55 protein-coding genes (2 of these 55 only partly in view) are annotated in these 56531 nt (G+C 63.8%); 24 read left to right on the top strand and 31 right to left on the bottom strand.

Features of this window, described 5'->3' with window-relative positions:
- The 7 genes from BLS48_RS26285 to BLS48_RS26255 all read right to left on the bottom strand — a co-directional run.
- Positions 1-2442 carry the 5' portion of a sensor histidine kinase gene (locus BLS48_RS26285; protein WP_091584212.1) on the bottom strand. 114 nt of this gene lie to the left of the window's left edge, so only the first 2442 of its 2556 coding nucleotides appear in the window; its start codon is at positions 2440-2442; its stop codon lies off the left edge, out of view.
- Between the two features lie 199 nt (positions 2443-2641).
- A complete protein-coding gene (gene ahcY, locus BLS48_RS26280) occupies positions 2642-4042 on the bottom strand; it encodes an adenosylhomocysteinase (protein WP_091584209.1) in 1401 nt (466 codons plus the stop codon).
- 184 nt (positions 4043-4226) lie between these two features.
- Positions 4227-4523 carry an HPr family phosphocarrier protein gene (locus BLS48_RS26275; RefSeq protein ID WP_091584207.1) on the bottom strand — a complete coding sequence of 99 codons (297 nt, stop codon included), beginning with the start codon at positions 4521-4523 and terminating at the stop codon, positions 4227-4229.
- A complete protein-coding gene (locus BLS48_RS26270; protein WP_056589309.1) occupies positions 4520-4921 on the bottom strand; it encodes a PTS sugar transporter subunit IIA in 402 nt (133 codons plus the stop codon). The genes BLS48_RS26275 and BLS48_RS26270 overlap by 4 nt, the downstream gene beginning before the upstream one ends.
- Positions 4922-5085: 164 nt before the next feature.
- Positions 5086-5547: an HPr kinase/phosphorylase gene (locus tag BLS48_RS26265; protein ID WP_091584204.1), complete on the bottom strand. Its 462-nt coding sequence runs from the start codon at positions 5545-5547 to the stop codon at positions 5086-5088.
- A gap of 87 nt (positions 5548-5634) precedes the next feature.
- Entirely contained in the window at positions 5635-7419 is a 1785-nt protein-coding gene (locus BLS48_RS26260) for a sensor histidine kinase (RefSeq protein ID WP_091584201.1), read from the bottom strand.
- A 54-nt stretch (positions 7420-7473) separates the two neighbouring features.
- Complete coding sequence (locus BLS48_RS26255; RefSeq protein ID WP_013528337.1) at positions 7474-8175, bottom strand: response regulator transcription factor; 702 nt, start codon at positions 8173-8175, stop codon at positions 7474-7476.
- Positions 8176-8517: 342 nt separating this feature from the next.
- On the opposite strand from BLS48_RS26255, the gene BLS48_RS26250 reads away from it, so the two are divergent.
- The 3 genes from BLS48_RS26250 (at position 8518) to BLS48_RS26240 (ending at position 11412) form a co-directional block, all read left to right on the top strand.
- Complete coding sequence (locus tag BLS48_RS26250; RefSeq protein WP_091584199.1) at positions 8518-10128, top strand: phosphoenolpyruvate carboxykinase; 1611 nt, start codon at positions 8518-8520, stop codon at positions 10126-10128.
- A gap of 81 nt (positions 10129-10209) precedes the next feature.
- Entirely contained in the window at positions 10210-10647 is a 438-nt protein-coding gene (arfB, locus tag BLS48_RS26245; protein WP_091584196.1) for an alternative ribosome rescue aminoacyl-tRNA hydrolase ArfB, read from the top strand.
- 117 nt (positions 10648-10764) lie between these two features.
- Complete coding sequence (locus BLS48_RS26240) at positions 10765-11412, top strand: alpha-ketoglutarate-dependent dioxygenase AlkB family protein (RefSeq protein WP_091584293.1); 648 nt, start codon at positions 10765-10767, stop codon at positions 11410-11412.
- A 113-nt stretch (positions 11413-11525) separates the two neighbouring features.
- Here the strand turns inward: BLS48_RS26240 and coaA are convergent, their stop codons facing one another.
- From coaA to hisB, 9 genes are all read right to left on the bottom strand, one after another.
- Positions 11526-12485, bottom strand: coding sequence for a type I pantothenate kinase (gene coaA, locus BLS48_RS26235; RefSeq protein WP_091584193.1), 960 nt, complete (start codon positions 12483-12485; stop codon positions 11526-11528).
- Between the two features lie 24 nt (positions 12486-12509).
- Positions 12510-12833, bottom strand: coding sequence for a phosphoribosyl-ATP diphosphatase (locus BLS48_RS26230; RefSeq protein WP_091584190.1), 324 nt, complete (start codon positions 12831-12833; stop codon positions 12510-12512).
- Positions 12834-12904: 71 nt separating this feature from the next.
- The gene (gene hisF, locus BLS48_RS26225; RefSeq protein WP_167365254.1) at positions 12905-13699 is read right to left on the bottom strand and encodes an imidazole glycerol phosphate synthase subunit HisF; all 795 of its coding nucleotides are present in this window, start codon (positions 13697-13699) and stop codon (positions 12905-12907) included.
- A complete protein-coding gene (locus BLS48_RS26220) occupies positions 13696-14532 on the bottom strand; it encodes an arginase family protein (RefSeq protein ID WP_091584185.1) in 837 nt (278 codons plus the stop codon). The genes hisF and BLS48_RS26220 overlap by 4 nt, the downstream gene beginning before the upstream one ends.
- A complete protein-coding gene (gene hisA, locus BLS48_RS26215; protein ID WP_091584182.1) occupies positions 14529-15278 on the bottom strand; it encodes a 1-(5-phosphoribosyl)-5-[(5-phosphoribosylamino)methylideneamino]imidazole-4-carboxamide isomerase in 750 nt (249 codons plus the stop codon). Before hisA ends, BLS48_RS26220 begins: the two co-directional genes overlap by 4 nt.
- A 4-nt stretch (positions 15279-15282) precedes the next feature.
- Positions 15283-15573 (bottom strand): DUF1330 domain-containing protein, encoded by a 291-nt coding sequence (locus tag BLS48_RS26210; protein ID WP_091584180.1) that lies wholly within the window; start codon positions 15571-15573, stop codon positions 15283-15285.
- A 5-nt stretch (positions 15574-15578) separates the two neighbouring features.
- Positions 15579-16229: an imidazole glycerol phosphate synthase subunit HisH gene (gene hisH, locus BLS48_RS26205; RefSeq protein WP_091584177.1), complete on the bottom strand. Its 651-nt coding sequence runs from the start codon at positions 16227-16229 to the stop codon at positions 15579-15581.
- Position 16230: 1 nt separating this feature from the next.
- Positions 16231-16707 carry a DUF2628 domain-containing protein gene (locus BLS48_RS26200; protein ID WP_091584174.1) on the bottom strand — a complete coding sequence of 159 codons (477 nt, stop codon included), beginning with the start codon at positions 16705-16707 and terminating at the stop codon, positions 16231-16233.
- A gap of 4 nt (positions 16708-16711) precedes the next feature.
- Positions 16712-17311, bottom strand: coding sequence for an imidazoleglycerol-phosphate dehydratase HisB (gene hisB / locus BLS48_RS26195; RefSeq protein ID WP_091584171.1), 600 nt, complete (start codon positions 17309-17311; stop codon positions 16712-16714).
- A gap of 243 nt (positions 17312-17554) precedes the next feature.
- Between hisB and hslV the strand changes: the two genes are divergently transcribed.
- The 5 genes from hslV (at position 17555) to BLS48_RS26170 (ending at position 21680) form a co-directional block, all read left to right on the top strand.
- The gene (gene hslV / locus BLS48_RS26190) at positions 17555-18106 is read left to right on the top strand and encodes an ATP-dependent protease subunit HslV (protein WP_091584168.1); all 552 of its coding nucleotides are present in this window, start codon (positions 17555-17557) and stop codon (positions 18104-18106) included.
- Positions 18096-18623 carry a GNAT family N-acetyltransferase gene (locus tag BLS48_RS26185; RefSeq protein WP_091584166.1) on the top strand — a complete coding sequence of 176 codons (528 nt, stop codon included), beginning with the start codon at positions 18096-18098 and terminating at the stop codon, positions 18621-18623. The genes hslV and BLS48_RS26185 overlap by 11 nt, the downstream gene beginning before the upstream one ends.
- Before the next feature lie 3 nt (positions 18624-18626).
- Positions 18627-19232: a DUF2585 domain-containing protein gene (locus tag BLS48_RS26180; protein WP_091584163.1), complete on the top strand. Its 606-nt coding sequence runs from the start codon at positions 18627-18629 to the stop codon at positions 19230-19232.
- A 4-nt stretch (positions 19233-19236) separates the two neighbouring features.
- Positions 19237-20547, top strand: coding sequence for an ATP-dependent protease ATPase subunit HslU (gene hslU, locus BLS48_RS26175; RefSeq protein WP_091584160.1), 1311 nt, complete (start codon positions 19237-19239; stop codon positions 20545-20547).
- Positions 20548-20720: 173 nt separating this feature from the next.
- Positions 20721-21680 carry a DUF1402 family protein gene (locus BLS48_RS26170; protein WP_091584157.1) on the top strand — a complete coding sequence of 320 codons (960 nt, stop codon included), beginning with the start codon at positions 20721-20723 and terminating at the stop codon, positions 21678-21680.
- A 14-nt stretch (positions 21681-21694) separates the two neighbouring features.
- On the opposite strand, the gene BLS48_RS26165 is transcribed toward BLS48_RS26170, so the two are convergent.
- Genes BLS48_RS26165 through BLS48_RS26155 form a run of 3 tightly spaced genes read right to left on the bottom strand, consistent with a single transcriptional unit; the run spans position 21695 to position 24367 of the window.
- Positions 21695-22933, bottom strand: coding sequence for an NAD(P)/FAD-dependent oxidoreductase (locus tag BLS48_RS26165; RefSeq protein WP_167365253.1), 1239 nt, complete (start codon positions 22931-22933; stop codon positions 21695-21697).
- Positions 22930-23244: a MocE family 2Fe-2S type ferredoxin gene (locus tag BLS48_RS26160; protein WP_091584154.1), complete on the bottom strand. Its 315-nt coding sequence runs from the start codon at positions 23242-23244 to the stop codon at positions 22930-22932. The genes BLS48_RS26165 and BLS48_RS26160 overlap by 4 nt, the downstream gene beginning before the upstream one ends.
- A gap of 31 nt (positions 23245-23275) precedes the next feature.
- A complete protein-coding gene (locus BLS48_RS26155; RefSeq protein ID WP_091584151.1) occupies positions 23276-24367 on the bottom strand; it encodes a fatty acid desaturase family protein in 1092 nt (363 codons plus the stop codon).
- A gap of 168 nt (positions 24368-24535) precedes the next feature.
- Here BLS48_RS26155 and BLS48_RS26150 point away from each other — a divergent pair, with 168 nt between their 5' ends.
- The 7 genes from BLS48_RS26150 to BLS48_RS26120 all read left to right on the top strand — a co-directional run bounded on the left by BLS48_RS26150 (position 24536) and on the right by BLS48_RS26120 (position 32067).
- Positions 24536-25567, top strand: a complete 1032-nt coding sequence (locus BLS48_RS26150; RefSeq protein ID WP_091584147.1) for a LacI family DNA-binding transcriptional regulator — start codon at positions 24536-24538, stop codon at positions 25565-25567.
- Positions 25568-25942: 375 nt separating this feature from the next.
- Positions 25943-26884 (top strand): sugar ABC transporter substrate-binding protein, encoded by a 942-nt coding sequence (locus BLS48_RS26145; RefSeq protein ID WP_091584145.1) that lies wholly within the window; start codon positions 25943-25945, stop codon positions 26882-26884.
- A 100-nt stretch (positions 26885-26984) separates the two neighbouring features.
- Positions 26985-28061: an ABC transporter permease gene (locus tag BLS48_RS26140; protein WP_091584142.1), complete on the top strand. Its 1077-nt coding sequence runs from the start codon at positions 26985-26987 to the stop codon at positions 28059-28061.
- A 2-nt stretch (positions 28062-28063) separates the two neighbouring features.
- A complete protein-coding gene (locus BLS48_RS26135) occupies positions 28064-28831 on the top strand; it encodes an ATP-binding cassette domain-containing protein (RefSeq protein ID WP_091584139.1) in 768 nt (255 codons plus the stop codon).
- Positions 28832-28944: 113 nt separating this feature from the next.
- Positions 28945-29946 carry an inositol 2-dehydrogenase gene (gene iolG, locus BLS48_RS26130; protein WP_091584137.1) on the top strand — a complete coding sequence of 334 codons (1002 nt, stop codon included), beginning with the start codon at positions 28945-28947 and terminating at the stop codon, positions 29944-29946.
- Positions 29947-29983: 37 nt separating this feature from the next.
- On the top strand, positions 29984-30778 hold the full coding sequence (locus tag BLS48_RS26125) for an SDR family oxidoreductase (RefSeq protein WP_091584134.1): 795 nt from the start codon (positions 29984-29986) through the stop codon (positions 30776-30778).
- Between the two features lie 197 nt (positions 30779-30975).
- On the top strand, positions 30976-32067 hold the full coding sequence (locus BLS48_RS26120; protein WP_091584132.1) for a 3-deoxy-7-phosphoheptulonate synthase: 1092 nt from the start codon (positions 30976-30978) through the stop codon (positions 32065-32067).
- Between the two features lie 223 nt (positions 32068-32290).
- Here the strand turns inward: BLS48_RS26120 and BLS48_RS26115 are convergent, their stop codons facing one another.
- Positions 32291-33400, bottom strand: coding sequence for a Gfo/Idh/MocA family protein (locus tag BLS48_RS26115; RefSeq protein WP_091584129.1), 1110 nt, complete (start codon positions 33398-33400; stop codon positions 32291-32293).
- Between the two features lie 155 nt (positions 33401-33555).
- Between BLS48_RS26115 and BLS48_RS26110 the strand changes: the two genes are divergently transcribed.
- The 9 genes from BLS48_RS26110 (at position 33556) to phnN (ending at position 43248) form a co-directional block, all read left to right on the top strand.
- Positions 33556-34401: a MurR/RpiR family transcriptional regulator gene (locus BLS48_RS26110; RefSeq protein ID WP_167365256.1), complete on the top strand. Its 846-nt coding sequence runs from the start codon at positions 33556-33558 to the stop codon at positions 34399-34401.
- A 197-nt stretch (positions 34402-34598) separates the two neighbouring features.
- Positions 34599-36533 (top strand): bifunctional 5-dehydro-2-deoxygluconokinase/5-dehydro-2-deoxyphosphogluconate aldolase, encoded by a 1935-nt coding sequence (locus BLS48_RS26105; protein WP_091584124.1) that lies wholly within the window; start codon positions 34599-34601, stop codon positions 36531-36533.
- Between the two features lie 35 nt (positions 36534-36568).
- Positions 36569-38419, top strand: coding sequence for a 3D-(3,5/4)-trihydroxycyclohexane-1,2-dione acylhydrolase (decyclizing) (gene iolD / locus BLS48_RS26100; RefSeq protein WP_091584121.1), 1851 nt, complete (start codon positions 36569-36571; stop codon positions 38417-38419).
- 169 nt (positions 38420-38588) lie between these two features.
- Positions 38589-39506 carry a myo-inosose-2 dehydratase gene (gene iolE / locus BLS48_RS26095; RefSeq protein WP_091584119.1) on the top strand — a complete coding sequence of 306 codons (918 nt, stop codon included), beginning with the start codon at positions 38589-38591 and terminating at the stop codon, positions 39504-39506.
- Positions 39507-39548: 42 nt separating this feature from the next.
- On the top strand, positions 39549-39767 hold the full coding sequence (locus BLS48_RS26090; RefSeq protein ID WP_091584116.1) for a hypothetical protein: 219 nt from the start codon (positions 39549-39551) through the stop codon (positions 39765-39767).
- Between the two features lie 5 nt (positions 39768-39772).
- Positions 39773-40585, top strand: a complete 813-nt coding sequence (gene iolB, locus BLS48_RS26085; RefSeq protein WP_091584114.1) for a 5-deoxy-glucuronate isomerase — start codon at positions 39773-39775, stop codon at positions 40583-40585.
- A 153-nt stretch (positions 40586-40738) separates the two neighbouring features.
- Positions 40739-41446, top strand: a complete 708-nt coding sequence (locus BLS48_RS26080; protein ID WP_091584112.1) for a DUF1045 domain-containing protein — start codon at positions 40739-40741, stop codon at positions 41444-41446.
- Between the two features lie 36 nt (positions 41447-41482).
- Entirely contained in the window at positions 41483-42622 is a 1140-nt protein-coding gene (locus BLS48_RS26075; RefSeq protein ID WP_091584110.1) for an alpha-D-ribose 1-methylphosphonate 5-triphosphate diphosphatase, read from the top strand.
- Positions 42619-43248 (top strand): phosphonate metabolism protein/1,5-bisphosphokinase (PRPP-forming) PhnN, encoded by a 630-nt coding sequence (gene phnN, locus BLS48_RS26070; protein ID WP_167365252.1) that lies wholly within the window; start codon positions 42619-42621, stop codon positions 43246-43248. Before BLS48_RS26075 ends, phnN begins: the two co-directional genes overlap by 4 nt.
- A gap of 268 nt (positions 43249-43516) precedes the next feature.
- On the opposite strand, the gene BLS48_RS26065 is transcribed toward phnN, so the two are convergent.
- The 11 genes from BLS48_RS26065 to BLS48_RS26015 form a co-directional block, all read right to left on the bottom strand.
- A complete protein-coding gene (locus BLS48_RS26065) occupies positions 43517-44398 on the bottom strand; it encodes an SMP-30/gluconolactonase/LRE family protein (protein ID WP_091584107.1) in 882 nt (293 codons plus the stop codon).
- Between the two features lie 2 nt (positions 44399-44400).
- Positions 44401-45369, bottom strand: coding sequence for an ABC transporter permease (locus BLS48_RS26060; RefSeq protein ID WP_091584104.1), 969 nt, complete (start codon positions 45367-45369; stop codon positions 44401-44403).
- Positions 45366-46397 (bottom strand): ABC transporter permease, encoded by a 1032-nt coding sequence (locus tag BLS48_RS26055; protein ID WP_091584101.1) that lies wholly within the window; start codon positions 46395-46397, stop codon positions 45366-45368. Before BLS48_RS26055 ends, BLS48_RS26060 begins: the two co-directional genes overlap by 4 nt.
- 3 nt (positions 46398-46400) lie before the next feature.
- Positions 46401-47903, bottom strand: a complete 1503-nt coding sequence (locus BLS48_RS26050) for a sugar ABC transporter ATP-binding protein (RefSeq protein ID WP_167365251.1) — start codon at positions 47901-47903, stop codon at positions 46401-46403.
- 66 nt (positions 47904-47969) lie between these two features.
- Positions 47970-49037 carry a substrate-binding domain-containing protein gene (locus tag BLS48_RS26045; protein WP_091584098.1) on the bottom strand — a complete coding sequence of 356 codons (1068 nt, stop codon included), beginning with the start codon at positions 49035-49037 and terminating at the stop codon, positions 47970-47972.
- A 165-nt stretch (positions 49038-49202) separates the two neighbouring features.
- Positions 49203-50267, bottom strand: coding sequence for a sugar ABC transporter substrate-binding protein (locus BLS48_RS26040; RefSeq protein WP_091584097.1), 1065 nt, complete (start codon positions 50265-50267; stop codon positions 49203-49205).
- A 294-nt stretch (positions 50268-50561) separates the two neighbouring features.
- Positions 50562-51332, bottom strand: coding sequence for a GntR family transcriptional regulator (locus BLS48_RS26035; RefSeq protein WP_091584095.1), 771 nt, complete (start codon positions 51330-51332; stop codon positions 50562-50564).
- Positions 51333-51414: 82 nt separating this feature from the next.
- The gene (locus tag BLS48_RS26030) at positions 51415-52146 is read right to left on the bottom strand and encodes an E3 binding domain-containing protein (protein ID WP_091584093.1); all 732 of its coding nucleotides are present in this window, start codon (positions 52144-52146) and stop codon (positions 51415-51417) included.
- A complete protein-coding gene (locus BLS48_RS26025) occupies positions 52143-53153 on the bottom strand; it encodes a C-terminal binding protein (protein ID WP_091584090.1) in 1011 nt (336 codons plus the stop codon). Before BLS48_RS26025 ends, BLS48_RS26030 begins: the two co-directional genes overlap by 4 nt.
- Positions 53154-53186: 33 nt before the next feature.
- On the bottom strand, positions 53187-55577 hold the full coding sequence (locus BLS48_RS26020) for a thiamine pyrophosphate-dependent enzyme (RefSeq protein WP_244529898.1): 2391 nt from the start codon (positions 55575-55577) through the stop codon (positions 53187-53189).
- A gap of 138 nt (positions 55578-55715) precedes the next feature.
- On the bottom strand, positions 55716-56531 hold the 3' portion of the coding sequence (locus BLS48_RS26015) for a mandelate racemase/muconate lactonizing enzyme family protein (RefSeq protein ID WP_091584283.1). The gene runs 405 nt beyond the window's last position; only the last 816 of its 1221 coding nucleotides appear in the window; the start codon falls outside the window, past its right edge; it ends in the stop codon at positions 55716-55718.

Below are 56531 nucleotides of genomic sequence, written 5' to 3'. Positions count from 1 at the left end.
CTTCACGATCGACAGGCCGAGACCGGCGCCGCGACGGCGGCCGCCATTGGTGCGCGGCTCAAAACGGCGGAATACCGAATCGAGCAGGTCCGGCGGCATGCCGGGTCCGTCGTCATGAACCGAGAATTCCACGCCGTCCGCCAGCTGGCGGCAAGCGAGCCTGATGGTGCTGGCTTCCGGCGCGTAGTTGGCGGCGTTGCTGAGCAGATTGTAGAGGATCTGGCGGACCCGGATTTCGTCGCCGTGAAACGTCTTCGGCGCCTTGGCGGCATCGACCTCGAGCCTGATCGAATGCTCTTCCAGCCGGTCGGCCACCAGTTCCGCCGCGGCGGCGATGGTCTGGTCGACATGCACCTCGGAAATATCGAGCTCCATGATGCCGGCATCCACGGTGGCCAGGTCGAGGATGTCGTTGACGATGGTGAGCAGGACCGAGGAGGACGAGCTGACATGCCCGACATATTCGCGCTGCTTCTGCGTCAGCGGGCCGGTCGCCGGCAGCGAAAGCAGTTCGGTGAAGCCGATGATGTTGGTCAGCGGCGAGCGCAGTTCATAGGACACGTGCTGGACGAATTCATTCTTGAGCTGATCGGATTTCTCCAGCGCCTCGTTCTTGTCCTTCAGCGCCCGTTCGACGTTGACGCTGTCGGTGACATCGACGAACGTCATCATCACTTGCCCGTTGGGCAACGGGATCATGGCGTAGCTCAGCACATTGCCATTGTTGAGTTCGGTCTGGCCGTGGCGGTCGCGGCGCTCGTCGTCGAAACCGGTGACGGCGGCAACGAAGCCGGGCCAGGGGCTGTCGACCGCCTGCCGGTCGCAAAGGTCGCGGATGGTGGATACGTGGACATTGGGCTTGGCGGCCTCCGCGCTCAGCCCCCAGAGTGTCGCAAAGGCAGGGTTCGACAGTCGAAGCCTGCCATCGGGACCGAACACCGCCACGCCTTCGGCAAGATTGTCGAGCGTCTCGCCCTGGACCCGCACCGCGGTCTGGTAGCGGCTTTCGAGGTCCATCTTCTCGGTCAGATTCTCGAATACCCAGGTCACGCCGCCCTTGGGCTGCGGGTTGGCGACGACGCGGATGGTCTTGCCATCAGGCAGGTGCCACCAATGTTCCTGTGATTCGACGGCGCGATAGGCGCCAAGCAGGCCTTCCTTCCAGCGACGCCATTCGGGTTGCTCGGCGATCTTGCCCTCGCTGCGCAAACGGTCGAGCAACAGCGCATTGTCGGGAGCGCTGTGCAGGAAGCCGCTGTCGAGACCCCATAGCTTCTGGAAAGCCTGGTTGAAGAACCGCAGCTTCTCGTCGGTGTCGAAAATGGCGACCGCGGTGTTGAGCTGGTCGAGCGTGTCGGCGTGGCTTCTGACGGTCCGCTCGTATTCGCCGCGAACCGCCTCGATGGCGCTGGTGTCGCAAGCAAGGCCGGCCGAACCATCCGGGCCGGCGAAGTCCGTCACCGCGAACACGCGGCGGTCGCCTTCGATCACGGTGGAAAGCGTCTGCTCGAAGACCGGATGCGACTTGTGCTGGGCGGCGATCGCATCGCGTGCCTGGCCGCCGAGAAACTCCTTCGCCTCGCGAACGGCCGTCTCCGCATTGTCGGCTTCGACCGCGTCGGCATAGGCCCGGTTGACCCACTTCAACCGCCCATCCTCGGTGCGCAGCCATGCCGGCATCTCCAGCGCGTCGAGCAGGCCAATCATCGTCTCGTGGTCAGCGACGAGGCGCTGGTTTTCGATCTTCAACCTGGCCTGGCTGCGCTGCGTCTCCGAAAGCGAGACGAAACGCACGATCACATGCGCCGCGCTCTTGCGGCCATGCACCTCAAGCGGTGCGCCGGCCTGCGATTCGATGACGAGGTCGAAGGGTTTCGCCTTTTCGCGCAACCCCGCAATGGCATGCTCGAGCGCCGCCGCCGAGCGCGGCATTAGCCAGCGACCGAAAGCGAGGAAGGCGGCACGGTCGTCGGGAGCGCCGCTTTCGACCGGCAATGTACCGATGAGTTCGGGTTTCTTGTTTTCGGAGGCCCACACGACCACACGCTGGTCGCGCAGATTGAGCAGCGCTTCGGAGCGGCGCAGAGCCGCGTTGATGTCGGCGATGCGGCTCCTGAGTTCGACATTTTCCGCCGAGGTGCGGGCCCGTTCGCGGATGAGAACGATGGCCGACAGAAGTGCCGCGCCCGTCACGCCGACAAACACGGCAAGCTGCATGACCTCCACCGTGCTGATCGAAAAGCCGGCGGCGGCGACCCCCACGGCTTCGGCATGCGCGACCGCACCGAGCAAGGGGCCGGCCAACGCAGAGGTGGCAAGGAACAGTCGCGCGCGGGCGCGCCATGAAAGGCTCCCGCCTTGCGAGGCAGGGCCAGCGATCCCCGAATCGTCGTGGCCGCCGGAAACGGCCCGTCCCGCTCTGTGCGGGTGTTGCCCCGGCATGTCTTGGTCCTCTCCGCCGCCTGAATGCAAGACCGCCCTGATACGCGCTTCTCTGATCCCCTCTCGGGCCGGAAGCGTCGCGAATCACCTGACAATAAACCCTCGCCGAATCGCCGTGAAGGCTGATGGCGCGCAAAAATAAAGCCGGGCGAAAAGTCAATCGCCCGGCGTCAATATCTGGTAGGAAATTTAGCTTTGGTTAATAGCGGTAGTGTTCCGGCTTGAACGGGCCCTGGGGAGTGACGCCAATATAGGCGGCCTGCTCGCCGGACAGTTCGGTCAGGCGGGCGCCGAGCTTGTCGAGATGCAGGCGCGCGACCTTTTCATCGAGATGCTTGGGCAGCACGTAGACCTGATTCTCGTACTGGCCGGGCTTGGTGTACAGCTCGATCTGGGCCAGCACCTGGTTGGTGAAGGACGCCGACATGACGAAACTGGGATGGCCGGTGGCATTGCCGAGATTGAGCAGGCGACCTTCCGACAGCAGGATCATCCGCTTGCCGTCCGGGAAGGTGATCATGTCGACCTGCGGCTTGACGTTGGTCCATTTCAGGTTGCGCAGGGAAGCTACCTGGATCTCGTTGTCGAAGTGACCGATGTTGCCGACGATCACCATGTCCTTCATCGAGCGCATGTGGTCGAGGGTGACGACATCCTTGTTGCCGGTGGTGGTGATGACGATGTCGGCGGTCGGGGCCGCATCTTCCAGCGTGACGACTTCAAAACCGTCCATCGCCGCCTGCAGCGCGCAGATCGGGTCGACTTCGGTGACCTTGACGCGGGCGCCGGCGCCCTTGAGCGAGGCCGACGAGCCCTTGCCGACGTCGCCATAGCCGCAGACGACAGCGACCTTGCCGGCCATCATCGTGTCGGTGCCGCGACGGATACCGTCGACCAGCGATTCCTTGCAGCCGTATTTGTTGTCGAATTTCGACTTGGTGACCGAATCGTTGACGTTGATGGCGGGGAAAGGCAGCAGGCCCTTCTTCTGCAGCTGGTAAAGCCGGTTGACGCCGGTCGTCGTCTCTTCGGTGACCCCGCGGATCGCCGCCTTCTGCTTGGTGAAGAAGCCGGGCGAAGCCTTCAGGCGCTTCTTGACCTGGGCGTAGAAGTACTCCTCTTCCTCGCTCTGCGGGTTGGAGAGCACGTCCTCGCCGGACTCGGCGCGGGCGCCGATCAAGATGTACATGGTGGCGTCGCCACCGTCATCGAGGATCATGTTGGAGGTGCCGCCGTCGGTCCACTGGAAGATCCTGTCCGTGTAGTCCCAGTACTGCTCAAGCGACTCGCCCTTGACGGCGAATACCGGGATCCCAGCCTCGGCGATGGCCGCGGCCGCATGGTCCTGGGTCGAGAAGATGTTGCAGGAGGCCCAGCGGATGTCGGCGCCGAGCGCCTTCAGCGTCTCGATCAGCACCGCCGTCTGGATGGTCATGTGCAGCGAGCCGGTGATGCGCGCGCCCTTGAGCGGCTTCTTGTCGCCGAATTCCTCGCGGCAGGCGATCAGGCCCGGCATTTCGGTTTCGGCGATCTCGATTTCCTTGCGGCCCCAGTCGGCAAGCGAGATGTCGGCGACCACATAGTCCTTGCTACCCGTCATGGCAGTGCTCCGATGCGAATTGTTGTGCTGCGAATTGGTTGCGGATGCGCCCGCGCCGGTCGGCGCGTCGAAGGGCGCGAATTGCCGGATTGACTAGCAGATCAGGCTCAAGACGACAATGGGATATAAAGAAATCTTTATCCGTGCATGTGTCGAGGAGAAGCCTCTTTCGCTCCGCGCGGGATCAGGCTTCCTCGCCGAAGCGGGATGCAACCAGCTGCTCCAGCGCGTCGATGACCTGCAAGGCCTCCGGCCCGCTGGCAGTGACGCGGATCGAATAGCCCGGGCTTGCCGCCAGCATCATCAGCCCCATGATCGAGGTGCCGCCGACCTGGACGCCGTCCTTCTCGACATGCACCGAGGCGTCGAAACCGCTGGCCACCTGGACGAACTTCGCCGAGGCGCGCGCGTGCAGGCCGCGCTGGTTGACGATCGGAAACTCCCGGACGATCTGGTCTTTTTCCGGGGACAGCGCGTTCATTTGCTGCTCAAGAGCTGGCTGGCGACGTTGATGTACTTGCGGCCGGCCGCCTGCGCCTCGTCGAGCGCCGCCGCCATGTTGTCGCCCTTGCGGATCGAGGAGAGCTTGATCAGCATCGGCAGGTTCATGCCGGCGATAACTTCGGTGCGGCCGGACTCCATGACCGAAATGGCAAGGTTGGAGGGCGTTCCGCCGAACATGTCGGTCAGCACGATGACGCCCGTCCCGGTATCGACACGGGCCACGGCGTCGACGATGTCGCGGCGACGCTGCTCCATATCGTCATCGGCCCCGATCGCCACGGTTTCGAAATTGTCTTGTGGCCCGACGACATGTTCCACGGCATGTCGGAACTCGGCGGCCAGTTGACCGTGCGTTACAAGCACGAGTCCGATCATTCTTTGGTGGCTCCCGTCATCGCCGCTTCACAGGCGTATTTTATGCTCGCCAGCCATTCCAGGCGGCGGGAGCGCTATCTTGTCGACGCGCGGCCGGTTGACAAGCCCAAAATTGCGCGGGCCCATGCCATTTTGACGCATTGCAGCAAAAAATCCGCAGCGGATCATAGAAAAGGCGCGATCGACAGCCGCGCCATCACGGCGGGCAAGGCGGTGGCGGCATTACGCTCGGCAAGGTCGATACGCGGCACCGGGCAGCCTGCGACCGGCTCGCTGATTTCCTCCTGGAAACGGGCCATCTCTGCCTTTGGCACCAGCCTCACATGCAGGTCGATCACTCCGCCCGGCTCGAACGGCAGCGGGCGCGGCATGAACCCAGGCACTTCGGCGAGACCAGCGATGGGCGCCGGCACGCGACAGACCAGCCGCCCGCCGCGGGCCGCGGCAAGAAGCCTGTCGTCGCCGATCAGCCGCGAGAACAGCCCGCGCGCGCGGCAATGGTCCAGGAGTGTCAGCGCCAGCGTCGTCTTTCCGGCGCCGGACGGCCCGGTGATAAGGACGCCGCGCTCGCCGATCAGGATCGCGGTTCCGTGAATGTTTTCAGGCTGCACGATCGGATCGACCACGACTTTGCGGGATCATGGCTTTTGAGATGAGGCATGATCTTGTCCGAAAACCGGTTCCCACTTTTTGCTGCGCTGACCGGTTCGGGATCATGCTTCGGCCGGTAGCGTCACGACAAAGCGCGCGCCCTTGATCTCGCCGGGCTTGGTGCCGGGGATGTTCTCGGCGGTCAGCGTGCCGCCGTGGGCTTCGACGATCTGCCTGGATATCGACAGGCCAAGCCCCGAATTCTGGCCGAACGCCTCGCCCGCCGGGCGGTCGGTGTAGAAGCGTTCGAAGATGCGGTCGATGTTGTCGGCCCGGATGCCGGGACCATTGTCGTCGATGGTGAGGATGTTGAACTTGCCGGCGCGCGCCAGCGACAGGGTGATGTGACCGTGATCCTCGGGAACGAAGGAACGGGCGTTCTCGATCAGGTTGGTGACGACCTGGCCGATGCGCAGGTCATGGCCGACGACGAAATAGCCTTTGACGCCCTGCGGCAGCTTGCCGACCTTGAATTCGATCTCGACCGCCTTCTTGTTGCGCGTCGCCTCGCGCGAAACCGCGACCAGATCGGTGATGAATTTCTTCAGGTCGACCGTCCCGGCATCTTCACGCGCCAGCTCGGCATCAAGACGGGAGGCGTCGGAAATATCGGTGATGAGACGATCAAGACGCCTGACGTCGTGCTGGATGATGTCCATCAGCCGGCTGCGCGAATTGTCGTTCTTGGCCAGCGGCAAGGTTTCCACCGCGCTGCGCAACGACGTCAGCGGGTTCTTCAGCTCGTGCGAGACGTCCGCCGCAAAGCTTTCGATCGCCTCGATGCGGGCGTAGAGGGCGTTGGTCATGTCGCGTATGGCGATCGACAGGTTGCCGATCTCGTCCTGCCGGTCGGAGAAGTCCGGGATTTCCTCGCGGCTCTTGACCCCGCGCCGCACGCGTACGGCCGCAGCCGACAGCCGGCGCAGCGGGTTGGCGATGGTGGAGGCGAGAAGCATGGACAGGATGGCGGTGACGAGGGCCGCGATCCCAAACACGCGCAGGATCGCCTTGCGCTCGGCGGCGACGATCTTGTCGATGTCGCCGCCTTCGGTCGACAGCATCAGCACGCCGAGAACGGCGCGGAAGCGCTGGATCGGCACCGCCACCGAAACGATCTGCTCGCCCTGTTCCGAGATGCGCACGATGGTCGACGGGCTGCCGGTGAGCGCCTTGACCACTTCCGGGAAGGCGGCGCCGTTGCCGCCCGGCTGCTCGTGATAAACAGGCAGTTCGGTGTTGCGGAAGAAATCGAAGACGAACTTCTGGATGCGCGCGAGCAGATCAGGCTCTTCCTCGTCGACCGGCGGCAGGTCGTAGCGCAGGATCTGGCCGCGCGAATAGAGATGGCGCGAATCGAGCAGCAGATTGGCGTCGCGGTCATAGATGCGGGCGCGGGTCCGGGTCGGCGAGATCAGCCGTCTCAGCACCGGTGCGACGCGCTCCGGGTTGATCGGGAAGTCCAGATTGTCGAGCTGGTCCGAGCCCGGGCCGAGACTTTCGCCGGCCTGCAGCTCAAGCAGCTTTTCCGGATCGATGCTGATCGAGTCGGTCTCGACCGTGGCCGAGGCGGCTATCGCGCCGGCGATGATCTCGCCCTGGGTCATCAGGCTTTCGACGCGGGCATCGATCAGCCCGTCGCGGAAGGTGTTGAGGTAGAGGATGCCGGTGACCAGGACGGCCAGACCGGCGAGATTGAGGAAGAGGATGCGCCGCGTCAGGCTGGAAAAGATATGATGGCCGAGGAAGCGACGCATCGGCACCGTGATTTTCGACACGAATGACGGCATGATGCGCGACGGTCGCCTGGCAGCGCCCGCCGGTCTTGTTCGCTGTGCCTCCACTGCCATCGAATAGCAGGCCCTGCCTAGTCTTTATTTCGATGCATAACGTCGTGCATCAACTCATGCTTCGCGGAAGCGGTACCCGACTCCGTAAAGGGTTTCGATCATCTCGAAGTCGTCATCGACGGCCTTGAACTTCTTGCGCAGCCGCTTGATGTGGCTGTCGATGGTGCGGTCGTCGACATAGACCTGCTCATCATAGGCCGAATCCATCAGCGCATCACGGCTTTTTACGACACCGGGACGCTGCGCCAGCGAATGCAGGATCAGGAACTCGGTGACGGTGAGCGTCACCGGCTCGCCCTTCCAGGTACAGGTATGGCGCTCCTGATCCATGACAAGCTGGCCGCGTTCGAGCGAACGTGCCTGCTGGCTGGGCGTCTTGGCCGCGGCTTCACGGGCACTGGCGCGACGCAGCACGGCGCGCACCCGCTCGACCAGCAGACGCTGCGAGAATGGTTTGCGGATGAAATCGTCGGCGCCCATCTTGAGGCCGAACAATTCATCGATCTCGTCATCCTTGGAGGTCAGGAAGATCACCGGCAGGTCGGACTTCTGGCGCATCCGGCGCAGCAGCTCCATGCCGTCCATGCGCGGCATCTTGATGTCGAGGATGGCAAGATTCGGCGGACGTGCCGCCAGGCCCTCCAGCGCGGACGCACCATCCGTGTAGGTCTCGACGCGATAGCCCTCGGATTCGAGAGCGATCGACACCGACGTCAGAATGTTGCGGTCGTCATCGACAAGCGCGATTGTTGCCATTTCAAGCGGCTCCCTCATGAGCTGTCCCTTCTTTCGTAGAGAAGGGGCTTTTGCAGGACAAATTAGGTACAAAATGTGGCATAGGCCCTGGCCGCTGTCACGGGCGGCGTGCCGGCGGTCACAATTGCACCTCACTACGGATTAGACGATCGAACCCTGCCAATCCTTTGGGCAACCGCCGAACTTCTTGCACATATAAACGATTTAAACAACTTTCAAAATATTTAAATCGATTAATGATTTGATATCATTTGGCTTTTCTGGTTCTGACCATCTCAGCCTGCGTAGTGGGCGCGCCGGAAATGCTCCCGGCAGATGCGGCAAATTGAAGAAGGGACCCTCATGTCGGAAGTCGGCAAACGCAATCCTGCTTGCGGGATCGATCGTATCGGCCTGAAAACCAAGGGCGTGGTGCGCTATAATTTCGGCGCGGCTGCCCTTTACGAGGAATCGATCCGGCGCGGCGAAGCCCGGCTGACCGCGCACGGCGCCCTGATCGCCGAGACCGGCCAGCACACCGGTCGCTCGCCCAAGGACAAGTTCGTCGTTCGCGACGGCACCACCGATCCGCATGTCTGGTGGGACAACAACAAGGCGATGTCGCCGGCCCAGTTCGACACGCTGCTCGCTGATTTCCGGGCGCATGCCGCGGACAAGGATCTTTACGTGCAGGATCTGGTCGGCGGCGCCGACGTGGAACTGAAACTGACCACCAGGGTGGTCACCGAATTCGCCTGGCACTCGCTGTTCATCCGCAATCTGCTCATCCGTCCCGATGCCGCCGAACTCGAGCAGTTCGTGCCCGAGATGACGATCATCGACCTGCCGTCTTTCCGCGCCGATCCCGCCCGTCACGGCACCCGCACCGAAACGGTGATCGCCGTCGACCTTTCGCGCAAGATCGTGCTGATCGGCGGCACGTCCTATGCCGGCGAGATGAAGAAGTCGGTGTTCACCATGCTCAACTACCTGTTGCCGGCCAAGGGCGTGATGCCGATGCACTGCTCGGCCAATGAGGGGCCGGCCGATGACGCCGCCGTCTTCTTCGGGCTTTCCGGCACCGGCAAGACGACACTGTCGGCCGATCCGTCACGCACGCTGATCGGCGACGACGAGCACGGCTGGGGACCGCACGGCATCTTCAATTTCGAAGGTGGCTGCTACGCCAAGACGATAAAGCTGTCCGCGGAGGCCGAACCGGAGATCTTCGCCACCACGCAGCGCTTCGGCACCGTTCTGGAGAATGTCGTGCTCGGCGCGGACCGTGTGCCGGATTTCGACGACGGTCGGCTCACTGAAAACACGCGCTGCGCCTACCCGCTGGAGTTCATCCCCAATGCCAGCAAGACGGGGCGCGCCAATCATCCGAAGAACATCATCATGCTGACCGCCGATGCCTTCGGCGTGATGCCGCCGATTGCCCGGCTGACCCCGGCGCAGGCAATGTACCATTTCCTTTCCGGCTACACGGCCAAGGTGGCCGGAACCGAAAAGGGCGTGACCGAGCCCGAAGCGACATTTTCGACTTGTTTCGGCGCACCGTTCATGCCGCGCCATCCGTCGGAATACGGCAATCTGCTGCGCGACCTGATCGCCCGGCACGAGGTCGATTGCTGGCTGGTCAATACCGGCTGGACCGGCGGCGCCTACGGCACTGGCAAGCGGATGCCGATCAAGGCAACGCGGGCGCTGCTTGGCGCAGCGCTCGACGGCTCGCTGAAGACGGCCGATTTCCGCACCGACGCCCATTTCGGTTTCAAAGTGCCGGTGGCAGTTCCTGGCGTCGACAGCGCCATTCTCGATCCGCGGTCGACCTGGGCCGACAAGTCCGGCTATGACCGGCAGGCGGCGAGACTGGTCGGCATGTTCATCGACAATTTCGGGAAGTTCGAAAGCCATGTCGATGCCGTCGTGCTGGGTGCAGCGCCCCACATGCAGGAAGCGGCGGAATAATCGCCACGTCGCTCAGCACCATTGAGGGCCCGATTTCGATCGGGCCTTTTCTTTTTTGATCCGCCGCGCCATGACTGCGGCATGACGACCGACGACAAGATCATCATTGCCGACGACGCGGTGATCCACCCGGGCGACCTGCACGAGGACTTCATCCGCTCGTCCGGGCCGGGCGGCCAGAACGTCAACAAGGTGGCAACGGCCGTGCAACTGCGCTTCGACGCGGCAAATGCGCCGGGCCTGTCGGAACGCGTGCGTGAGCGAACGATCAAGATGGCCGGCCAGCGCGCCACCAAGGACGGTGTCATCGTCATCGAGGCCGGACGCTTCCGCACGCAGGAGCAGAACCGGGCGGACGCCCGGGCGAGGCTGACCGCACTTGTAGCCAAGGCGGCCGAGCCGCCACCGCCGCCACGCAAGAAGACGAGGCCATCGAAAGGCTCGGTCGAGCGGCGGCTGAAGAGCAAGGCCGGTCGCTCGACCGTGAAAAAGCTGCGCGGCCGGGTCGGCGACGACTGAGTGCGGCCCGCTTCTATTCCCTTTCAGGTCGGCAAGCGCGGCTTTCGGGTCGTCCTTTGCGGGTCCCCGTGGCAATCTCGCTTGTCGCCACATCAGACGGATTGATTGACCGAAGCCATGCTCGTCCTGCCCAAAGGCGTCCGCCACATGCCCGGTTACCTGTCGCGCGCCGTACAGGAAGCGCTGGTCGAGAATGTAAGAAGCATCGTGCAGGCAGCACCCCTGTTCGTGCCGGCCATGCCACGCACCGGCAAGGAGATGAGCGTGCGCATGACCAATTGCGGCCCGCTCGGCTGGGTCACCGACAAGGAACGCGGCTACCGCTACCAGCCGACACATCCGGTGACCGGGACGCCATGGCCGCCAATCCCGGACGGGCTGCTCGAGCTGTGGCGGCAAGTGTCGGGCTATCGGCATCCGCCGGAAGCGTGCCTGGTCAATTTCTATGCGCCCGATGCAAAAATGGGCCTGCACCAGGACCGCGACGAGGCCGATTTCTCGGCGCCGGTCGTCTCTGTCTCGCTGGGCGACGATTGCCTGTTCCGGGTCGGCCAGACGACGCGTGACGGCGCCACGAAGTCGTTCAGGCTGCAAAGCGGCGACGTCGTGGTGCTCGGTGGCGAAGGGCGGCTGTGCTTTCACGGCGTCGACCGCATCTACCCCTCGACTTCGGCGCTGCTGAAAAATGGCGGCAGGATCAATCTGACGTTACGACGAGTGACAAAGCCGGAGGATGACGACCCTTCTCCGCATAAGCCGATCTAAGGCCCGGGCGCCATCAAGGCTGGCAAGGTCGTGCATCCAGACCAGCTGGTATCGCTGAGTTTCCAGCAGCCAGCAGGCAAGGGCGTTCCAATCTGATGGCTGAACGCCGGCCACTAGAGTTTGCGCAGCGCCACTTCCTCGACCAGATGGTCGGCGCCCTTGCGCAGGATGAGGTCGGCGCGCGCCCGCGTCGGCAGGATGTTCTCGCGCAGGTTCTTCAGATTGATGTTGGTCCACAAGCCTTCGGCGATGGCGCGCGCCGAATCCTCCGAGAGCTGCGAATAGCGATGGAAGAAGGAGTCCGGGTTGCGGAAGGCGGTCTCGCGCAGCCGCATGAAGCGCGAGATGTACCACTGGTGGATCAGTTCTTCCTCGGCATCGATGTAGATGGCAAAGTCGAAAAAGTCGGACAGGAAGGGCACGATCTTGCCGTCCTGCGGCAGCTTGCCCGGCTGCAGGACATTGATGCCTTCGAAAATCAGGATGTCCGGCCGGTCGATGGTGACGAACTCGCCGGGAATGACGTCATAGGTGAGATGCGAATAGACCGGCGCGCGGACATTGGGCAGCGCCGACTTGATGCCCGACAGGAAGCGCAGCAGCGCGCCGACATCGTAGCTGTCGGGAAAGCCCTTGCGTTCCATCAGGTTTTCGCGCCGCAGGACCTCATTGGGCAGCAGAAAACCGTCGGTGGTGATGAGATCGACCTTGGGGCTTGAGGGCCAGCGCGCCAGCAGCTCCTTCAGCACGCGCGCCGTGGTCGACTTGCCGACCGCGACGGAACCGGCAATGCCGATGATGAAGGGCGTCTTGACGATATCCTGCGCATTGAAGAAGACTTGGCGCTGCCTGAACAGAAGCTGGCTCGCTTCGACATGCGCCGACAAAAGCCGCGACAGCGACAGGTAGATGCGCTTGACCTCTTCGAGGTCGATTGGGTCGTTGAGCGAACGCAGGCGGCGGAATTCATCCGCGCTCAGCGTCAGCGGCGTGTCGGCGCGGAATTGCGACCATTGCTCGGCTGAGAAGAAACGAAAGGGGGAATATTTCTCGGTTGGCGCGAGCTGATCCATCGAGATACCTGCCCTCCCTCGCGATCAGCCCTTGGGCCGTGACGCCTTCTCGGCGATGCCCGAACGCCCGGTGCGGCTTTCAAGCTCCTTGAGCACGTCGCTCAGCGGAACCTCCGAGAGGCCGAGAACGACGAGCCAATGATATATAAGATCGGCGCTTTCCGAAACGAGGGCCTGTTTGTCGCCCTTGACGGCGGCGATCACCGTCTCGACCGCCTCCTCGCCGAGCTTCTGCGCCGCCTTGTCGATGCCGCGCGCGAACAGTTTCGCCGTCCACGAGTCCGGGTCACCGGAATGGGCGCGTTCCCAGACGATTTTTTCCAGATCGGACAGTGAAAACTCGGTCATTGGCGTCATCTATCTGCTTGTTTAAGCATGATCTTTTCCGAAAACCGGTTCCCACTTTCCGGGATCATGCTTTAAGGCCGATTACCGGGGGAGTCCAGCCGCATCGGCAGCCCCGCGGCGGCCATATGGGCCTTGGCCTGCGCTATCGTGTAGGTGCCGAAATGGAAGATGGAAGCCGCCAGAACCGCGCCGGCATGACCATCGCGAATGCCTTCGACCATGTGATCGAGCGTGCCGACGCCGCCGGACGCGATGACCGGCGCGCGCACCGCATCCGCGACCGCACGGGTGAGCGCGATGTCGTAGCCGGCCTTGGTGCCGTCACGATCCATCGACGTCAACAGGATCTCGCCGGCGCCGCGATCGACCATAAGCTGAGCGAATTCAACCGCATCGATGCCGGTCTTTTCACGACCGCCATGGGTGAATATCTCCCAACGGTCGGCCTCGCCGGCGCCTGACACTTTCTTGGCGTCGATGGCGACGACGATGCACTGGTTGCCGAACTTGTCGGCCGCCTCGGCGACGAAATCCGGGCTTTTCACGGCCGCCGTATTGATCGACACCTTGTCGGCCCCGGCCAGCAGCAGCTTCCTGATATCGGCGACCTGGCGCACGCCGCCGCCGACGGTCAGCGGCATGAAGCATTGTTCGGCGGTGCGGGCGACGACGTCGAAGATGGTCTCGCGATTGTCGGATGAAGCGGTGATATCGAGGAAGCAGAGCTCGTCGGCACCGGCCGCGTCATAGGCCTTGGCCGCCTCGACCGGATCGCCGGCGTCGATGAGATCGACGAAGTTGACGCCCTTGACGACACGGCCGTTCTTGACGTCGAGACAGGGGATGACACGGGCTTTCAGCATCACCTTCCCTCTATCGTTGCGATGAGATCGTTGAGCAATTGACCGACTTGCGGCGGAACATCCGCTTGCGCGTCGAAGGCCGGATCGTAGGCTGAAATGGTGATGCCGACGACCGGCACCGCAAGCGCCATGGCACAAGCCGCGTCGCGCAACTGTTCGGGGCTGGGCCCGCCTGGACTGACATAGCGGTTGGCCTGCAGTTCTTTCGGGTCGTGCACGTCAAGGTCGAGATGCATGTGCACGCGTTTGGCGCCGGCGGCCTTCAGCTTTTCGGTTGCCTGGGCCGCTCCGGGACATTCCGTCCGAATGACCGGCAATGTCTGGAGAAGCTGCTTTTCCGACGGATCGAGGTCGCGCGCGTTGACGAGCACGCAGCGTGCGGGGTCGATCGGCTTGAAGCCGGGAATGGCGGCTGCCATCGGCCGCCAGCACAGGCCAAGCACCGTCGCCAGCGCCATGCCGTCGAGGAAGCCGTATATGGATGTCTCGGGCGTGTTGAGGTCGCCATGCTGGTCGGCCCAGATGATCGCATCGGCGCCCTCGCCGGCGACCGCACCGGCACTGGTCAGGCAATTTCCGGCGAGAACGATGGGAAACCGGCCGATGTCACGGGCAAGGCGAACCTCGGTCGCAACCGCGTTGCAGACGGCGAAGCCGGTGACGATCTCGCGCTCCTGGTTGTCGCCGACCTTGCCGATGTCCTCGACCGCGACGTCGTGACCGGCCATGGTCAGGGCGTCGACGAGACCGCCCGATATCAACGCGTCCGGGCCCTGGCCCATGCCGCCATGGTAGTGACCGCTGTCATAGGACGCCAGGATGATGGAGAGCTTCACGACCGCGTCTCCGTCGCCGTCCTGCCCTGCAGGATTGCCAGCGCCTCGGCCGGATCGATGCGGCCGTCATAGAGCGCACGACCGGAAATCGCACCTTCGAGCTTTTTTGCGTCGGGCATGGTCATGCGCACGATGTCGGCGATCGAAGCGAGGCCGCCGGAAGCGATGACGGGGATCGACACGGCGTCGGCGAGGTCGATCGTGGCGTCCCAGTTGATGCCGGTCAGCACGCCGTCGCGGTCGATGTCGGTGTAGATGATGGCGGCGACGCCGGCGCCCTCGAATTTCTTCGCCAGTTCGATGACGCCGAGGCTGGACGCCTCGGCCCAGCCCTCGACAGCGACCTTGCCGCCCTTGGCGTCGATACCGACGGCCACCTTGCCCGGAAAAGCCTTGCAGGCCTGTTTGACCAGGTCGGGATCGCGCACCGCCACCGTGCCAAGGATGACGCGGGCGAGCCCGCGATCGAGCCAGTCCTCGATCTGCTCCAGCGTGCGGATGCCGCCGCCGAGCTGCACCGGGTTCTTCGTTGCCTTGAGGATGGCGCCGACCGCCGCGCTGTTGACGCTCTGGCCCTGGAACGCGCCGTTGAGGTCGACGACGTGCAGCCATTCGAAGCCCTGTCTCTCGAAGGCCAGCGCCTGGGCCGCCGGATCGTCATTGTAGATCGTCGCGGTCGCCATGTCGCCGTGCTTCAGGCGCACGCATTGGCCGTCCTTGAGGTCGATGGCGGGGAAAAGAATCATCCGTTCAGGCGCCTTCAACGATGACGAAATGGCCGGTCGAGGCGGCAAGCCGGAACTTCGAGGCCTGCTGATATTCCGGCGAATGATAGCATTCGACCGCCTTGTCGTAGGAGTCGAACTCAACCAGCACGTGGCGGTTTCCGGTCGGTCCTTCCGGATTCTCGTAGCGACCGGCCCGCACGGGGAATTTCGCACCGTATTTCGCGAAGGCAACGGCATTTGCCTCGATGTACTGCTTGTACACCTCCGGGTCGCGGACATCGATCATCGCCATCCAGTAGCCCTTCTTGCTCATGTTCTTCAGGGCCTCCAGCGCAGGAAGTTGGTGATCAGCGCCAGGCCCAGCGCCTGGCTCTTTTCGGGATGGAACTGGGTACCGACCAGATTGTCGCGGGCGACGGTGGCCGTCACCGGTCCGCCATAGTCTGCAACCGCCAGAACCTCCTCGGGCTTGCGTGCATCGAGATGATAGGAATGGACGAAATAGGCGTGCAGTCCGTTGGGCCCGGTCGGAATGCCGGAAAACAGCGGATGCTGGCGCTTGAGCTCGATCGTGTTCCAGCCGATCTGCGGGATCTTCAGGGACGGGTCGGCCGGCGTGATCTCCTTGACGTCGCCGGCAATCCAGCCAAAGCCATTGGTAACGGTCTTTTCCAGGCCACGCTGCGACATCAGCTGCATGCCGACGCAGATGCCGAGGAAGGGCCGGCCCTTTCGAATAGCGACTTCCTCGACCGCTTCCCACATGCCGGCGACGGCACGCAGTCCGGCGGCGCAATCGGCATAGGCGCCCACGCCGGGCAGGACGATGCGATCGGCCGTGCGTACCCGTTCGGCATCGGCGGTCAGGTCGATGTCGGCGGCAATGCCGGCTTCGCGCGCAGCGCGCTCGAAAGCCTTGGTGGCCGAGCGCAGATTGCCCGACCCGTAATCGATGATCGCAACCCGCATGTCAGCTTCGTCCCGGAATGTGGGTCAGCCCCAGCGCCATGCCCGGCTGTGCCGGGCGCGCCCGGGCGGCATCCGGAACCATGCGCGGCGGCGGCGCAACCTCACCGGCAAGCGCATCGGCTTCCAGCGCGTAGCGTATATCGGCATCATTGAGCCAACCGGCCTCGACCACGCCCCATTCGTGCCAGCCGCGGCGGCGAAGCGCCGCGATGCGCAGCCCCTGTCCTTCCAGCCCGACATACAGCGAAACCAGCAGTGACAGCAGCGAGCCGGCCAGCCCAAGGCCGAGCTTTTCGCCAAGCATCGAAAGCAGGCCCATGACGACGAAGGCGAGTGCTGCTTCGATCCACAGCCGGTGCCATGCAAGCCACAATGGCAGCAGCAGGAAACCGAGCCAGGTGAAGCCATCGCGGACAAAGGCCGTTGCGTCGACCTTTTCAGTGCGGCCGGGCGGTTCCATGACGACATAGGTGGCCATGACGCTATCCCTTCAACGATCCCTTGGTGGAGGGAACCGCGTCCGGCTGGCGCGGGTCGCGTTCCAGAGCGGCGCGCAGCGCGCGCGCCACCGCCTTGAAGCAGGTCTCGGCGATATGGTGGTTGTTGGCGCCATAGTGGTTGGTGACATGCAGCGTGATGCCGGCATTCTGCGCCAGCGCCTGGAAGAATTCACGCACCAGCTCGGTGTCGAACGTGCCTATCTTCGGCGACGAGAACGAAACGTTCCAGACCAGGAATGGGCGGCCGGACACGTCGATCGCGGCGCGCGTCAGCGTCTCGTCCATAGCAAGGTCGATCGAGGCGTAGCGCATGATGCCGCGCCGCTCGCCCAGCGCCTTGGCCAGCGCCTGGCCGAGTGCGATGCCGGTATCCTCGACGGTATGATGGTCGTCGATATGCAGGTCGCCCTTCGCCCTGACGGTCATGTCGATCAGCGAGTGGCGGGAGAGCTGATCCAGCATGTGGTCGAAGAAGCCGACACCCGTGGCGATGTCCGACTTGCCCGAGCCGTCGACATGGACCGACACGGAGATGTCGGTTTCCTTGGTCTTGCGGCTTGCTTCGGCGGAACGGGGCGCCATCACTCTATCCTTGTCCCAGAGGTTCACACATCGTGACCGGTTCACGGGCTCCAAGCGCTCGCAGGCTTGAAAACGAAAGCCTTCTATCAGCATGATCCGGCGATTGCCAGTTGCCATGCGGAAAGGTATCGGCCTTGCCGGAGAGGCGATTTGCAATCGTTTGCCCCATGCATACATATGGCCGATCAAAGTTACTCGTACCGCGCCAATCGCCTTTTGGGATCGCGCGAATCGGAGCCAAGAATGTCGAATGAACTGACCATGCACGCCACGACCATCGTGACGGTGCGCAAGGGCAACAAGGTGGTGATCGCCGGCGACGGCCAGGTCAGCCTTGGCCAGACCATCATGAAGGGCAATGCACGCAAGGTGCGCCGCATCGGCAAGGACGGCAATGTGATTGCCGGTTTCGCCGGCGCCACCGCCGACGCCTTCACGCTTCTGGAACGGCTCGAAGCCAAGCTCGAACAATATCCCGACCAGTTGACGCGCGCCTGCGTCGAGCTCGCCAAGGACTGGCGCACCGACCGCTATCTGCGCCGGCTGGAAGCGATGATGCTGGTTGCCGACAAGTCGATCTCGCTGGCGCTGACCGGCACCGGCGATGTGCTCGAACCTGAATATGGCGTCATGGCCATTGGTTCGGGCGGCAATTACGCGCTGGCCGCGGCACGCGCGCTGATGGACACCGACAAGGACGCCGAGGAGATCGCCCGCAAGGCGATGCAGATCGCATCCGACATCTGTGTCTACACCAACAACAATTTCGTCATCGAAACGCTCGATGCCGCCTGAGAAGGTGGTGCTCTACGATTTTCGGCCGGTGACCGAGAAAGACCTGCCGATGATCGCCGGCTGGCTCGCCGAGCCGCATGTCGCGCAGTGGTGGAACGATCCCGAGACGGAAATCGCCGAGATACGCGAACATATCGACTCGATTTCCGTCGAGCCGCTGATCGTGGAGCTCGACGGCAAGCCGATCGGCTATCTGCAGAGCTACGATCCGCATCTGGAAGACGACCACCCCTATGCCGACCAGCCGTTCGGCACGCTCGGCATCGACCTGTCGATCGGCCGGCCCGAGCTGGTCGGCATCGGCCATGGTTCGGCAATCGTGCGCAAGTTCGTCGAACACCTGTTCGAGGAAGGCGTTCCGCGCGTCATCATCGACCCCGATCCCGCCAACGGTCGAGCCATCCGCGCCTATGAAAAGGCGGGGTTCCAGGCCATTGATCGGCGGCAATCAGTCTATGGTGACGTCGTGCTGATGGCGATCGACGCCGACGAGAGTGACGCGGAAGAGGGACAATAGGGCATGAACGCATCCGTATCCAGCGAGGACAAAGACCTCTCGGCCTACGAGAACAGCTGGCGAATGGGACTTCTGATCGTGCTTGGCCTGGTCATTGTCCAGGCCGTCACGCTCTACCTGATGGGCCACCCGCCGATCTGCACCTGCGGTTACGTCAAGCTGTGGCACGGCGTGGTGAACAGTTCCGAGAACTCCCAGCACATTTCGGACTGGTACACGTTCTCGCACATCATCCACGGCTTCCTGTTCTACGCGCTGGCGCGATACCTGTTCCCGCGGTCACCGATCGGACTGAGGCTGGCATTTGCCGTCCTTGTCGAGGGCGGCTGGGAGCTGCTCGAGAACAGCCCGTTCATCATCGACCGCTACCGCTCCGGCACCATCTCGCTCGATTATTACGGCGACAGCATCATCAATTCGGTGTCCGACACACTGGCCATGGTGCTGGGATTTGTGATGGCGCGAAGGCTACCTATATGGGTGATCGTCAGCCTCGCCATCCTCTTCGAACTCGGTACCGGCTATCTCATCCGGGACAATCTGACACTCAACGTGATCATGCTGCTGCATCCGTTCGAGGCCATCAAGCAGTGGCAAAGTGGAATTTAGTGATATGAGCACATTCTCTCCCCGCGAAATCGTTTCGGAACTCGACCGCTTCATCATTGGCCAGAAGGACGCCAAGCGCGCCGTGGCCATCGCCTTGCGCAACCGCTGGCGCCGCCAGCAGCTGGAAGGCCAGATGCGCGAAGAGGTGATGCCGAAGAACATCCTGATGATCGGGCCGACCGGCGTCGGCAAGACCGAGATTTCGCGCCGCCTGGCGCGCCTCGCCGGCGCGCCTTTCGTCAAGGTCGAGGCGACCAAGTTCACCGAAGTCGGCTATGTTGGCCGTGACGTCGAGCAGATCATCCGCGACCTTGTCGAGATCGCCATCGGGCTGGTGCGCGAGAAGATGCGCGAGGACGTCAAGGCGCGCGCCCACATCAACGCCGAGGAACGCGTGCTGGAAGCGCTCGTCGGGAAGACGGCGAGCCCGGCCACCCGCGACAGCTTCCGCAAGAAGCTGCGCGACGGCGAGCTCGACGACAAGGAAATCGAGATCGAGGTTGCCGACACCGGCAATGGCGGCATGCCCGGCTTCGAGATTCCCGGCATGCCGGGCGCCAACATCGGCGTGCTGAACATCAACGACATGCTGTCGAAGGCGATGGGCGGCAAGAAGACCAAGACGCGCAAGACGACGGTCAAGGAGTCCTACGGGCTGCTGGTCGGCGACGAGTCCGACAAGCTGCTCGACCAGGACGAAGTGGTGCGACTGGCGCTCGACGCCACCGAGAATGACGGCATCGTCTTCCTCGACGAGATCGACAAGATCGCGGCCAGATCAGACATTTCGGGCGGCCCGTCACGCGAAGGCGTGCAGCGCGACCTGCTGCCGCTGGTCGAGGGCACCACGGTGGCGACCAAGTATGGGCCGGTGAAGACCGACCATATCCTATTCATCGCCTCCGGCGCGTTCCATGTCTCGAAGCCGTCCGACCTGTTGCCGGAGTTGCAAGGCCGCCTGCCGATCCGGGTCGAGCTGCGCGCGCTGGAGAAGGACGATTTCGTCCGCATCCTGACCGAGACCGAGGCGAGCCTGATCAAGCAGTATATCGCGCTGATGAAGACCGAGGGTGTCGAGCTGTCCTTCACCGACGACGCCATCGATTCACTGGCCGGTATCGCCGTCGACCTCAATGCCAGCGTCGAGAACATCGGCGCCCGGAGGCTGCAGACGGTGATGGAGCGGGTGCTGGACGAAATCTCCTACGACGCGCCGGATCGCAATGGCACCGCGGTGACAATCGACGCCGCCTATGTCGAAAAGCATGTCGGCGACCTGTCCAGAAACACAGATTTGTCGCGATTTATTCTTTAAAGAACGGCGCCGGGCTGCTCCGGCGCCGGTTCAGGCAACGCGTTCCGGCGGCTCAATCATGTGTGGCCAGATGGTACCATCTGGTCACCTTTCTTCTTGCCGTGTGCAGGGGCGCTCTCGACTCGACCAAGAGCTTTACCTAGTTTGCGCGGCAATTCTCTAGGCGGCGGCGCATGAAAAAACTGATCCTGCTCATTCTCGGCTTGACGCTGGCGACGACGCTGTTCGCGGTCGAGGCGGCGACATTGGTGCCGGCGGGAAACCGCAATGCCGAGCAGCCCGACATTCCGGGCGCCTCGAGCCGGCGCACGCAAGCCACCAACACCACCTTCCAGGCGAAGTACCGCAAGGTCTACGCCCTGCTGCAGAACGACGCCGACCTGCGCGGCAAGATCAAGAAGGCCGCCGCCGCCTACGGCATCGATCCCCTGCACATCGTCGGCGCCATTGTCGGCGAGCACACCTACAATGTCGACGCCTATGACCGGCTGCAGACCTATTACGTCAAGGCGATCTCCTATCTGTCGAGCAAGCTGTCCTTCGCCTATGACGGCGAAGACATCACCGATTTCGTGCAGCGGCCGGAATTCAAGAAATGCGCCGGGATGTCGGACAGCTACGATCTGTGGGAATGCCGCGAGCAGGTGTGGAACCATTCGTTCCGCGGCAAGAGCGTTGGCGGGGAGAGCTTTCCCGACGATCGTTTCGGCGCCACCTTCTTCCAGCCCTATTATGCCGGCCAGACCTTCGGCCTCGGCCAGCTCAACCCTTTGACGGCGCTGCAGATGAGCGATCTCGTGCACAAGGTTTCAGGCCTGCCCAAGCTCGACGTCGCCGATCCCAATTCCGTCTACAAGACCATCATGGATCCCGACCTGACGCTGCCTTACGTCGCCGCGACGATCAGGAAGTCGATCGACGCCTACAAGAGCATTGCCGGCTTCGACATTTCGGGCAATCCGGGGCTGACCGCCACGCTCTACAATGTCGGCAATCCGGAGCAGCGCGCTTATGCGCTGAAGGCGGAAAACGACAGGCGCCGCGCCGCCGGCGAGCCCGAAAAGCTGCCGGAAGAGAACTATTATGGCTGGCTGGTCAACGACAAGCTGCCGGAGCTGAGGGCGCTGTTTTAGGGCTCCGTATGGGCTCAGGCGGCCAGCAACGACTTCAGCTTGATGGCCTGAGAACCGAGCGCTTCCGGCGCCGGCTGCGCCCGCTTGGCGATTAGCATTTCGGCCAGCCTGATGTCGCGGGCGACCGCGTTGCCGGGGCCGATGCCGCTGGCCGCCACCAGCCTGCCGTCCTCGGCGAGGTGGAAGAGGATGAAGGCGCCGTCGCCGAGATCGCGGCGCACGATGCTGCGCCCTTCGTCGGCGAGTCCGGCAATCTGAAGGCTCAGGCCATACTGATCCGACCAGAACCACGGCACCGCCGCATGCGCCTCGCCGGCGCCCAGCATGTTTCTGGCCGCCAGCGCGCCCTGCTCCTGGGCGTTGCGCCAGGCTTCCAGCCGCACCCGGCGGCCGCCATAGACGGCGAGCGGGAACGAGCAGCAATCGCCGGCGGCAAAGATATCGGGATCGCCGGTGCGCAGCTCGGCGTCGACAGCGATGCCGTTGTCGATCACCAGGCCGGCTTCGGCCGCAAGCCCGGTCACCGGCACGGCGCCGATGCCGATGATGGCGAGATCGGCAACGATCTCTCGTCCGCCGGCAAGCGTCACGCGCACCTCGTTGCCGTCGTCGGCGATGGAAGCAATGCCGTCGCAGCACAGGATATCGACGCCCTCGGCGACATGCGCATCATGGATGATTTCAGCGATCTCGGCCGGCACGCCGCGCATCAGGATGCGCGGCTGCGCCTCGATGACGGTGACCGCCGCGCCGAGCTTGCGGGCAGCGGCCGCGAGCTCAAGACCGATGAAGCCGCCGCCGACGATAGCGACACGCCTGCCAGCGCGCAGATGGGCGCGAATGGCCAGCGCATCGGCGAAGGTGCGGAGATAGACGCAGCGGCGACCTAATCCCGGCATCGGCAGTTTGCGCGGCGTCGAGCCGGTTGCCAGCAAGAGCTTGTCGTAAGGCAGGACCGAGCCGTCCGACAGGCGCACTTTATGCGCCTCGCGATCGATCGCCACGGCTTGGACGGAGTGGATATGCCGGATCGATTTCTCGGCCAGCACCTCGTCGCTGGCAATCGCCCTGATTTCAGGCGCGTCGCTGACCATCGCGTCCTTGGACAGCGGCGGGCGTTCATAGGGCGGATGCGGTTCATCACCGACCAGCGTCACCGGCCCCTCATAACCGAGATCGCGCAGCGCCAATGCTGCCCGGCCACCGCATTCGCCGGCCCCAACGATGACCATTCCGCGCGCCATCGCCATCATCCGATCTGAACCAGGACTTTGCCGGCGTCGACTTTGACCGGATAGGTCCTGAGGTTGACGCAGACCGGCGCGCCGCGGGCGTCACCCGTCTTGTAGTTGAAGCGGCCATTGTGCTTGGGGCATTCGATGATGTCATCCATCACCAGCCCGTCGGCCAGATGCACCTTTTCATGCGTGCAAAGGCCGTCGGTGGCAAAGTATTCGTCGTCCGGGCTGCGATAGATGGCGAAGGTGCGGCCACCATGATCGAAGCGCATCACGTCCTCTTCGTCGATATCGCCGGCGGCGCAGGCCGCAACCCAGTCGCTCATTCAGTCCTCTCCTGGAAATCGGATAGTCAGATCATTCCGCCGCGGCGGCGACGGCATCGTCGTGGAATTCCTGGCGGTATGGCCTGGCGGTCGGCGGCAGTTCGCGCTTGAGGAAATAGTCCTCGTTGCGCAGCTGGCGCAGGAAGGCAGGAATCATCTCGCGGTAGCCGGCCAGGATCGACGGGGTCGGCGCCGGCAGGTCGTGCTTGATCAGTTCATGCAGCTTCGGCAGCGCATGATAGGGCACCATCGGAAACATGTGATGCTCGATATGGTAGTTCATGTTCCAGTAGATGAAACGGCTGATCGGGTTCATGTAGACGGTGCGGCTGTTGAGCCGGTGATCGGTAACGTTGTCGGCCAGCCCGCCGTGCTGCAGCAGACCGACCATGACGTGATGCCAGGCGCCATAGAGCCTGGGCAGGCCGACCAGCATCAAGGGCAGGAACGAGCCCGTGTAGAGCGCCAGCGCGATCGTCGCGGCATAGATCGCCGTCCAGATGCGGGCAATGCGGATCGCCTTTGGCTGCTCCTGCTCGGGAATGAAGGTCTTTTCCGCCGCACTGATGTTGCCGGCGGCATTGCGCAGCATGTCGCTCATCGCATGCCAGGCGTCGAGCACGCCGACAAAGCCGAGGACGGCGCGAGCCAGATCCGGCGGCCGCATGACGGATATTTCCGGGTCACGGCCGACGATGATGGTGTCGGTGTGATGACGCGCGTGGCTCCAGCGCCAGGTCACCGGATTGCGCATGATCATGAAGCAGGCGACCTGATAGACCGCATCATTCATCCACTGCGTCCGGAACGCCGTGCCGTGGCCGCATTCGTGCCAGCGTGAATCGGTGGAAGAGCCATAGAGGACGCCGTAGACGAAGAAGAACGGCACGCACCACCAGGTACCCCAGAACCAGGCGCCGCCGGCACCACTGATGAACAGCGCGGCGAGCCAGATCAGCGTATCGCGGATCGCCGGCCCGTCGGAGCGCTGCATCAGCTCCTTCATCTGCTTGCGCGGAATCTCCGTGTGATACCATTCGGCCGCCGACAGGCCTGTCTCGACGGCAAGCTTAGCGTCGCGGCCGATCAGGCTGTAGTCACGCCGGGACGGCATTGTGGGCATGGTTGCCTCCCCATGGCAAAGCACCCGCCAAGACGAATGCCTATCTCCATTAGCTTCAGGCGTGAAAATAGCGCCGACGCATGATAGACTCAACATCACAAAGATAGTTTCTATCATTTCCTATCAGAACGATGTAGGAAGGCTGTTGAACAATTCCATGAGGCAAGCATGGCGAAACGGCCGACCATCACTGATCTGGCGCGCATCTCCGGCGTCAGTGTCGCCACGGTGGACCGCGTACTCAACAGCCGGTTGCCGGTGCGCGAGGAAACGGCGCGTCGCGTCTACGAGGCGGCGACCGAGATCGGCTACCACGCCGCTGGCCTGATCAAGCAGCGCATGCGTCATGAGTTGCCCGAGTATCGGCTCGGCTTCCTGCTGCTCAGGGGCAATTATGTCTTCTACAGCGAGTTTGCACGCGAGCTTGAACTCGCCGTGTCGCGATCGCAGCGCTTTCGCGGAGTCGCCACCATCGATTTCGCGGACTCGCTGGCGCCCGACGAAATCGTCGAGCGCGCGCGCAAGCTGGCGGCCAAATGCAGGGCCGTCGCCCTGGTCGGACCGGATCACCCCACCTTGACCGTCGCGGTCGAGGAGATGAAGGCGAAAGGACTGCCGGTGTTTTCCCTGCTGTCCGATTTTGCCGCCGGCATTCGCGAGGGCTATGTCGGCCTCGATAACCGCAAGGTCGGCCGCACCGCGGCATGGATGATCTCGAAGGCCGCCAGGCGGCCGGGCAAGGTCGCCCTGTTCGTCGGCAGCCACCGCTTCCACGGCCATGAACTGCGCGAGATCGGCTTTCGTTCCTTCTTTCGCGAGCAGGCACCGGAATTCACCTTGCTTGAAACGCTGGTCAACCTGGAAGCCAACCAGATCACGCATGACACCATCATCGAGCTTCTGGGCCGCCACCCCGACCTCGCCGGCCTCTATGTTGCCGGCGGCGGCATGGAGGGCGCGGTCGCGGCGCTCCGGCAGGCAAGGCCGGCCGAGATGCCCGCGGTCATCTGCAACGAGATCACAGCGGTATCGCGTTCCGCCCTGGCGGATAACATCCTGACCATGGTCATATCCACGCCACTTGCAGCGCTTTGCCGGGAACTAGTCGACCTCATGGCACATGCCATCGAGACGGGCGCCGCGAACGCACCGGGCCAGACCTTCCTGCCGTTCGACATCTATCTGCCCGAGAATATCTAGGGGTCTCGATCTTCGAGATGGGCTGAGACGCCTGCCGCTTCGTCTTTCAAACGGAGCAGCAGCGAAGCGACGTCGCGAGAACATCGCCGATCGTCGGTGTCCGGCTTGGCGGCAAGCACCCGTCACCCGAAAATCGCGCATCCGGTTCTGGAATCGCCCTTGACGCCTTGGCGTAAAATGGAATAAATATTTCACTAGCAGTATATTTTGGTTCTTTCGTTCCGGTAACATCGATTTCAAACAGAGGGTTCGACGTTCCAGCAAATTGGAAGGCGTCACCCGGGACGGAAATGGCAATCGGGAGAGATTCCCCGGGATATCGGGGATTCCGGATAGATCGGTGCAGCCGGACACCAAGAGTGGAGGAGAGATACAATGAAGAAACTGCTTTTGGGCGTCGCTTTCGCGGCGCTGATGAGTTCATCCGCCATGGCCGCCAAGATCGGCGTATCGATGGCCAAGTTCGACGACAACTTCCTGACCGTGCTGCGCAATGGGATGATCGCGCAGGCCAAGGGCATGAGCGGCGTCGAGCTGCAGGTCGAGGACGCGCAGAACGACGTTGCCAAGCAGCTTGACCAGATCAAGAACTTCGCCGCTTCGGGGGTCGATGCGATCATCGTCAACCCGGTCGACACCTCGGCTACGCAGGCGATGTCCGATGCCGCGGCCGCCGCCAAGATTCCGCTGGTCTATGTCAATCGCGAGCCGGTCAACGTGGACACGCTGCCGGACAACCAGGCATTCGTTGCCTCGAACGAGGCCGATTCCGGCACGCTCGAGACCAAGGAAGTCTGCCGCCTGTTCAAGGAAGCCGGCAAGAAGGAAGCCAACGTCTATGTGATCATGGGCGAGCTGTCGAACCAGGCCGCCGTGCAGCGCACCAAGGACATCGAAGAAGTGATCGCCACGCCGGATTGCAGCTTCATCAAGATCATCGACAAGCAGACGTCGAACTGGAACCGCGACGAAGCCCAGAACCTGATGACCAACTGGCTGTCGACCGGCAAGCCGTTCGATGGCGTGATCGCCAACAATGACGAAAGCGCCATCGGCGCCATCCAGGCGATGAAGGCCGCCAACGTCGACATGAAGTCGGTCGTCGTCGGCGGTGTCGATGCCACCCAGGACGCGCTTGCCGCCATGCAGGCGGGCGACCTCGACGCAACCGTGTTCCAGGACGCGGCCGGCCAGGGCGCGGGTGCTCTCGATGCAGCGCTCAAGCTGGCCAAGGGCGAGAAGGTCGAGCACAAGGTCTACGTCCCCTTCCAGCTGGTGACCCCTGCGAACATCGACAAGTTCCTGAAGAAGAACTGAGCAGCGGGCATACGGAGCGGCGCTCTCACAGCGCCGCTCTTCTTCCCTCGACGCCAGCAAGGCAAGGAGGGGCGACCACGGCTGACGGAGGATAGACGATTTGGCACAGACATCTCACGGCGTCGGAGGACTCAGCTACGATGCGAAGAAGCGCGCCTGGCCGGCCGAGTTCAACGTTTTCCTGGCGCTTGTCATCCTCATTGTCGTCTTCGAACTGATCGGCCGAATCTTTCTCGGCGACAGCTTCCTGTTCAACACCCGCAGCGATGTCTCAGGGATCTTCAACGAGGCGCGCCTGCAGATCATCATCCTGCAAGTGTCGATCGTCGGCATCATCGCCATCGGCGTGACGCAAGTGATCATTTGCGGTGGCATCGACCTGTCCTCGGGCTCCATCGTCGGCGCGACCGCGATGATCGCCATGAGTTTCGCCCAGGTGGCGACGGTAAACGGCAACCCCAACCCCAAGGCGATGTTCCTGGCGCAAGGCTGGACCGACCTGCCTGTCATCGTGCCGGTGCTGGTGGCGATCGGTTGCGGGCTGCTCGCCGGCCTGGTCAACGGCTCGTTGATCGCCTACACGCGCATCCCGCCGTTCATCGCCACGCTCGGCATGATGGTCACCGCGCGCGGCATCGCCAAATGGTGGTCCAAGGGGCAGCCGATCTCATTTCCCACCGACAGTTTCGCCGCGATCGGCAAGGGCCTGATGCCCGTCATCATCTTCCTGTCGCTGGCCGTGCTGTTCCAGCTGATCATGACCTACACCAGGTATGGCAAGCACTGTTATGCGATCGGCTCCAACGAGGACGCCGCGCGCATGTCCGGCATCAAGATCGCCAACCACAAGATCCTCGTCTACGTCATTGCCGGCGTGCTTGCCGCGCTCGCCGCCGTGGTGCTGAGCTCCAAGAACCTTACCGCCCAGTCCGGCATGGGCGTGATGTACGAACTCGACGCGATCGCCATGGCGGTCATCGGCGGCGTTTCGCTGTCGGGCGGCCGCGGCTCGATCATCGGCACGGTGATCGGCTCGCTGATCTTCGGCGTCATCATCTCCGGCTTCACCTTCCTGCGCCTCGACGCCTACTACCAGGAGATGGTCAAGGGCGTGATCATCGTCGGTGCGGTCGTACTCGACCAATGGCGCCAACGCCTGCGGGCATTGAGGGCTTGACCATGTCAGACATCGTCCTGAAGACCGAAAACCTGACCAAGCGCTATGGCGGCGTGCATGCGCTGGAAGGCGCGAACTTCGAGCTGCGCAAGGGCGAACATGTCGCCATCATGGGCGACAATGGCGCCGGCAAGTCGACCTTCGTGCGCCAGATCACCGCCGTCGAACAACGCACCAGCGGCCAGATCTGGTTCGACGGCAAGGAAGTGAATTTTGCCGGCCCGATCGAGGCGCGCACGGCGGGCATCGAGACCGTGTTCCAGAACCTGGCGCTGGCCGACGATCTCGACGTGCCGTCGAACCTGTTCCTCGGCCGCGAAAAGGTGCTGTTCAATCTCGGGCCGTTCTCGATCCTCGACCGCAAGTACATGCGCAAGGCGACCGAAGCGGCACTGATCCGCACGGCGGTGAAGATCCCCAATCTGTCCAACACCATCCGCCACATGTCGGGCGGCCAGCGCCAGTGCGTGGCGATCGCCAGGACCGCGACCTTCGCCTCCAAGCTGATCATCATGGACGAGCCGACGGCGGCACTCGGCGTGCAGGAAACGGCACAGGTCGAAAACATCATCCGCACGCTGAAGGACAATGGCGAGCCGCTGATCCTGATCAGCCACAACATGCGCCAGGTGTTCGACCTCTGCGACCGCATCGTCGTCTTCCGCCGCGGCCGCATCGTCGCCAATCTGCGCAAGCAAGACACCGACGGGCAGGATGTCGTCTCCTACATCACCGGCGCCAAGACCGGAGAGGCGGAACTCGCGGCCTAGGCCGGGCGCGGAGGCGGTGGTCATCGCCTCCCTGTCGATGTCGTCTTGACCGGAAAATCACCCGCGCCCATGACCGGCGCCGACAGTTTCGAACCATCCTCAAAGGACATTCCATGACTCTCCGCTTCGCCCTCCTCGGTGCCGGCCGCATCGGCAAGGTCCACGCCCGCGCCGTCGGCTCCAACCCGCAGGCCAAACTGGTCGCCGTTGCCGATGCGTTCGAGAAGGCGGCAAAGGAACTGGCAACGGCCTATGGCGCCGAAGTGCGTACGATCGACGCCATCGAGAAATCCGAGGACATCGACGCCGTCGTCATCTGCACGCCGACCGACACCCATGCCGATTTGATCGAGCGCTTCGCCAAGGCCGGCAAGGCGATCTTCTGCGAGAAGCCGATCGACCTCAACGTCAAGCGCGTCGAGAAGTGCCTGGCCGTGGTCGAGAAGACCAAGGCAACGCTGATGGTCGGCTTCAACCGCCGCTTCGATCCGCACTTCGCCGCCGTGCGCAAGGCGATCGACGACGGCGCCATCGGCACCGTCGAGATGGTCACCATCACCTCGCGCGATCCGGGCGCGCCGCCGATCGACTACATCAAGCGCTCGGGCGGCATCTTCCGCGACATGACCATCCATGACTTCGACATGGCGCGCTTCCTGCTCGGCGAGGAACCGGTGGCGGTCAGCGCGCATGCCTCGGTGCTGGTCGACAAGAAGATTGGCGCGGCCGGCGATTTCGACAGTGTCAGTGTCATCCTGGAAACCGCTTCCGGCAAGCAGGCCATCATCTCCAACTCGCGCCGCGCCACCTATGGCTACGACCAGCGCATCGAGGTGCATGGTTCCAAAGGCATGATCGCGGCCGAGAACCAGCGGCCGGTGTCGATCGAACTGGCCAACGAGAAGGGCTATACGCGCCCGCCGCTGCACGACTTCTTCATGACGCGCTATCTCGACGCCTATGCCAATGAGATCGCCGCCTTCATCACCGCGGCGACCTCGGGCAAGAAGGCGGCGCCAAGCGGCGCCGACGGGCTCGTGGCGCTGAAACTGGCTGACGCTGCGCTGAAATCAGCCACATCGGGCAAGACCGTCCGCCTCGACACGGCAAAGTAAGAACCGGTATCCGGACCCAAAGCACAGGAGCAGAGCGATGAACGGTTCCGCCGGTCGCAATTCAGAAACGCACGCCATCGTCACCGGCGGCGCGCAAGGCATCGGCTTCGCCGTCGCCGAGGCCCTGGCCGACGAGGGCTGCCGGGCGCTGGCGCTTGTGGGGCGCTCGCAGGAGAAGGGCGACAAGGCCGCTGCCGCCCTCAAGAAGTCAGGCGTCGATGCGATCTTCATCGGCGCCGACGTCGCCAAGGTGGCCGATTGCAAGCGCGCCGTCGCAACCGCGATCTCGCATTTCGGCACCGTCAATGCGCTGGTCAATGCCGCCGCCACGTCGGCGCGTGGTTCGCTGGTCGAAACCTCCGAGGACGTCTTCGACCAGATTTTCAACACCAATGTGCGCGGCCCCTTCTTCCTCATGCAAGGGCTTGTGGCGCATCTGTTGGAGCGCAAGGCGCCGGGTTCGATCGTCAACGTGCTGTCGATGTCGGCGCATGCCGGCCAGTCGTTCCTCGCACCCTATTCGTCGAGCAAGGGTGCGCTGATGACGCTGACCAAGAATGTCGCAAGTGCCTACCGGCGCAATCGCATCCGCTGCAACGCCGTGCTGCCCGGCTGGATGGACACAGAGGGCGAGGACATCGTGCAGAAGAAATGGCACGGCGCGACCGACGACTGGCTGGAAAAGGCCGAGGCCGCGCAGCCGATGGGCCAGTTGGTGAAGCCGGCGCAGCTTGCCCGGCTGATCACCTACATGATCAGCCCGCAGGCCGGCGTCATGACCGGGTCGCTCGTCGACTACGACCAGAATATTGCCGGGGTGGTCGGTGAGTAGGGCGTGACAAACGCTTCGGCTTCGACTATATGAACCGCATGATCAACCTGACCGCCACGTATTGGTACTTTAGGAGCTCGCTGGCGGCGGGAGGATTGCGCTCGATCTGAAGATTGCAGCATCAAGATCCGACAAGCCGCCAGACCTGGCGGCTTTTTTGTTTCAGCCGGCAGGTCTCCTAACAGGAGCAGAAAGCCGTGTTGACCACCACAGATGATCTTCGGGTCAAGGAAATCAGGGAATTGAGTACGCCGGACCAGGTGATGCGGGAGATACCGCGCACGCTGACGGCGACGCGCACCGTCAGCGCGTCACGCAACGCGATCCACGCTATTTTGAACGGTACCGACGATCGGCTGCTCGTCGTCGTTGGGCCTTGTTCGATCCACGATCCGGTCGCCGCCGTTGACTATGCCAGCCGTCTGGCGGCGCTGCGCGAGAGCCTGGCGGATCGACTGGAAATCGTGATGCGCGTCTATTTCGAAAAGCCGCGCACGACGGTCGGCTGGAAAGGCCTGATCAACGATCCCGACCTGGACGGCAGCTTCAACATCGACAAGGGGCTCAGGATGGCGCGCAACGTGCTCTCCGCCGTCAACAATCTCGGCCTGCCGGCGGCGACCGAGTTCCTCGACATGACCACCCCGCAATACATTGCCGACCTCGTCGCCTGGGGCGCGATCGGCGCGCGCACGACCGAGAGCCAGATCCACCGCGAACTTGCATCCGGCCTGTCCTGCCCGGTCGGCTTCAAGAACGGCACCGACGGCAATCTGCGGATCGCCGCCGAAGCGGTGAAATCCGCCGCCCAGCCGCATCATTTCATGGCGGTGACCAAGGGCGGGCGCAGTGGCATCGCGACCACCACCGGCAACGAGGACTGTCACGTCATCCTGCGCGGCGGCGTTCAGCCCAACTATGATGCGGCGAGCGTCGAGGCCGCCAGCGTGGAACTCGGCCGCATCGGCGTCGCACCCCGTTTGATGGTCGACGTCAGCCACGCCAACTCAAGCAAGAAGCCCGAGAACCAGCCAAAGGTGGCGGCCGATGTCGCGGGCCAGGTCGGGGCGGGCGACGAACGCATCATCGGCGTCATGATCGAGAGCAATCTCGTCGCCGGCCGGCAGGACGTCGTGCCCGGCAAGCCGCTCGTCTATGGCCAGAGCATCACCGACGGCTGCATCGACTGGGCGACCACCGAGACGGTGCTGCACGGCCTTGCCGGCGCCGTCGAGTGGCGCCGGTCGGCGCGCCGCGCCATGATGGAGAGCCGTCAGGGAGCCGCCTGAGAAAGGCACATCGGCAACACCTTCTCCCCTTGTGGGAGAAGGTGGATCGGCGCGCAGCGCCGAGACGGATGAGGGGTGCTGGAAGAAACGCTGCGTTAAAATATAGAATGATTTTAAATGTTTAAGACTTCCAAGTAGCGATCTGTCCAGCACCCCTCATCCGACCGAGCTTCGCTCGGCCACCTTCTCCCACAAGGGGAGAAGGGGAAGCCAACGGCGGCCCTTACCGCACATCAACCCAGCGCTTTTCCTGGAACGAGCGCGCCATTGCGTGCACCGTGCGCTCGATCTCGAGCCCTTCGGCGAACTCGATCAGCCGCGCCGGCCTGCCGGCAAGGCGCGTCAGCAATTCATGACACTCGATGATCTTGAGATCGTTGAAGCCGAGGCCATGGCCAGGTGCCGGCAGGAAGGCCTCATACGGCTTGTGGTGCGGCGCCACCAGGATGGTGCGGTAGCCCTGCTCGGTCGGGCGATCGGCGGTGAGATAGAGCTGGAACTCGTTCATCCGCTCCTGGTCGAACAGGATCGATCCCTTCGAGCCGAAGATCTGGATGGCGATGCGCCCCTTGCGGCCCCAGGCGGAGCGGTTGACCAGCAGCGTGCCGGCAATGCCGTTTTCCAGATGCATCAAGACGCTCGCGATATCATAGGTCTCGACAGCGCGGCGCCCGCCGGCCGCCAGCTTGCGGTCGGCATAAGGCTTGGCCATGTCGCAGATGACGCTGGCGACGCGACCGAACAGCGCCGAGACCAGCGACAGCGGATGCACGGCGAAATCGTCTAGCGCGCCATAGCCGGAGGTGGCCTCGTGCTTCCAGAAGAACAGCGCCTCCGGATCGGCCATGAAATCCTCATCCATCTCGATGCGCAGATGGTTGACCTCGCCGATGATCTTCTCGTCGAGCAGCGCGCCGATGTGACGGATGGCCGGGCTCTGGATGTAGTTGTAGCCGAGGGCCGCGACCTTGCCGGATTTTTTCGCCGCCGCCGCCATGGCCTCGGCTTCGGTGAAGCTTGGCGCCATCGGCTTTTCGCACCACAGATGCTTGCCGGCTTCGAGGATGGCGATGGCCATTTCCGGATGGAACTGGTTGGGCGTGGTCAAGGAAATGACGTCGACTTCCGGGTCGTTGACGACGGCGCGCCAATCGCCAGACGCCTTGGCAAAGCCGAACTCGCCCGCCTTGCGCCTGGCGAGTTCCTCATTCACCTCGCCGAGATGGACGAGCCGTGGCTTGGCCACGTCGGGAAAAACGGCGCCCACGGCACTCCATGCGATGGCATGGCACTTGCCCATGAAACCCGTGCCTATGAGACCGACGCCGACCATTTTCCGTTTTCTCCACTGCCTGAAGCGTTCGATGGATGAATTAGTCCATTTTCCCCAGGAATGGAATGTCTGCCTCATTTTTTATGGCGTTCTTGCGCAGGCTCGCTATGATGAGGCAGAGAGGGCATCCACAGATGAGCTTGGACAGGGCGACGATGGACGAACGGGTACCTCGCGACTTCGAGACGCTGCGCGCCACCATCCTGGACCGGCGTGAAAGCCTGCCGAAACGCATCGCCCAGATCGCCGCCTATGCGCTCGACAATCCCGACGACATCGCTTTCGGCACCGCCGCCAGCATTGCCGCCTCGGCCGGCGTGCAGCCGTCGACCTTGATCCGCTTTGCCCAGCAGCTTGGCTTCGACGGTTTTACCAGCCTGCAGCAGGTGTTTCGCGAGCGGCTGCGCGAGCGCAACTCGTCCTATGACGAAAGGTTGCTGGCCCTGCGCGCCAAGGCCGAAGGCGGCGCCGGCCACCGCGCGATCTTCGACGGCTTCGTCGCCGCCGCCAGCACGTCGCTCAACGACATTTCACGCACGCTGGACGAGACGCATCTGGAAGACGCGATCTCCCTCCTGGCAAAGGCCGAGACGATCTACGTGCTGGCCAAGCGCCGCTCCTATCCGGTGGCGACCTACATCGCCTATGCGCTGGGCAAGTTGAAGATCCGCAACCAGCTGATCGAATCGGCGGCTGGTCTCAATGCCGAGATGATCGCCTTCGCCACGCCGGCGGATGCCGTCATCGCCATCTCCTTCTCGCCCTATGCGCCCGCGACCATCGAGGAAGCGCGGGCCATTTCCGAGCGGGGCGTGCCGATCGTCGCCATCACCGACAGCTCGTTTTCGCCACTCGCCCAGTTCGCCAGGGTCTGGTTCGAGGTGGCCGAGGCGGATTTCGCCGGCTTCCGCTCGCTGTCGGCGACGATGGCGCTGGCCATGGCGCTGACCGTTGGCGTCGGCGAGAAACGGCGCGACTCGGGTCGCAAGCGCAAGGCCTGAACAGGCCCTTTTTCTTGTTTGACCATGGTCTTTTCCGAAAACCGGCAGCCACTTTCCGGGATCATGGTCAGGCAATTTTAAACCGGGGAATGCTCATTCCATATTGACTATGGATTGGAATTATTATTTCATATTCCCGGCGCCACGCTGCCGCTCGCGCGTGTACCCCAAGACAACAAGGCCGACGGGAGGTTCCAATGAGCGAAGCCGTGGAAGCGAAACATACGCCGCTCGACGTCATCACCATCGGCCGTGCTTCCGTCGACCTCTACGGCCAGCAGATCGGCTCGCGGCTCGAGGACATTACCTCCTTCGCCAAGTCTGTCGGCGGCTGCCCAGCCAACATTTCGGTCGGCACAGCCAGGCTCGGCCTGCGCTCGGCGCTGCTCACCCGCGTCGGCGACGAGCAGATGGGCCGCTTCATCCGCGAGCAGCTGACGCGTGAAGGGGTCAATGTCGACGGGCTGAAGACCGACAAGGAGCGGCTGACCGCGCTGGTGCTGCTATCGGTCGAGGATGAAGGTGTCTCGCCGATGATCTTCTACCGCAGCGACTGCGCCGACATGGCGCTGGCGCCTGAAGATATCGACGAAGCCTTCATTGCCTCGGCCCGCTCGATTGTCGTCACCGGCACGCATTTTTCCCGCCCCAACAGCGACGCCGCCCAGCGCAAGGCGATCCGCATCATCAAGGCCAAGGGCGGCAAGGTGGTGTTCGACATCGACTATCGGCCCAATCTGTGGGGCCTGGCCGGCCATGCCGAAGGGTTCGAGCGCTATGTCAAGTCGGACCGCGTCTCGGCCCAGCTGAAGACGGTGCTGCCCGATTGCGACCTCATCGTCGGCACCGAGGAAGAGATCATGATCGCGTCGGGCGCCGACGACTGCCTGAGCGCGCTGAAGACGATCCGCTCGCTGTCCTCGGCCACCATCGTCCTCAAGCGCGGCGCCATGGGCTGCATCGTCTATGACGGCCCGATCAGCGACGATCTCGAGGACGGTGTCGTCGGCAAGGGTTTCCCGATCGAGATCTACAATGTGCTGGGCGCCGGCGACGCCTTCATGTCCGGCTTCCTGCGCGGCTGGCTGGGTGGCGAAGACCATGCGACGGCGGCGACCTGGGCCAATGCCTGCGGCGCCTTCGCCGTGTCGCGGCTGCTCTGCGCGCCGGAGTATCCGACCTTCGAGGAACTGCAGTTCTTCCTCAAGAACGGCAGCAAGCATCTGGCCTTGCGCAAGGACGAGGCGATCAACCACATCCATTGGGCAACGACGCGCCGGCGCGACATTCCCTCGCTGATGGCGCTCGCCTGTGATCACCGCGTGCAGTTGGAGGACGTGGCGGCGAAAGCCGGCGCCGACCCGGCGCGCATCCGCGATTTCAAGGTGCTGGCCGTCAAGGCAGCGGCAAAGGTCGCCGCCGGTCGCGACGGCTACGGCATGCTGATCGACGAGAAACATGGCCGCAAGGCGATGTTCGAATTCGCGCATCATCCCTTCAGCTGGCTTGGCCGGCCGGTGGAACTGCCGGGATCGCGGCCGTTGCGCTTCGAATTCTCGCAGGACATCGGCTCGCAGTTGGTCGAATGGCCGGTCGATCACTGCATCAAGTGCCTGTGCTTCTATCATCCCGACGATCCGGCGGCGCTGAAGGAAGAGCAGCAGCAGAAGCTGCGCTCGCTGTTCGAGGCAGCGCGGAAAGTGGGCAGGGAACTTCTCATCGAGATCATTGCCGGCAAGCACGGCAGGCTCGACGACACGACCATCCCGCGCGCGCTGGAGGAACTCTATGCGCTCGGCATCAAGCCCGACTGGTGGAAGCTCGAGCCGCAGGCATCGGCCGGCGCCTGGGCCAAGATCGAAGCGGTGATCCTGAAACACGATCCCTGGTGCCGCGGCGTCGTGCTGCTTGGGCTGGAAGCACCACAGGACGAGCTGGAAGCTGCCTTCGCCGCCACCGCCAAGGCGCCCATCGTCAAGGGGTTTGCCGTCGGCCGCACGATCTTCGTTCACGCGGCCGAACAATGGCTCGCCGGCAAGATGTCGGATGACGAGGCAGTGGCCGACATGGCGTCGCGTTTCGAACAGCTGACCGAAGCGTGGCTTGCCGCGCGCGGCCGCAAGGCAGCATAAGAAGGCGCGGCATAAGGACTGCGGAGGAGAACACCATGAGCAAGACAATCCGCCTGACGATGGCGCAGGCGCTGACCCGCTTTCTCAGCAGGCAGATGACCGAGATCGACGGCAGACGAGTGCCGATCTTCGGCGGTGTCTGGGCGATCTTCGGCCACGGCAATGTCGCCGGCATCGGCGAGGCGCTCTATCAGGTCCGCGACGAGTTGCCGACTTTCCGCGCCCACAACGAACAGGCGATGGCGCATGCGGCGATTGCTTACGGCAAGGCCAATTTCCGCCGCCGCTTCATGGCGGCGACCTCTTCGATCGGTCCGGGCGCGCTCAACATGGTGACCGCGGCGGCACTCGCCCATGTCAACCGGCTGCCGGTGCTGTTTCTCCCCGGCGATGTCTTCGCCAACCGCATCCCGGACCCGGTCCTGCAGCAGGCGGAGGATTTCTCCGACGGCACGGCGACGGTCAACGACTGCTTCCGTCCGGTTTCGCGCTATTTCGACCGCATCACGCGGCCGGAACAGATCATTCCCGCGCTCAACCGTGCCTTGGCTGTGCTGACCGATCCGGCCGATTGCGGTCCGGTGACGCTGTCGCTGTGCCAGGACGTGCAGGCCGAGGCCTATGACTATCCCGAGAGCTTCTTTGCCGAGCGGGTCTGGCACCAACGCCGGCCGCGGTCGGACCGCCACGAACTTGCCGCCGCTGTGGCGGCGCTCAGGGGCGCGAAGAAGCCGCTGATCATCGCGGGCGGCGGTGTGCTTTATTCGCAAGCCTCGGACGAACTGGCGAAGTTCGCCGAGACCGCCGGCATTCCGGTCTGCGAGACGCAAGGCGGCAAATCCTCGTTGCCGGACGATCATCCGCTCAACATGGCGGCGGTCGGCGTCACCGGCACTTCGGCCGCCAACCGGCTGGCCGAGGGCGCCGATGTCGTGCTGGCCATCGGCACGCGGCTGCAGGATTTCACCACCGGCTCATGGGCGCTGTTCAAGAGTTCCGGCAAGACCATCATCGGCTTGAACGTGCAGCCCTTCGACGCTGGCAAGCACCGGGCGCTGCCGCTGGTCGCCGACGCGGCCGAAGGGTTGACCGAACTGGGTGCTGCGCTAAAGGGCTGGAAGGCCCCTTCCGCCTGGACCGACAATGCGGACACCGGCAAGAAGGCCTGGCAGGCCGAAGCCGCCAAGGTGACGGCCTCGACCAATGCCGCCTACCCGTCCGACGCACAGGTGATCGGTGCCGTGCAACGCGCCATGGGCTCCGGCGTGACGCTGCTGAATGCCGCGGGCGGCCTGCCGGGCGAACTGCACAAGCTTTGGCAGGCGGGCGCGCCCGGCTCCTACCACGCCGAATACGGCTTCTCGACCATGGGCTACGAAATCGCCGGCGGGCTCGGCACCAAGATGGCGAAGCCCGACGAGGAGGTCGTCGTCATGATCGGCGACGGCTCCTATCTGATGCTGAATTCCGAGATTGCCACGTCGGTGATGCTCGGTTTGAAGCTGACCGTCGTGCTGCTCGACAACAGGGGCTATGGCTGCATCAACCGGCTGCAGATGGCGACCGGCGGCGCTAATTTCAACAATCTCTTGAAGGATGCGCGGCATGAAGTTCTGCCCGACATCGATTTCGCCGCGCACGCAGCGAGCATGGGGGCAATCGCCGAGAAAGTGCCGTCGATAGCGGGGCTCGAAAACGCACTGCAAAAGGCCAAGAAGAACGACCGCACCACCGTGCTGGTCATCGACACCGACCCGCTGATTTCCACCGAGGCCGGTGGCCATTGGTGGGACGTGGCGGTGCCCGAGGTCTCGGCACGCAGCGAGGTGAACGCGGCGCGCAAGGCGTATGATGAAAAGCGGCAGATGCAGAGCGTTGGTGATTGATCTCGGCGCGGCCCCTCACCCTTACCCTCTCCCCGTGAAGGACGGGGAGAAGGGGTCGCGAACGTTGACGCTTGTCCCTTTTCCCCGTCCTTACGGGGAGAAGGTGCCGGCAGGCGGATGAGGGGCGGCGCCGACGAAAAGATGAACTGTTCTAAAATGGAGTGACGACTTGAAAGCCAGACTGGGCATGTCCCCCATCGCGTGGTGGAACGACGATCTTGCGGAACTCAGCGATGACGTCTCGCTGGAGGAGTGCCTGCGCCAGTCGCGTTCGGCCGGTTTCACCGGCATGGAAATGGGCCGGCGTTTTCCCAAGGACCCCGATGTCATGCTGCCGATCCTGAAGGCAGCCGACGTGACGCTGTGCGGCGGCTGGTTCTCGGGCACGCTGGTCGATGAGGACATGGCCAGGAACAAGGACCGCATCCAGCCGATGATCGACCTGTTCCGGGCGGTGAATGCGCCTTGCATCGTCTATGGCGAGGTCGGCCGCTCGATCCAGGGCGACCGCTCGAAGCCGCTTGCCACCAAGCCGAAGCTGTCGGACGACGAGATGAAGGCCTATGCGAAGCGCCTCACCGAGTTTGGCGAATGGTGCGCCGAGCAAGGCATGCCGCTGTCCTATCACCATCACATGGCGGCAGTGGTCGAGACCGAGCCGGAGCTCGACGCCTTCATGCGCTATTCCGGAGCCGGCATTCCGCTGTTGCTCGATGCGGGACATCTGGCCTTTGCCGGCGGCGACGTTCTGCGCGCCATCGACAACCACCACAAGCGCATCAACCATGTGCATGTGAAGGATGTGCGCATGGGCGTGATCGACAGGCTCGACCGCACGAAGCAGTCTTTCCTCGATGCCGTGGCGCTCGGCGCCTTCACGGTGCCGGGCGACGGCTCGCTGGATTTCGGCGCAATCGTGCAACGGTTCGCGGACCATGGCTACGAAGGCTGGTTCGTGGTTGAGGCCGAGCAGGACCCGAAGAAGAACCCGCCGCTCAAGATGGCGCAGGTCGGCCACAAGGAGCTGATGCGGGTGATGACGGCTGCCGGCTATACGGTTGAAACGCAGGGTTTCCCCAATGCCTGATGCGATGGTTCCCTGCGAAGCAGGTTGCTGTAGATTGGCCCGATGAAAGATTCCGAACACCCGTTCTTCCGCCCGCTGTGGCGGCGCGTGGCCGTCGTCGCTGTCTGCGTCATCTGGTCAATCATCGAGTTCGCCACCGGCACGCCGTTCTGGGGCATCATCGCGCTCGGCTTCGCCGGCTACGGCATCTGGCAGTTCTTCTATCTCTACAAGCCGGCCGACGAGAACAAGGCAGCGGCCGAGCCCGAACCGAAGGAGTAACCCGGATGTCGAAGCTGCTGGTGAAGGCCGACAAGGGCCATGGCCGCGTCGCCCATGTGACGCCGGAAAACGCCGGTTGGACCTATGTCGGTTTCGACCTGCATCGGCTGAAGCCCGGCGAGACAGCGTCCGGAAAAACGGATGATCGCGAAGTCTGCCTGGTGTTCGTCACCGGCAAGGGCAATGCGAAAGCCGGCGGCAAGGATCTCGGCTTGCTTGGCCAACGCATGTCGCCCTTCGAGGGCAAGCCTTGGTCGGTCTATGTGCCCGAGGGATCGAACTGGTCGGTGACCGCCGACGCCGAACTGGAACTCGCCGTGTGCTCGGCGCCAGGATTGGGCGGTGGCCTGCCGGTTCGCGTCATCGCACCGGACGATCTCGGCCAGGAGGTGCGCGGCAAGGGCACCAACACGCGCTACGTCACCAACATCCTGCCGGAAGGCAAGCCGGCCGACTCGCTGCTGGTGGTCGAGGTCATCACGCCCGGCGGCCACACGTCGAGCTACCCGCCGCACAAGCACGACCAGGACAATCTGCCTGCCGAGTCCTATCTCGAGGAAACCTATTATCACCGCCTCAACCCGCCGCAGGGCTTTGCCTTCCAGCGCGTCTATACCGACGCCGACAAGGATGGCCATCGCGCTCTGGACGAAGCGATGGCGATCGAGGACGGCGATGTGGTGCTGGTGCCCAGGGGTTATCATCCCTGCGCCGCCTGCCATGGCTACGACCTTTACTATCTCAACGTCATGGCCGGGCCGAAGCGGACGTGGAAATTCCACAACGCGCCCGAGCACGAATGGCTGATGAAGGCCTGATCGGCCATTGCTTCAGGACCTGATGACTGGTCCAGCACGAAAAAATCGTCGGCTAATGACCCGGCCGCACCGTTTTGTTACCTGAAAGCCAGCAAGGCTTCGTCAATCCGTCATGGAAATCACCTATGGCAGCGGAGCTGACGAGGACTTCCTATGCGCTACGCGATCTATTTCACCCCCCGGCAGGACGAGAAGCTGGCGCGGATCGCCGCCGACTGGCTGGGCCGCGACCCGTTCGGAGCCGCGACAAGGCCGGTTGAGGCGGTGGCCGACCTTTCGGCGGCCGAAGTCGCCTTCCATACCGCTTCGGCGCGCCGCTACGGCTTTCACGCGACGCTGAAAGCGCCCTTCCGCCTGGCCGCCAACGAGACGGAAGCCTCGCTGCGCGCCGCGCTCGACGCTTTTGCCGAAGCGACGCCGGTGGTGACGATCCCGCGCCTTGTCGTCAGCCAGATCGACGGCTTCTTCGCGCTGGTGCCGGAAGCGCCGCTGCCGGCGCTCAACCGGTTCGCCGATGACGTGGTGCGCGACTTCGACCGTTTTCGCGCGCCGCTGACCGAAGCCGAGATCGAACGGCGCAGCCCCGATTCGCTGAAGCCGGGCGAATTCCGCAATCTCTGCCAATGGGGCTATCCCTATGTCTTCGAAACCTTTCGCTTCCACATGACGCTGTCCGGCCGGGCGGCGTCACAGGAAAGCCCTCGTCTTCGCCTAGCCATCGACAGCTTGTTCGCGGAGGTTCTACAACAGCCGGTCCTGGTCGACGCGCTGACGCTGTTTGTAGAAACCGAACCGGGCGCGCCGTTCATGGTGCTCTCCCATCACGCGCTCGGACGCCGTCAGGCCAGAAAAACCGCCTGAACAAACCGCTGCGTGAACAACCAAGGACTGCCTGAAATGACCGCCGAGACTGTTCTCCACAATGCCCGCATCGTGCTTGCCGACGAGATCGTCGAGGGTTCTCTGGTGCTGCGTGACGGCTTTATCACCGGCATCGATGCCGGCGCCGGCCGCAGCGGCGAGGACATGGGCGGCGACTATGTCATTCCGGGTCTGGTCGAACTCCACACCGACCATCTCGAAGGCCATTACGCGCCGCGGCCAAAGGTGCGCTGGAACCCGATCGCCGCCGTGCTCGCGCATGACGCACAGGTAGCGACCGCCGGCATCACCACCGTGCTCGATGCCTTGCGCGTCGGCATGGATGAGGACGCCGACCTGACGTCGACCGACATCCGCAAGCTGGCCGACGCGATCGAGGACAGCGTGCACCAGGATCGGCTGCGCGCCGACCATTTCATCCATCTGCGCTGCGAGGTTTCGGCACCGGATTGCCTCAAGGCATTCGCCAATTTCGATGGCGACGAGCGGGTCAAGCTGGCATCGCTGATGGACCATGCGCCCGGCCAGCGCCAGTTCGTCAATCTCGAAACCTATGCCTACTACTACCAGCGCAAGCTGAAGCTCACCGACCGCGATTTCAAAGTGTTCTGCGAAAAGCGGATGGCGGAATCGGCGCGGAATTCGGCGCCGAACCGGGCGGTGATCGCCGCCGCCTGCCGTGAGCGCGGCATCGTACTCGCAAGCCATGACGACGCCACCATTGGCCATGTCGACGAAGCGATCGAGCAAGGTGTGCGCGTCGCCGAGTTCCCCACCACGGAGGAAGCCGCAAGGGCCTCGAAAGAGGCCGGGCTCGGCGTGCTGATGGGCGCGCCCAACGTCATGCGCGGCGCCTCCCATTCGGGCAATGTCTCGGCTCGTACGCTGGCCGGGGACGGCCTGCTCGATATCTTGTCGTCCGACTACATTCCCTTCAGCCTGATCCAGTCCGCCTTCTTCCTTGGCGATGTCGTCGAGGGCATTACCTTGCCGCAGGCGGTCGCCATGGTGTCCAAGAACCCTGCCGAAGCTGTTGGCCTGACCGACCGCGGCGTGATCGAACAAGGCCGGCGCGCCGACCTGGTGCGCGTACGCGTCGACGACCATGTTCCGGTGGTGCGCACGGTCTGGCGGCAGGGGCGCCGGGTTGCATGATGGTGTCGGCATTGATCGAGCGTGAACTGTCCGCCGAAACGTTTCCGATTCGTGACGGCGTCTTCGTCGCCGTTGTGGGCCCGAGCGGCGCCGGCAAGGACACGGTGATCGGCTACGCCCGCGCCCGCTTCGCCGAGGAGACCCGGCTGGAGTTCGTCCGCCGCGTCATCACCAGGCCGAGCGATGCCGCAAGCGAGGATCACGACACGCTGGCCGAGGCCGCCTTCGTCGAAGCCGAAGCCGATGGCGCCTTTGCCGTCTCCTGGGAGGCGCATGGCTTGCGCTATGGCATCCCGGCCGACGTCGACTGGTCGGTCGCCAATGGCCATGTTGCCGTCGCCAACGTGTCGCGCGCGATCATCCCGGTGTTGCGAGAGCGTTATGCCAATCTGGCGATCGTCGAGATCACCGCCTCGCCGGAGGTGCTGGCCGAGCGGTTGGCGATGCGCGGCCGCGAGTCACGCGGCGAAGTGCTGGCGCGGCTGGCGCGCAGCGCCAATGTGACCTTGTCCGGGCCAGGCGTCACCTCGATCGACAACAGCGGTCCGCGCGAAACGGCTGGCGAGCGCTTCGCCGAGCTGCTGCGCAAGGCGATGGCCTTTTCCAACATGTCGGGTCTGATCTAGAGCAGTTCACCGTTTCACGGAAACGGCAAACCGCTCTAACTCTTTGTTTTGACGCAATTCCGGACGGAAAACCGTTTCACACTTTTCCTGGAATTGCTCTAGGTCGCACAAGCTCACGCAACGGGGTCTTGGCTTCGCTCCACGCGACGCCCACTGCGACTTGAAGGAATCCACGGAATGCCGGCTATCTCAAGCGTCGTTTCGCTACCGGAATGACGCGCAAGATCGAAAAGCCGCTGGTCATGTCGGCTGCGTAGAGTTGCTGCCTCTAGCCCTTGAACGCTGGCAGCGTCAGGCCCTTGACGCCGACGTCGAGCGCGAACAGCCCGCCCGGATTCTTCTGGCGGACGAAGTGACTGGCCGGACGCCGGAGCACGGCCGAGGTGACATAGAGGATGTCGAGGTCCTTGCCGCCGAATTCGCAGCAGGTCGGCAGGTCGGTCGGCAGCTGCACGGTCTGCATCAGCTCGCCGTCCGGATCGTAGCGACTGACCTTGCCGGTCACCGGGATGGTCACCCAGTAGCAGCCTTCCGCATCGACGGTGGCGCCGTCGGCGACGCCGCCGGTCACCGTCATGTCGATGAAGGTGCGGCGGTTTTCGATATCGCCGGTGGCGGCATCGAAATCATAGGCCCATACCGCGCCGGCATGGCTGTCGGAGAAATACATGGTTTTCGAATCCGGGCTCCAGGCCAACCCGTTGGAGCAGCCGATGCCGTCGATCATCTTATGGACCGAAAGGTCTGGATCGAGCCGGTAGAGCGCGCCGATGAATTCGATCGGCTGGCCCGGCACCTCGAACATCGAGCCCGACCAGAAGCGGCCCTGGCGGTCCGGCTTGCCGTCGTTGAAGCGGGTTTTCGGCATATGCGCTTCCGGGTCGACGATCGCCTCGAACCTGCCGGTTGCCGGGTCGAAGAAATGGAAGCCGTTTGTCATGGTCAGCACCAGGCCGCCCTTCTCGCGCAGGCCAAGGCAGCCGAGATATTCCGGCGTCTCGAAGACCACGTCCCTGCCGGTCGATGGATCGTAGCGATGGATCAGCTTCTTCCAGATGTCGATCCACCACAACACGCCGGCCTTCGGGTCCCAGAGCGTGCCTTCGCCGAGCTCGGCCCTGGCATCGACGACACAGGTGATTTCGACCATGGTCAGCCCTCCTTTCTGCGCATCTTGCCGCCGAGACCGGCGAAGGTCTCGCTGCCGATCGACACGGTGAGCAGGATCACCGCGCCATAGACGATGAGCAGCGCACCGCTCGACAGGTTCAGCGCCGGCAGCAGGCCGGTGAGGATGGTGAGCACCATGGCGCCGGCGACGGTGCCCAGATAGTGGCCGCTGCCGCCGAGGATCGAGGCGCCGCCGATGGCAACCGCCGCGATCGAGGTGAACAGATAGGCGTCGCCCATGCCGAGATAGGCCTGGCCGGAATAGCCGGTCAGAAGCATGCCGGCGAAGGCGGCGGTGAGGCCGGAAATCACATAGGTCAGGATGGTGGTGCGCGCCGTCGGCACGCCGGAGAATTCGGCGACGGTGGCGCTGGTGCCGAGCGCATAAAGGTGACGACCGAACGCTGCCTTGGAGAGCAGCAGCGTCGCCACCAGCGTCAGCGCGAGCCAGATCAGTGCGATCACCGGGAAGGCGCCGATGCGACCTACCGAAAGATATTGGATCAAGGCCGGCGCAGAGGGCGTCGGCGAGCCGCCGGTCAGCACCAGGATCAGCCCTTGCAGGATGACGTTGGTGGCCAGCGTCATGATGATTGGCGGCACGCCGAACTGGGCGACGCCGACGCCGTTGATCAGCCCGATGAAGGCTCCGCCGGCGAGCAGCAGCGGCATGACCCAGACCAGCGGCAGGTCCTGCCCGCCGCACAGCAGCGCCATGACAATCGCCGCCGAATTGAGCACCCATGGCACCGACAGGTCAATGCCGCCGCCGATGATGACGAAGGTCTGGCCGAGCGCGACGATGCCGGCGAAGGCGGCCAGCACGACGGTCGAGCGCATGTTGGAGACCGACAGGAAGCCCGGCGAGAACAGCGCCGTGACCAGGAGCAGCACGACCATGCCGGCATAGGCAAGCACGATGAGCCGGTTGCGGGCGAGGAAGGCGCTCATTGGACACGGCCCCTTGCGGCTTTCTCGGCGACGGAACTGGCCAGCACCGAGAGCAGCAGGATGACGCCGGAAGCCACCGGCTGCCAGTAGCTCGACACATGCAGGACGAAGACCAGATTGCCGATCAGGGTGAGCACGAAGGCGCCGATCAGCGTGCCGGCAAGATGGCCGCGGCCGCCGAACAGGCTGACGCCGCCGATGACCGCCGCCGCCACCGAAGGCAGGATGTAGTCCTTGCCGATGGTCGGCGAGCCGGCGCCGGTCTGCGTCGTCAGAAACAGTGCTGCCCCCGCCGCGAACAGGCCGGAGAGGCCATAGGTGATGACGTTGACACCAGTGATCGATACGCCCGACAGGAACGCCGACTTTTCGTTGGAGCCTGTCGCCTGGATGGTGATGCCGACGCGGGTGGCGCGGAACCACCACCAGAACAGCAGCAGGGCAAGCAGCATCCACACCGGACTGGTCAGGCCGAACAGTTGCGCGTAGCCGAAGCTGACCCACCAGCCTGGCACACTGCCGCCATCGGTCGGCAGGATGATCATGGCGACGCCGTTGAGGATCGACCATGTGGCGAGCGTCACCAGGAAGGGCTGCAGCTTGAGCAGCGAGATCAGCAGACCATTGAGCGCGCCGATCAGGAAGCCGAGCGCGAGGATGGCCAGAGCCCAAAGTGCCACGGTCGACGGATCATCGGTAAACCGCGTTGCCGCGATCACCGTGCCGAGGCTGATCATGCCGCCGATCGACAGATCAATGCCGCCGCGCACCAGCACGATGGTCTGGCCGGTCGCCGCCAGCATCAGCGTCAACGCCGCCGCCGTATCGAGGTTCAGCTCATCCAGCGAAAAGACGCCGGACTGCAGGCTGCCGTAGATGGCGACGATCAAGGCCAGCATCAGGCACGCGACGAGGAACGGCGCGCGGTCGAGCGCGCGGCCGCGCCAGTCGATGCCCGGCTTGGCGGATTTCATTTCGGCGGGCCTTTGCGCCATCTCGACAGGTTGCTCCGCGATCGCCATCACCATGCCTCAGGCCGCCTCGCTTTCAAGCATGGCGGCGCGCAAAATGCCTGCCTCCGAAATGCGGTCGCCCTCCAGCGTCGCGGCAACACCGCCGTTGCGCATCACCAGCACGCGGTCGGCGACATGAACGAGCTCCGGCATGTCGCTCGAATGGAACAGGATTGCATAGCCCCTGGCCGCGAGGTCGCGCATCAACTGGAAGATCTCCCCCTTGGTGCCGACATCGACGCCGCGCGTCGGATCATAGAGCAGCAGCACGCGCGCTTGCGTGAGCAGCATCTTGCCGAAGATCACCTTCTGCTGGTTGCCGCCGGACAGAGTGCCGGCAAGCTGTTCCGGCGTGCCGGCCTTGATGCGCAGGAAGTCGACCATTTCCTTGACCAGGGCGGCTTCCTTTTGCCGGCTCAGCAAGCCGTTTTCCGTGAAGCGCTTGATGACCGACAGTGTGAGGTTCTCGCGCACGCTCTTGGTCAGAAGCAGGCCCTGCCCGCGCCGATCCTCGGGCACCAATGCGATACCATCCTTGCCGGTCAGGGCCTGGCGCGGATTGCCGATCGAAACCGGCTTGCCCCAGAGTTCGATGGTACCGCTGGCCTTGCTGGCGCCGAACAGTGCCTGGAACAGTTCGCGCTGGCCGTGACCCTGCAGGCCGCCGACGCCGAGCACCTCGCCCTCGCGCAGGGCAAAGTCGACGCCGGAGAGCCGACTGCCGCTCGAAAAATTCTTGACGCTCAGCGCGATGCGATCGGTCGCGGTGGCAACACGCTCGGGATAGAGCCGGTCGAGGTGCCGGCCGATCATCTGGGTGACGATCTCGTTGTCGGACACGGCATTGGCTTCGTGCACGGCAATGGTGCTGCCATTGCGGAAGATGGTCAGCCGGTCGGCGATGGCGCGCACCTCGGCCATGCGGTGCGAGATGAAGATGACCAGCCTGCCCTCGGCGGCGAGCTGCCGGGTGAGCTTGAGCAGCCACTCCGCCTCACGCGCCGGCAGCGCCGAGGTCGCCTCATCGAGGATCAGGATGCGCGGGTCCTTGGCCAGCCCCTTGGCGATCTCGACGATCTGCCGTTCGGCCAGTGTCAGCCGCCGCAATTCCTGGTCGGGGCGAAGTGCTGGAAAATTGTATTTGTCGAGCAGCGCCAGCGTCTTGCGGCGCATCTCGGCGCGATTGACGGTGCGCAGAAGCGTTCTTGGTTCGTGGCGGAACCAGATGTTCTGCTCGACGCTGAGATCGGGGATCAGCGACAGCTCCTGGAAGACGGCGGCGATGCCGCGCGCCTGGGCGGCATCGGGGTTGGCCGGGCGATAGTCCTGGCCGTCGACCAGGATCGAGCCTCCATCATGCCGCACCGCGCCGGACAGGATCTGGATGAAGGTGCTCTTGCCCGCGCCATTCTCGCCGAGCAACGCGTGCACTTCGCCGGCACGGGCGCTGAATGTCGCCTCGCTCAGCGCGACGATGCCGCCATAGCGTTTGGACAGGCCTTTGACGGTGACGAGGTCCATGGGCTGCTCTCGAAAAGCTCTCCCGACATCCTGCGATGCCGGGAGACAGGGTCGCGGTGACAGATGTTACTTGCTGCCGGCGGCTTCCGCAGCGGTGATCTCGACCCAATCGGGCGTGATCGGCAGCGTCAGGCCGGGCGCCTGGTCGGGGAAGGCATTTTCGCCGACCGCGATCTTGATCATCTTGGTGCCGGGGTAAAGCTTGGACTCGAACGGATCGGTGGTGACGAAGTCACCCTTGACCGAGACGGAGCGCTCGGCCGGCTTCTTGCCAGTGTCGAGAATGTTGACCGCCAGCTTGATCGCCTCCGAAGAGAGATAGGCCGGGTTCGAGCCGAGGATGCACTTGGCGCCTTGCGTCTGCGCACAGGTGAGCGCGGCGACATTGTAGGAGAAGCCGACGACCGGGACGATCGGCCGGCCGGCATCCTTCAGCGCCTGGATGGCGCCGGAGCCATAGCCTTGCGTCATGATACCATCGATTTTCGGATTGGCGGCAAGCAGAGCCGCGACGCCCGACTGCTCCGGCCCGAGCGCGTAATTGCCGTTGTAGTAGCCGACGACCTTGATGTCGGGATACTTGGCCAGCACCTTCTCGTAGCCCTGCTGCAATTGCGCCGAGATCGGCGCGCCGGCAAGGCCACGGTCGAGGATAATGTTGCCCTTGCCGCCAAGCTGCACGGCCATCCACTCGGCCATGACCGAGGGGATGCGGTCCCAGTCGGACGCGACGGCAAAAGCGCAGGGCTCGGTCACCACCTGGTCGAAGCTGATGACGACGATGCCGGCGTCGCATGCCTTCTTGATGGTCGGGTTCAATGCCGAATCCGAACCGGCATCGACGAGGATGGCGTCCGGCTTCTGGCGGATGATGTTGTTCAGCGAGTTGATCTGCGCCTGGACCGTGTTCTCGACGTTCTCGATCTTGAGGTCGACGCGGCCCTTCAGCGGTCCCTTGTTCACCGACACGGTGGCGACACGCTCCATCTGCTGGCGCCAGTCATTGCCGACGAAGTTGTTCGAGAGGTAGATGGTGTAGGGCTTCTTGTCCTCGGCGTGGCTCGGCACCGTGCCGATGGCGACCGCGGACACGGCAAGGCTTGCCAGTCCGGCGCAAATTGTCTTCAGTTTCATGATCTCTCCTCCTTGCGTTTCCTGCATCAGCCGGTGATGGACTTCGCCATCTTGGTGGGTGCTGCGTGTAAATTGATACCGGTACCAATGCGCCTTGTCAATTTAAGCCAAGGCGCATCGGAGAGGCCTGGAGGCGACCATTTCGTCACCGATCGGCAGGCATCGTCATTTCGAGCCGGCGGCCTCGGCCGGGGTGATTTCAACCCAGTCCGGGCTGACTGGAAGAAACAGGCCCGGTGCCATGTCCGGAAAGGCATTCTTGCCAACCTCTATCTTCTGCATGGTCGCGTCGGGATACAATTCTGACGGGACCGGATCGGTGGTGAGGAAGGCGTTGCGCAGCAGGATCTTTTTTTCCGCCGGCTTCTTGCCGTCCAGTATCTCCACAGCGAGCTTCAAGGCCTCCGCCGACAGATAGGCAGGGTTGGGTGCAAGGATGCACTGGGCGCCCTGCGTCTGCGCACAGGTCGTGGTCGTCAGGTTGAACGGACTGCCGGTGATGGGAACGATCGGACGACCGGCATCCTGCAGCGCCTTGATCGCTCCGGCGCCGTAGCCCTGGACGAAGATGGCGTCGACTTGCGGGTGCGCCGCCAGCAGGCTGGCGACGCCGGCCTGCTCGGGTCCCAGCGCATAGTCGCCGTTGAAATAGCCGACCACTTCAATGCCGGGATATTTCTTGATGACTTCCTCGAAACCACCCTGCAACTGGGCGGAGATCGGAGCACCGGCAAGCCCGCGATCAACGAGGATCTTGCCCTTGCCGCCGAGTTTCTTGACCAGCCATTCGGCCTCGACGCGCGGTGCCCGGCCCCAGTCGGACTCCATCGTGTAGGCGCAGGGCGCGCTGACGATCTGGTCGAAGGCGATGACCACGATGCCGGCCTTGCAGGCCTTCTCGATCGTCGGGTTGAGTGCTTCGCCGGAGCCCGCGTCGATCACGATGGCGTCGGGCTTGTTGCGAATGATGTTGTTGAGGGAATTGATCTGCGCCTGGACCGTGGTGTCGACCACCTCGACCTTGAGGTCGACGCGACCGGCAAGCGGCGGCTTCTTGACCGCGATGTCGGCGCTGCGCAGCATCTGCTGGCGCCAGTCGTTGCCGACGAAATTGTTGGACAGATAGATGGTGTAGGGCTTCTTGTCCTGTGCGTTGGCCGGCACGGCATCGATCGACAACAAAGTCGTCGCGATCACCGCAAGGCCGGCGAAGAATGCGCCTGCTTTCATGATTTCCTCCTCCCGTGTTTGGTGTCAGCCGCGCGAACGCCGCTGCCTATCAAGTGCCTTCGCCGCACACCCCCTTATGGACAGACTTTGTTTTGTGCATGCCGCTACCCCAGAACCACTGTGCACTCGGGCGACACGCACCAGTCAAATGCTCGACGTCGGATGCGGCTGCGCCTCCACGTTCGATCGTGGTTCCCGACGCAGCCTCCATCCTAGCTATGATGCTATTATAATTTTATAAAGCTGTCCATGGCCGAGACGGCGAAATCGGCGTGAAATCCCCGCCGATCGGGTTCAGGCGAGGTCGTTCGGCGCGTCGTAGCTGATGCTGAAGAGATCGGCCGGATGCCGCGCGATGGTGAACTCGATGCTCTGCTGGTCAGCCGACTGGTAGAGCATCTCCACACTCAGGACCGCACTGCCCAGCGCGATGGCGAGGTCTTCCGCGATGGCCTCGTCGGCGATCTCGGCGCGGACCGTGACATGCGCGACGTCGAGCCGAAGGCCGAGATGCCGTTGCACCGAACGAAAGATCAGCACGTCGGAAAAATCGTCCCGCTTCAGCTTCGCTCCGACAGAAGGCGGGAAATAGCTGGTGATCTGGGCCTTCTTCTGCTCACCCACCGACAGGATACCGCGCAAGCAGTAGCCCGCCTCGTCCTTGCCCATGCCGAAATGGCGCTGAAGCACCGGGGAGACCTCCTTGCGATAGGATTTCACCGTCAGCTCGGCATCCTTGGTGAAGGCCGCCATGTCGGCGAAGTTCTTGAATTTCCAGCTGAGGTTGACCGACGGATTGCGCGCCGTCACCACCGCTGGTTTCGCCGACCGTTTCCTGATCAGCCCGTCGGCCTCGAGGTCCCGCAAGGCCTGGCGCACGGTGATCAGGCTGACGCCGAAATGCTCGGCAATGGTCGCCTCCTTCGGCAGTTCACCGCCGACGGGGAAGGTGCCGTTGCCGATCGGCTCGCGCAGGATGTCGGCAAGCTGGCGGTAAAGAGGCCCGTTCGAGCGGCCGAGTGTGCGCCGGGGAAGAATATCGATGGTGGGAACGGAGTGATCCATGAGCCTCGTCGCGCCTGTGTCGAAGCTTTTATAATAGCTTCCTCGCCCAGAGGCTAGGCGATGCCGCCGACGATCCGGAACATCAGACGAAGAGCCGGAGCGGGTGTTCGATCGCCGATTTCAGGGCGGCGAGCCACGCAGCCGCGGCCGCCTCGTCAAGGCTTGCTGTATCCGTGGTGAGCAGGCATTCGGCATGGCCACCTCCCGCAGCGACGCAGACGGTCAGGCGCATGGCGCGGCCCGGCAGAAGCGGCATCATCAGCGGCCGGATTTCGCTCGCCGGCAAGAGCCGCAAGGACAGTGCGGCCGGTTTTTCCGCGTCGTCATGGTTGTCGGCCAGAGCCGCAAGCCGTGTCGAGCGCAGTGACGTCAAGGTAACCTGCGGGACAGCCGCGAAGACCGCTTGCCGTCCGGCGAGCTCCAGAGCGACCGGAGTGCCGCCGAGCATGGCGGCCTCGGAAGTTTCAGCGAACGCATGAGCGGCCGCGCGCAGCAGCACGTCGTCGATGTCGAATACTTTCCCGGTGCTCTCCAGCGCGGCCAGCAGGTCGCGCAGCGCGCCCAGCGCGAGCGATGCGGCGAAAGCGGCCATTCGGGGCGCAGCGACAGATGGCGCGGCAGCAGCAGGGGCGAGGATATCAGGCGAATTTACAGGGGTGGGAACAGGGACGAGGCCCCGCACGTCAGCGGCCAGGATGCGGCCACCGGGGCCGCTGCCCTGGAGCGTCTCGAGCGGAAGGCCACGCTCGCGCGCCAGGCGGCGCGCATAGGGTGACACCGCCAGACGCCGGGTTTGGCCGACCGCCATGTTCATTTCAGATACTCGGAATTGACGCAGTTGGTGAGCCGGCCCTCGGCGAGGTAGGCGTGCACCACTTCGATCGATTTCAGCCTGAGGTCGCGCATCGCCGCTGGGCTGTAGAAGGCAGCGTGCGGGGTGACGATCAGCCGGTTGGCGATCCACGGCTCGCGGCGCTGCCATGCCACCAGCAACGGATGGTCGAGATCGCCCGGTTCGTTCGGCAGCACGTCCAGCCCGGCCCCGGCGACGGTGCCCTCGCGCATTGCCGCTTCCAGCGCGTCGAGATCGACGATCGGGCCGCGCGCCGTGTTGACCAGCACAAGACCGGGTTTGGCGGCGGCAAAGGCAGGTGCACCAAGCAGCTTGCGGGTTTCCTCGCTCAACGGCGTGTGAACGCTCACCACATCCGCCTGCCCCATCAGCTCGGCCAGCGAATGGACCCGCTCGTAGCCGGTCGAGAGGTCGACGCCGGACAGAAGATGCGGGTCGTAGAACACCACCTTCATGTCGAAAGCGGCGGCGCGGCGGGCAGTGGCAAGCCCGATGCGGCCGAGCCCGACAACGCCGAAGGTGGCACCCTTGTGCCGGCGCACCAGCGGCGCCCTGGAGAAATGCCAGCCTTCGGCGCCGTTGCCGGAAAGCTCCGCGCCATAGGCGGAGGTGCCGCGCGTCAGCGCCAGCATCAGCCCGATGGCGTGGTCGGCGACTTCGGTCGTGCCATAGTCCGGAACATTGCAGGCCGGGATCTTGCGCGCGCCCCAGCCCGCGGTGTCGATGTTGTCGAAGCCGACGCCCGAGCGCACCGCGATCCTCGCCTTGGGAAAGGCGGTCGGAGCGGCCGCGACATTGTGAGTCGGCGAATAGTTGATGACGGCATCGACCGACGCACAGATTGCGGGATCGAGGCTGGCAGCCTTGTCATTCGTCGAGCGGGCCAGGATGAGTTCGATGTCGGGATAATGCTCCCGTTCGAGTTCGGCCTCGTCGGCGGCTTGCCAGTTGGCGCATAGGATCTTCATGCTTGCCCTTCAGATTTCATATCTGGTGGTGGTCTATTTCTTGATGCCGCCGATGCGGCCGCCCATTGGCACCACGGCGCCAACCGGCTGGTCGATCGCGACAAGCGTGCCACTGACCGGCGCATCGATCTCGACCACGGCCTTGTCGGTCTCGATCTCGGCGATCAGTTCGCCTTCCTTGACGGCATCGCCGACCGCCTTCAGCCATTTCATGACGGTGCCTTCGCTGACGGTGAGATCGCCGAACGGCATCGTTATTGGCTCGTCGTCGCCGGCAATGGGAGCAGAAATCGCTGGCAGGGTGGGCTGCGGCTTGGCCGGAGCAGGCGCAGGCTTAGCCGGCGCAGCGCTTTTCAGGCCGACCGTGTACCAGTGATCCGGCACCGGCGGCTGGCCAGCGATGACGTCGCGCACACCCTGGACGATGCGCGCTGTATCGACCAGCATGGCGCGCTCCAGCACTGGCGCGAAGGGATGCGAAGTCGGCGCCGTGTGCAGCCTTCCGGGTGGCGCGTCGAGTTCATCGAAGGCAAGCTCGTTGATGGCTTGCGCGATCTCGCCGCCAAGGCCGCACATCGCCCAGGCCTCGTCGACGATGAGCAGACGATGGGTCTTGCGGACGCTGGCGACGATGGCGTCGATGTCGAGCGGCATGATGGTGCGCGGGTCGATCACCTCGGCTTCTACGCCTTCCGCGACCAGCGTCTCGGCGGCCTCCAGCGCGCGCTGCACCATCTGGCCGGCGGCGACGATGGTGATGTCGGCGCCAGCCCGGGCGATGCGCGCGACGCCGAAGGGCACATAATGTTCGCCCACGGGCACCTCGCCCTTCGAGGCGAACAGCGCCTTGGGTTCGAGCATGATGACGGGGTCGCCGGCCCTCAGCGCCGTCTTCATCAGGCCCTTGGCATCGGCCGGAGTCGAGGGCACGCAGACGATGAGGCCCGGCATATGAGCGAAGACCGGATGATAGATGCCGCTGTGATGCGGACCGGAACTGCGCAGCGCGCCAGCGCCGACGCGCACCACCATCGGCGCGCTCATCAGGCCGCTGGTCATGTAGCGCAGCTTCGCCGCCTGCAAAAAGATCTGCCCGGCAGTCTCGAAAGCGAAGTCGGCAAACATCAGGTCCGAGACGGTGCGGGCGCCGGTGGCCGAAGCGCCGACGGCGGCGGCGGTGAAACCCTGTTCGGAAATCGGCGTGTCGACCATGCGCTCGGCGCCGAACTCCTGCCAGAGATTCCTGGTGTGGGCGAAGCTGCCGCCGCGCTCGCCGGTGCCTTCGCCGAAATAGAGGATCGCCGGATTGGCGCGCATCTCCTCGGCGATGCCGTCGCGCACCGCTTCGAGCCAGCCTTGCGTGCGCGTCTCGCCGGCGGCGCGCGGCTGCAGGGCGGCGGGCGGATTGATCGGATCGGCAAAGACGTGCAGCCGCACCGTTGCCGGGTCAGGCTCGGGCGAGTTGCGGGCGAAGGTCAGTGCCTCCTCGACCACCTTCTCGATCCGGCTTTCGATCGTCGCCAGCACCTCTGCATCGGCGACCCCGTACTCCTGAACCAGCTTCTTGCGGAACATGTCGATCGGGTCGCGCTTGATCCAGGCGTCGAGTTCCTCTTGCGTGCGGTAAGTGCCGATGACCGGATCGCCCTCATGATGACCGACGGTGCGATAGGTCTTGGCCTCGATCAGCGTCGGACCCTTGCCGGCGCGGGCGCGCTCGGTGGCTTCCTTCATGGCCAGCCAGACGGCGAAGACATCGTTGCCGTCGACGGCGATGCCGGGCATGCCGTAGGACGCGGCCTTGGTGGCGATTTCGGGGTTGAGCGTGACGGACTTTAGCGGCGTCGCGGTGGCGTAAAGGTTGTTCTCGCAGACGAAGACCGCCGGGGCGCGCTGCACAGCGGCGAAATTGAGCGCCTCGTGGAAGCCGCCATGATTGGCGGCGCCGTCGCCGAAAAAGGCGACGCCGATGTCGTCGCGGCCCTGCTGGCGGGCGCTCATGCCGATGCCGACGGCATGGCCGATGCCGGCGGCGACGATGCCATTGGTGCCGAACAGCCCGACCGAGCGATCATAGAGATGCATGGTGCCGCCGCGGCCGCCGCAGATGCCGTCGACCTTGCCGAACAGCTCGGCCATCACGCGGCCGGGGTTGGCCCCCTTGGCCAGCGCGTGGCCATGGCCACGATGGGTTGATGTGACCCAGTCAGTCGGGCGCAGATGCGCGCAGACACCGACGCCTGTCGCCTCCTCACCGATATAGAGATGCAGGAAGCCCGGCGTTTCGCCCTTGCGGCACGCGATCTGGGCGATGCTTTCGAAGCGGCGCAACAGCACCATTCGCTCGAACAGGTCGAGCAGGATTTCCCGGTCGGGCAGATTTGGCGCACCCTTGAAATCCTCGCGTGCGCGCGCCGCAGACATTGCCACCAAGGCCTCCCTGAATCCGTCTGGCGCCGGGCAGCCGAGCGCCGGCGGCGAGCTTGTTGGTCGCTCGCTTTGGCTGATAATAGATTATAATAGCATAATGTCTACTGGCTCCGAACAGAGCCTGTATGGCCGCTAGATCTTGGTGATGCGCACCGTGGCGTCGGGCCGCTCGAACAGCTCCGGTCGCAGGCTGAGACCAAGGCCCGGCCCCTCCAGCGGCGCGACATGGCCATCGCTGACCAGCGGAATGTCGGCGACGATCTCGGTGTACCAGCCGGTGAAATAGGCGCGCACCGCTTCCTGGTAATTGACGTTCGGCAAGGTCGCGGACAGCGCGCAGCTGGCGGCATAGACGATCGGCCCGGTGCAGTCGTGCAAGGTCACCGGCAGTTCGCTGGCTTCGGCCATGTTGGCGATCTTGCGTGCCTCGCTAAGGCCGCCGCACCAGGCGAGGTCGATCATGATCACCGAGGCGGCGCGCTTGTCGATCAACTGCTTGAACATCTGCCGCGAGGCCAGCCTTTCGCTGGCGGCGATCGGAATGGATGTGTGGCGGGCAAGTTCGGCCATGGCGTCGAGCTCATTGTAACGGATCGGCTCCTCCAGCCAGGCGACGTCATAGGCTTTCAGCGCCTCGGCGATGCGCAGGACCGGCGGCAAGGTCCACAGCCCATGCAGCTCGACCATGATCTCCATGTCGCGGCCGACTGTGTCGCGGATCTTCTGGAGCGGCTGCAGCGCCTTGTCGAGATCGGCAAGCGAAATGCGCGTGCCGTTCGACGCCTCGGCGGCAATGTCGAACGGCCATATCTTCATCGCGCCAATGCCTTCGGATTTCAGGCTTTTGGCGAGCTCGCCGGCATTGTAACGCCAGGCGAGCAGATCCTCATACGGGCCTTCGTTCGAATCGCCAGCCTTGAGCGACCAATCCTCGCCGCGCTCGAACAG

Source organism: Mesorhizobium qingshengii, from assembly GCF_900103325.1.
GTDB lineage: Bacteria > Pseudomonadota > Alphaproteobacteria > Rhizobiales > Rhizobiaceae > Mesorhizobium > Mesorhizobium qingshengii.
This window is presented reverse-complemented; position numbering and strand designations above follow the sequence as displayed.

Coding starts and splice junctions, on each gene's coding strand:
- BLS48_RS26260 (WP_091584201.1), bottom strand. CDS start 7,419: ATGGCAGTGGAGGCACAGCGAACAAGACCGGCGGGCGCTGCCAGGCGA.
- hslV (WP_091584168.1), top strand. CDS start 17,555: ATGTCGAATGAACTGACCATGCACGCCACGACCATCGTGACGGTGCGC.
- hisB (WP_091584171.1), bottom strand. CDS start 17,311: ATGGCGCCCCGTTCCGCCGAAGCAAGCCGCAAGACCAAGGAAACCGAC.
- BLS48_RS26035 (WP_091584095.1), bottom strand. CDS start 51,332: ATGGATCACTCCGTTCCCACCATCGATATTCTTCCCCGGCGCACACTC.
- BLS48_RS26025 (WP_091584090.1), bottom strand. CDS start 53,153: ATGAAGATCCTATGCGCCAACTGGCAAGCCGCCGACGAGGCCGAACTC.
- BLS48_RS26040 (WP_091584097.1), bottom strand. CDS start 50,267: ATGAAAGCAGGCGCATTCTTCGCCGGCCTTGCGGTGATCGCGACGACT.
- BLS48_RS26060 (WP_091584104.1), bottom strand. CDS start 45,369: ATGAGCGCCTTCCTCGCCCGCAACCGGCTCATCGTGCTTGCCTATGCC.
- ahcY (WP_091584209.1), bottom strand. CDS start 4,042: ATGACGGGTAGCAAGGACTATGTGGTCGCCGACATCTCGCTTGCCGAC.
- BLS48_RS26185 (WP_091584166.1), top strand. CDS start 18,096: ATGCCGCCTGAGAAGGTGGTGCTCTACGATTTTCGGCCGGTGACCGAG.
- BLS48_RS26240 (WP_091584293.1), top strand. CDS start 10,765: ATGCTCGTCCTGCCCAAAGGCGTCCGCCACATGCCCGGTTACCTGTCG.
- iolG (WP_091584137.1), top strand. CDS start 28,945: ATGACTCTCCGCTTCGCCCTCCTCGGTGCCGGCCGCATCGGCAAGGTC.
- iolB (WP_091584114.1), top strand. CDS start 39,773: ATGTCGAAGCTGCTGGTGAAGGCCGACAAGGGCCATGGCCGCGTCGCC.
- BLS48_RS26125 (WP_091584134.1), top strand. CDS start 29,984: ATGAACGGTTCCGCCGGTCGCAATTCAGAAACGCACGCCATCGTCACC.
- BLS48_RS26075 (WP_091584110.1), top strand. CDS start 41,483: ATGACCGCCGAGACTGTTCTCCACAATGCCCGCATCGTGCTTGCCGAC.
- BLS48_RS26170 (WP_091584157.1), top strand. CDS start 20,721: ATGAAAAAACTGATCCTGCTCATTCTCGGCTTGACGCTGGCGACGACG.
- BLS48_RS26115 (WP_091584129.1), bottom strand. CDS start 33,400: ATGGTCGGCGTCGGTCTCATAGGCACGGGTTTCATGGGCAAGTGCCAT.
- BLS48_RS26160 (WP_091584154.1), bottom strand. CDS start 23,244: ATGAGCGACTGGGTTGCGGCCTGCGCCGCCGGCGATATCGACGAAGAG.
- BLS48_RS26230 (WP_091584190.1), bottom strand. CDS start 12,833: ATGACCGAGTTTTCACTGTCCGATCTGGAAAAAATCGTCTGGGAACGC.
- BLS48_RS26065 (WP_091584107.1), bottom strand. CDS start 44,398: ATGGTCGAAATCACCTGTGTCGTCGATGCCAGGGCCGAGCTCGGCGAA.
- BLS48_RS26050 (WP_167365251.1), bottom strand. CDS start 47,903: ATGGACCTCGTCACCGTCAAAGGCCTGTCCAAACGCTATGGCGGCATC.
- BLS48_RS26275 (WP_091584207.1), bottom strand. CDS start 4,523: ATGAACGCGCTGTCCCCGGAAAAAGACCAGATCGTCCGGGAGTTTCCG.
- BLS48_RS26155 (WP_091584151.1), bottom strand. CDS start 24,367: ATGCCCACAATGCCGTCCCGGCGTGACTACAGCCTGATCGGCCGCGAC.
- hisH (WP_091584177.1), bottom strand. CDS start 16,229: ATGCGGGTTGCGATCATCGATTACGGGTCGGGCAATCTGCGCTCGGCC.
- BLS48_RS26200 (WP_091584174.1), bottom strand. CDS start 16,707: ATGGCCACCTATGTCGTCATGGAACCGCCCGGCCGCACTGAAAAGGTC.
- hisA (WP_091584182.1), bottom strand. CDS start 15,278: ATGATTCTTTTCCCCGCCATCGACCTCAAGGACGGCCAATGCGTGCGC.
- coaA (WP_091584193.1), bottom strand. CDS start 12,485: ATGGATCAGCTCGCGCCAACCGAGAAATATTCCCCCTTTCGTTTCTTC.
- arfB (WP_091584196.1), top strand. CDS start 10,210: ATGACGACCGACGACAAGATCATCATTGCCGACGACGCGGTGATCCAC.
- BLS48_RS26020 (WP_244529898.1), bottom strand. CDS start 55,577: ATGTCTGCGGCGCGCGCACGCGAGGATTTCAAGGGTGCGCCAAATCTG.
- BLS48_RS26110 (WP_167365256.1), top strand. CDS start 33,556: ATGGACGAACGGGTACCTCGCGACTTCGAGACGCTGCGCGCCACCATC.
- BLS48_RS26150 (WP_091584147.1), top strand. CDS start 24,536: ATGGCGAAACGGCCGACCATCACTGATCTGGCGCGCATCTCCGGCGTC.
- BLS48_RS26030 (WP_091584093.1), bottom strand. CDS start 52,146: ATGAACATGGCGGTCGGCCAAACCCGGCGTCTGGCGGTGTCACCCTAT.
- phnN (WP_167365252.1), top strand. CDS start 42,619: ATGATGGTGTCGGCATTGATCGAGCGTGAACTGTCCGCCGAAACGTTT.
- BLS48_RS26165 (WP_167365253.1), bottom strand. CDS start 22,933: ATGATGGCGATGGCGCGCGGAATGGTCATCGTTGGGGCCGGCGAATGC.
- BLS48_RS26105 (WP_091584124.1), top strand. CDS start 34,599: ATGAGCGAAGCCGTGGAAGCGAAACATACGCCGCTCGACGTCATCACC.
- BLS48_RS26180 (WP_091584163.1), top strand. CDS start 18,627: ATGAACGCATCCGTATCCAGCGAGGACAAAGACCTCTCGGCCTACGAG.
- BLS48_RS26255 (WP_013528337.1), bottom strand. CDS start 8,175: ATGGCAACAATCGCGCTTGTCGATGACGACCGCAACATTCTGACGTCG.
- BLS48_RS26250 (WP_091584199.1), top strand. CDS start 8,518: ATGTCGGAAGTCGGCAAACGCAATCCTGCTTGCGGGATCGATCGTATC.
- BLS48_RS26210 (WP_091584180.1), bottom strand. CDS start 15,573: ATGAGCAAGAAGGGCTACTGGATGGCGATGATCGATGTCCGCGACCCG.
- hslU (WP_091584160.1), top strand. CDS start 19,237: ATGAGCACATTCTCTCCCCGCGAAATCGTTTCGGAACTCGACCGCTTC.
- BLS48_RS26045 (WP_091584098.1), bottom strand. CDS start 49,037: ATGAAACTGAAGACAATTTGCGCCGGACTGGCAAGCCTTGCCGTGTCC.
- BLS48_RS26145 (WP_091584145.1), top strand. CDS start 25,943: ATGAAGAAACTGCTTTTGGGCGTCGCTTTCGCGGCGCTGATGAGTTCA.
- BLS48_RS26270 (WP_056589309.1), bottom strand. CDS start 4,921: ATGATCGGACTCGTGCTTGTAACGCACGGTCAACTGGCCGCCGAGTTC.
- BLS48_RS26080 (WP_091584112.1), top strand. CDS start 40,739: ATGCGCTACGCGATCTATTTCACCCCCCGGCAGGACGAGAAGCTGGCG.
- iolD (WP_091584121.1), top strand. CDS start 36,569: ATGAGCAAGACAATCCGCCTGACGATGGCGCAGGCGCTGACCCGCTTT.
- BLS48_RS26055 (WP_091584101.1), bottom strand. CDS start 46,397: ATGGTGATGGCGATCGCGGAGCAACCTGTCGAGATGGCGCAAAGGCCC.
- BLS48_RS26135 (WP_091584139.1), top strand. CDS start 28,064: ATGTCAGACATCGTCCTGAAGACCGAAAACCTGACCAAGCGCTATGGC.
- BLS48_RS26090 (WP_091584116.1), top strand. CDS start 39,549: ATGAAAGATTCCGAACACCCGTTCTTCCGCCCGCTGTGGCGGCGCGTG.